Raw genomic sequence first — 41,975 nt, forward strand, 5'->3', positions numbered from 1 at the left:
TCGATTTCATCACCAGGGCTATCTACGGCAAAACCTAAGATATCAAAGCCACAAGCTACGTTAGCCACTGTAGCAGGGGCAAATGCTTTTAGTTCTTTCATTATAATTTGTAGTAGTTAGGGTCTACTTTCAACCATGGTTCTTCTTCATTTTTGTCTTGAAACAAAAACGAAGCAAAAAATTCAAGACTGTGAATCTAAAAGCTAAATTTTATTCCTTTCACCTAAATGATTTTAAACTCGCTTTGCTCAAACAAAAAATCATTCTTAACGGCTCAATATTTAAAATTCTTTACGCTTTTATCTTCAAGGTCGAAGTATAAGGTCTAAACTTTCAACTTCTTAAATACTTTTATAAAATATAATGAGGACGTAGTTAAAACCACGTCCTCAAAACTAAGAACTAGAAACGTTCTTAATTCTTAATTAATAAGGAAGTTTCCAATTGTAATAATCTCTGCAAATACTCCAGCAGCGGTTACTTCTGCACCAGCACCAGGTCCTCTGATTACTAATGGCTCATTAAAGTAACGACGTGAAGTAAATACAACCATATTATCAGAACCTACCAAACCATAGAATGGATGTGTTGCGTCAACTGCTTCTAAACTTACAGTTGCTTTACCCTCTTCATCAAGAGTTGCTACCATTCTTAGTGCTTTACCTTCTGCTGCTGCATCTGCTCTTTGTTTTTCAAAAAGATCATTTGCCTTTTCTAATTCAACGAAGAAATCATCAACAGATTCAGCATCCATACATGCTTGAGGTAAAATTGGCTTTACTGTTACGTCTGATGGTTCCATATGATAACCTGCTTCACGAGCTAAGATTAAGATCTTACGTGCTACATCCACTCCTCCTAAATCATCACGAGGATCTGGCTCAGTATAACCCATCTCTTTAGCTGATTTTACCAACTCCGAGAATTTCATTCCTTCAGCAAAAGTATTGAATAAGTAAGATAAAGTACCTGAAAGAATACCTTCAATCTTAATGATCTTATCACCTGATCTCTTTAAATCTTGAAGAGGACCGATTACAGGAAGACCTGCACCTACGTTTGTCTCATACAAGAACTTCACTCCTCTACGTTTTGCTGCTGCTTGGCATTTCAAGTAATATTCAAGACTACTTGAGTTAGCAATCTTGTTTGGTGTAGTAATTGAGATAGAATTCAATAGAATTTTTTCGTATAACTTCACCGCATTATCACCAGCTGTACAGTCTACAAATACAGAGTTAGGCAAGTTCATTTCAATCATCTTCTCAACGAAACCTGCAGCACTTGAAGTTTCTCCTTCAGCTAAAATTTCGTCTTTTGGTAATGAAATATCTAAACCTGCTTCATTGAAGATCATCTTCTTTGAATTGGCAGCACCTACTACATTCAAACGTAAATTACGCTCAGTCAGTAAGTATTCTGCCTGATCTCTCATTTGAGTAAGTAATGTATTACCAATCAAACCAAGACCTAACATAAACACGTTCAACTCTGCCATATCTGACAAGAAGAAGATCTCGTGCAATGCATTTAATGATTTATATAAATGTTTCTGCTCTATAACCACAGAAACGTTTAACTCTGATGAACCTTGAGCAATAGCGGCGATGTTTACACCGTTTTTACCCAATGCACTGAATAACTTTGCAGCTACACCAGGACGATGCGCCATATTCTCACCAATGATAGCAAGGATAGATAAGTTACTTTGAACTTCTACAGGATTTACTTTCCCAGAAGCCATTTCATTAAAGAATTCCTCTTCAATTATTTTCTTACTTTCGGCACCATCTGAAGGAGCCACCGCAAATGTAATGGTATGCTCTGATGAAGCTTGTGTAATTAAGATCATCGATACACCACCTCTCGCTAATGCACCAAATAATCTAGATGAAACACCTGGAACACCAATCAAACCACTTCCTGAAAGTGTCACCAAAGAAATTTCTTTAATAGAAGAGATACCTTTAACTGGCCAATCTTCCTGTCCTGATTTACTTGTAACTAAGGTACCAGGGAAAGATGGATTAAATGTATTTCTAATTCTTAAAGCAATATTCTTTTTGATCGCAGGCTGAAGTGTTGGAGGATAGATTACTTTAGCACCAAAGTGAGACATCTCCATCGCTTCTTCATACGACAATTGTTGTAATGAAAATGCAGTAGGAACGACTCTTGGATCTGTAGTCATTACACCATCAACATCAGTCCAGATCTCGATTTCTTTCGCATTTAATGCTGCACCGAAAATTGCTGCAGAATAGTCCGACCCACCACGACCCAAAGTAGTTGTTTCACCACTTTCTGACGACGCAATAAATCCAGTAATTATCTGCATTTTATCTGCTTCTGCAAAATGTTTTGTGATTGCAGAATTAGTTGTTACAAAATCAACTTTTGCTCCACCAAACACGCTATTTGTACGCACGATTTTACGTGCATCCAATTGTTCAGCAGGAACGCCTTCTTGTGTTAAATACTCAGCAATAATATAAGATGAAAGGCGCTCACCAAAAGATTGTAAAATATCCAAAGAACGTAAAGACAACTCTCTCAAAAGGAAAATACCTCTTAAAATGTCTTCTAGATCGTTCAACTGAAGTTTCACGAACGCAATGGTTTTACTTTGTCTACGCACTTCAATTAACTCACGAATGGCGGTTAAATGAGTAGACTCAATATCTTTTAATAATGACTTATAGGTTTCGTCACCTGACGCTGCTCGGTTTCCTACTTCTATGAGCTTGTTTGTTATCCCGCTCATTGCCGATACCACAACCGCAACTCTTTGTCCGCTTTGCTGGTAATCGGAAAGGATATTGGCCACTTGTTGGATATTCTTCGCACTTCCAACCGATGTTCCTCCAAACTTGAGTACTTTCATCCTTTTCGTGTTTGCTAGTTCATAAGTATAAACAATTCGCAATAAAATGCGAGTTAGGTTATAAAAGTAGTATTAAAATCAATGAATCACCAACAATTTGATAAATGAAAGCACATCTTTTTTATAAATTATCAGTAATTCGACCTTTTTTTCTAAAATTTTTCATTTTTAGAGGAGAATTACTACGCTTTCATTAAAAATGTAAAAACAACACTAATTTTAGTTTTTCCTTTTAACCAAAAAACAATTCTCCTATTTTTACCTTACATATTAACACAGTGTACTAAGGTTACACATAATAAACACACATGAAAACAATTATCATCTTAGGTGCAGGCCGTTCTGCATCTTCTCTCATCCAATATTTATGTTCACATGCTGAAGAAAATCAGTGGACTATAAAGGTGGGAGACTACCAAAAAAAGCTAGCAGACGAAAAGATCAAAGGGTTTGAGAATGTAGCATCAACATTTCAGTTTGATATTACCAATGAGGAACACCGTGAAAAATATATTTCTCAGGCTAATATTGTCGTTTCTCTACTCCCTGCCCGTTTCCATATTGAAGCAGCGAAAGTAGCCGTAAAACATGGTGTACCATTGACTACTGCTTCTTACATCACAGATGAAATGCAAGCATTGGGTGAAGAAGCTGAAAAGAAAGGAATTATTTTATTGAATGAAATAGGATTAGATCCTGGTATCGATCATATGTCTGCCATGAAAATGATCGAAGAAGTGAAAGAGAAAGGACATTCTATTGAAGGATTTGAGTCTTTCACAGGTGGATTAGTCGCTCCTGAATCTGATAATAATCCTTGGAATTATAAATTTACATGGAATCCTAGAAATGTAGTTTTGGCAAGTCAAGGAGGTGCTGTTCGTTTCTTACACAATGGAAAACATAAATACATTCCTTATAACAAAGTGTTCAGAAGAACAGAAAGAATTGAAATTGAAGGGTACGGAAAGTTTGAAGGATACGCCAATAGAGATTCATTAAAATATGTAGGGAAATATGGTTTAGAAGGAGTACCTACAGTATATCGTGGTACATTAAGAAGACCTGGATTTTGTAGAGCGTGGAATTGTTTTGTGACTTTGGGAGTTACAGATGACAGCTATGAAATGGAAGATACTGAAGACATGACGTATCGTGAATTCATCAACTCTTTCTTAAGATATAATCCTCATGATTCTGTAGAATTAAAACTGATGCAATATTTAAAACTATCTCAGGATGATCTTGAAATGGAAAAACTAGAATGGTTGGATATTTTCAGTGATAAAAAAGTGGGATTACCTAAGGCTACTCCAGCTCAGATTCTTCAAAAGATATTGGAAGAAAAATGGAAATTAGATCCAGAAGATAAAGACATGATTGTGATGTATCATAAGTTGTTCTATAAAAAAGGAAAGGAAAATATTCTTAGAACGTCACACATGGTTGTCAAAGGAAAAGACCAAACGTACACAGCCATGTCTGATACTGTTGGTATACCACTTGCCATTGCCACGAAGTTGATTCTAGAAGGTAAAATTACCAAAACAGGAACATGTATTCCAATTCACAAAAATATCTATGAACCTGTTCTAAAAGAATTAGAAATATTGGGAATCACTTTTACCGAACAGGAAATAGTGATGAGTCCTCAAGAAATGTCAAGTTTATAAATGATGCTGTCAAAGAAGAAATCTTAGTAGCTGATGATGGTCAGTTTATGAAACTAGATTGTTTCTGGAAGGTGAAGTAATCAAAAGAACTGTAAACTTAAAAATATAGACTATTCAAGCGAATTGGATAGTCAATTTTTATATTATCAGATTTTAAATATTATGTTTCTAAATACATTCTCCTTTTCTTTGTAATCCAACATACATACTAGTCTATAAAAAAGAAAATGAACGAAGTACTTACATATGCCTTATTGGCATTCACCTCATTTTTTACACTAATTAATCCGGTAGGTATTATGCCGGTTTTTATGACGATGACTAATCAATTATCTCGTCAAGAAAGGAAAAGGACTGCACTTAGAGCCTCATTTATTGCATTCTGTTTCTTGTTATTTTTTGCATTGACAGGTCAGTCATTATTCCGATTTTTTGGAATTTCAATTGACAGCCTTAGAGTAGTTGGAGGTATGATTTTCTTTTTAGTAGGATTCGATATGCTTCAAGCTCGTCTTGGATCAGTAAAAGTAACTAAAGATGAAATTCATGAATATGTAAAGGATGTAGCCATTACTCCATTAGCCATTCCAATCATTTGTGGACCAGGATCTATTGCCAACTCTATTATATTAATGGATAATGCAGGTGATGACCCAATGAAAATTGGAGGACTCATCTTAGCAATTACAGCAGTACTTGCTATTACTTGTTTAAGTTTACTTTCTGCAAGTACTATCATGAAAGTAATCGGTGACACCGGTAATAAACTAATGCTTCGTTTGATGGGACTTATCGTTATGGTAATGGCTGTTGAATTCTTCTTTGCAGGATTAGGACCATTGGTAGATCGATTTATTCTGAAGCAATAAAGCTCCTTATATAAAGAAACCCTTCAAAATTTCATGTATTTTGAAGGGTTTCTTTTTTATTCTATTTATTATTAGTTGAAGTAAGACTGTAGTTCTTGACTTCTTTTTGATACTTCATCATCTGACAATTCTTCACCAATATACCTTGGTTTGATTTGCACTTGAGAATACCATCCAGCAACACCATCTTGGTGAATACCATAGGTATAAATAGTTAATTGATTCATATTATCAATCGTATCTACTTTTTTCTCAAATAGCCACTGATTATCTGATGCTTTATTGATTTTCCACCCTTCAGTGCTACTTAAAGTTGATTCCAATTTCTTCACGCTGCTTTCTACTTCATCAGCATAATCAGATCTAAAGATAATTTCTACTTTTTCAAGTCCACCATCTTTATATTTAGGAATCATGTAAGCATTCTGATCAAAGAATTTCACCATGTATTCACCATTTGAATCCATCTGACCAGAAAGTTCTTCTTCAATATATTTTTCTACTTCAGCATTTTCCATAGTTAAATAAAGACCTTTATAAATCTTCATATGATTTGCAGTTGCTGAATTTTCAGATGTTGTAGTCGATTTTTTTTCGTCACCTTCTCCAGGAGTAGTCGATGCAAAAGAGAATATTGAAATTAAAGCTAAAGAGATTGTAAATAGCTGTTTTTTCATTTTCTAAATTTATTTGTTTGTGATTTTTAAGCAATAAACTTTATCCATTACATTTACGGCTATGACGATTTAAGTTTCGTGATTCGATTGATAAATAGTATTATTTGACTATTTTTAAGAAGACTTATAAAATGAACCTCAACAAAAGGTGACTCTTGTCAACACAGCTAAGTGTAAGTGATTGATTATTAATCAATTTGACTACTAATTTAACAACTAAACAGTAACTGAAATGAAGAAGTATTTATTCTTATTAGTAACACTACTTATTACTTTAACATCTTTTGCTCAAGAAGCTAAGAAAAACAAAGTTCAACGTAAAGCACAACAATTCGCTGAAGTTTTAGCTTCTAAGTATGATTTAGATGAAGCAAAGACTGCTTCAATTTATGAGCTAAAATTGGACATGATGAAAAAATCAGGTAAGCTTAATAAGCAAAAGAAAAGTGGTGAAATTACAGTGGAAGAAGCAAAAGAGACAGCTAAAGGTTACAATAAAGAAATGAACAAAAAACTTATTGAAATTTGTAGCGTAACTGATAAAAAGGCTTTCTATGCTAATCAAAGGGAAGCAAATCAAGCCATGAAAGAGGTACAATAAGAATATCCTCTCAAAAGCTAAAAAGGTCACTTTCATTTAGATATGAAAGTGACCTTTTTCTATGTGAAAATTTATGGCTATTTAAACGCTTTCTTTAAATAAAGTAATGCCTCACGGTTTGCATTTTGAGCATCTTTTTTCATATATCTTTCTGATGTTGGATTAGCAAAAGCATGATCTGCATCATACATTTTTACAGTTAGATTTTTCTGTGCTTCTTGCATATGATTTTCAAAGTTAGCAACAACTTCAGGATTAATCCATTTATCTTTTTCAGCAAAAATCCCCAATACATCACAATTCAATTGAGCTAATCGAGAAACATCATCTACTGGCATTCCATAATACATCACACATCCAACCGCTTGTTTCCCAACAATAAGAGCAGATTGTAAAGACCAACCTCCACCAAAACACCATCCAATAGTAGCTATTTCTGCATCTTTACCTACATAAGCTTGAGCACCACTAATAATAGCTGCAGCACGTATAGGATCACATGCTTTCATATATTTGGCTGCTTCTTCTCGGGTAGTCCCTACATTTCCATCATAAAGATCTAATGCTATTACATTGACATTTTTCAATTCTTTGGACAAACGATCAGACTCACTTCTCACATAATCATTCAAACCCCACCATTCGTGAAGAACAAATAGATATTTGTTTGATTTTTTAGAAGCAGGTACATAATAAGCATTTCCTTGTTTGCCATCAGCGACATCGAATGAAATACTTTTCCCAATAAAATCTACAGAAGCTAGTTCTCTTGACATTGCATGAGCATTTCTAAAAGCAATCTCATTTGTAAATGCAGCAAATTTATGAGCAGCTTCAATATCAGCATGACAAAGCACTACTTTTTGGGGTTTACTAGGCTCATGTAAAGCCAAGAGAGCTGCAATTGAGCTAAATAAAATTAAGAGAGAAGTAAAAGTTGTTGTTCTCATTGTAATAATAAATAGTTGGTTGTTTTAAAAAAGATTAATTTCAATATAACTGAAAAAAATCTTTGTTTGTTTAAACAGCAAAATAAAATTGTATTTCATTCTTTATTGAATATTATCTTTACAAGAATGTTGGATTAAAATTAATTTATTAAGATGCTATCGTACACAGATAATAAAATAGAAAAACCTGCAATCGTTTTCATTCATGGTTTTTGTGAAACAAAAAGAATTTGGAATAATTACATAGACATATTCAATTCATATTATCGTGTAATTTGTATAGATCTTCCTGGTTGCGGTTTAAGTCCAAAATCTTCAAAAGAGCAACCTTTACTTAGTGACTTTGCAGACGAAATACACGCAACATTACAATCTTTAGACCTTCAAAAATATACTTTGATTGGACACTCACTAGGAGGATATGTTTCTTTAGCTTACGCAAAAAAATATAATAATTTTCTAAACGGGATCTGCCTCTTTCATTCTTCCATTTTTGAAGATGATGAAGCTAAAAAAGAAGTACGTAAAAAAGCAGCAGAGTTTGTTAGAGAAAATGGTCTAAGAACATTTATCGCTCCAATGATAGGTAATCTTTTTGCCGAGAAAACGAGAAATAATCATAGAGATGATATTCAAGATATCATTGAAACAGCCTGTAATGAAGAAGTAGAGACAATCGCAAAAATTTCTTTAGCTATGGGTTTAAGAGATGATAGCACTGATCTTATAAAAACACTCAACTTTCCTTTCTTATTTATTGTCGGAAAAAAAGATAATGCAGTACCACTACGTAAAAGCTTAGAACAAATTCATTTACCTAAAGATAGTCATATTTTCATCAAAGAAGATGTTGGACATATGGGAATGTTTGAAGCAAAAGTAGAAACACAACAGGTTCTTTTAAACTTTCTTACTTATGCTAATAATGTAATAATGCCATAAAAGGAAAACTTGCAAAACGTTCGGGGATAAACGCATAACACATTCTTTAAAGAATACGACATCTTTGTATTGTTCGATTAGATAATCCATTTAAAACATCAATACTATGAAAAAGATCAACAACTTTGAAGAATATAATCAACTAGTAAACGAAAGTAATAAACCAATTCTTTTAGATTTCTATGCTGATTGGTGTGGGCCTTGTCAGGCAATGCTTCCGACTGTAGAAAAACTTTCTGATGAATTCAATGGACAAGTAACAATGCATAAAGTAAACATTGAAGAGGTACCAGAACTAGCGAGTCTTTATAAGGTAAGAAGTATTCCAAATTTAGTTTTTATCAAAGAAAAAGAAGTGGTAAAAACACATGTTGGAATGGCTGCTGAAAAAGAATTAAGAGCTCACCTTGAAGCTATTGTAAACTAGTACTTTAAGGTATAAAAGTATATTTTTTCTTAAAATCTTTGTAAAGCGAGTAGATATCTGTTTCTTTGATGATAGCTACTCGCTTAACCTTATTTTTATACCTATGAAATTTTTAAAATCAACCGGCGAATATCTAGAAATTAACGATCTCAATAACGAACAAGATGTATCGCTTTTCAACGACAAAAGTGGTAAACTAAGCGTAATTTGGTTTACTGAAGAAGAAAGTCAATTAAGAATCGACGGAAGGTTATATACGTTCTGTCCGAATGAAATTATTTTCCTAACTGAGTTTCATCAGATCGAAGAAATTAATATTAAAAGAGGTAAACTACTTCGTTTTAATAGACCCTTCTATTGTATCTTAGATCATGATACAGATGTAGGCTGTAAAGGAATACTTTTCTTTGGTGCTTCTTCACTTCCAAAAGTAAACTTATCTAATAATGACGGTGAAACACTGATGTCATTATGGAAAATATTTGAGTATGAAATGATATCATCTGATGATCATCAGTTAGAAATGCTGCAAATGCTTTTAAAACGTCTTCTGATTCTTTGTACTCGATTGATGAAGAAACAAACTTCCTTATCAACGTTAGCCGAAGATAAACTTACGGTCGTCAAAGAATTTAATTTCTTAGTTGAATTACATTTTAGAGAGAAAAAGTCCGTTGGAGAATATGCAGAAATGCTTAACAAATCTCCTAAAACACTTTCTAATGCTTTTAAATTATTAGGCCAGAAAAAGCCTTTGCAATTTATACAGGATAGAATTTTATTAGAAGCTAGACGACAAATCATCTATACTGATAAATCAATATCTGAAATTGCCTATGAACTTGGGTATGATGATATTCAAGCTTTCAGTAGATTCTTCAAAAAAGCTCAGGGAGTAAGTCCTAGTGATTATAGGATAAACAACACTGAGAAAAAAGAAATGTCAATATAAAAAAAGGCTATCTTCTGTTATGAAGATAGCCTTTTTTAAAAAGAAAAGATTTATAATTACTTAGCAGATAAAACTGCTGCAAATTTCTTAGCATCATTTACTTCTTGAGCTTTTGGATACTTTGCTACAATATCATTGTAAGTATTTAAAGCTTTAGCATCATCACCTGCAGCCTCATAAGTAAATGCCAACTTCATCATGTAAGATGGAGTAAATTCTTTGTTTGGCTTGTAAGAGATTGCTGACTTGTAAGCTGAAATAGCTTTGTCATATGCCTCTAACTCAACATTTGCATCACCAACTAATGCGTAAGCACGACCTTGTACTAAATCATCATCAGAAGAGAATGCTTCTAAGTGTGAGATTGCTTTGTCAAACTCACCTAATCTCATATATGAAACACCAGCATAATAGTTTGCTAAATTAGCTGCTTTTGTTCCACTATATTGATCAGCAATTTCTAAGAAACCTCCTGTAAGGTTACCATCGCCGTTTAATGCTTTTCCTAAAGAGTCTTTTTCAAAATAGAAAACCGCTGGAGAAAGTTCTGTTTGAGCTTCAGTATTATCTTTCTCGATCTTTACTCCATAAAAGAAGTAACCAGCAATTACTGCTACAACAACTCCTAAAACAATAAGAACAACATTCTTGTTCTTCTCAAAAAAATCTTGAGATTCTACTAATCTATCCTGTAAAATCTCAGCACTTTCGAATACTTCATACTCGTTGTGCTCCTCATTCGTAGTACCTTTCACTGTATTGTGTTTCTTTTCTTTCATGGTCGCCATATATATAAATAGGTCTTTGCCTAAAGTTTCATTATTTATCAGTCGGCAAATTTAAAAAATATTCCCCAAACATAATATTTTTAAGGTGTGTTTGTACTTAAAAATGATATTTAAATCTAATTTTCTTTAAGTAAAGGTAAGTTTTTTAGTAAAAAGACATATTTATTAACATAAAAAATAGATTTTAATGAAACCTTCAACATAACACTTTACACACTAACACGAGAAACATCAAAAAATTAGACCTTTAATAACAAAAAAAGGCACCCAATAAATGAGTGCCTTATATCTTTAATTCTATGGATTCTTATGAATCTAAGAATGGATAATCTGGTTCTACATATACATCTGTATACGCTTCTGAAGCCTCTGGCCAAGGAGATTCTTCTGCAAATTTAACTGCATCTAATACTTTTTGCTTTAACTTCTTGTCAAACTCTTTTAACTCTTCTGCTGTAGCATAACCTTTCTCGATTAATTTGTTTTTCACTTTCTCGATTGGGTCTTGAGCTTTATACTCTGCAACTTCCTCTTTTGTACGGTATTTTGCAGGGTCAGACATTGAGTGACCTTTGTAACGGTAAGTTCTGAACTCTAAGAAGTAAGGACCTTTACCTGCACGGATATGAGCAGCAGCCTCTTCCATTGCAATATGAACTTCTTCTACATCCATACCGTCTACTGGACGAGATGGAATATCATAAGCTGCACCTAATTCATATAAGTGAGTTACGTTTGAAGTACGCTCAACTGAAGTACCCATTGCATAACCATTATTTTCTACAATAAAGATTACTGGTAACTTCCAAGCCATTGCCATGTTAAATGCTTCGTGCATTGCACCCTGACGGATTGCTCCATCACCAAACATTGTTACACAAAGGTTTTTAGTTCCTTTATATTTTTCACCAAAAGCGATACCTGCACCCATTGGAATTTGAGCACCAACGATACCATGACCACCAGCAAAGTTTACTGTTTTGTCAAAGATGTGCATTGAACCACCTTTACCTTTTGTAGTACCAGTAGCTTTACCATACATTTCAGCCATTACAGCACCAGGATCAGTTCCTAACATGATTGGGTGAGCATGGTCACGGTAAGCAGTGATATAATGATCATCCTTTGTTAATGCTGATACTTGACCTGCAGCACAAGCTTCTTGTCCAATATATAAGTGACAGAAACCTCTGATTTTTTGCTGACCGTACAACTGTGCAGTTTTCTCTTCAAAACGTCTTACTAATAGCATGTTTTCATACCATTCCCAGTATTGCTCTTTGGAGAATGCACGTTCTTCCTTTTGTACTTTTTTCTGAGCCATCTCTTACGGTTGTTGAGTGTTAGCGTCCTCTTTCTTACGATAAGAACACTAAAAGATATTTTTAATTTTTCGTTTTCACCCCAAATCTGCTAATAAATCGATTAAAAAACAATCTTAACTACCTTCAATTATTTGCTATCCCTAATTTTTAATCAATTCTCCTAAAATCTTTATCATTTATTATTGCTGATCTTCATCTCCCAAAGCATTTTCTCACATGTACAGCCCGTTCCCATCTGAAAAAGTGAAATTTTCTCAAATTCAATTTCTTTTCCCAAATCAACAATACATGTTTTACTTTCACCCTGCCCAATTGTGATATGAGGTTGATAATTTTCAAATGCATTTTCCTCATAAAAATTGTTTAGATATTCTATGCCTGAAAAAGGAATTTGAGGATGAGTAATTGCAAAATCTTTATTGTACTTTAGATCATTTACCTTTTGATGATAAGCTTTCATTAAAGTTGCAACAGAATAATGAAGATGTTTAAGAGGATCATTTAATGATAAATTCCAACCAACAGTATTTACATTATGCTTATAAATTGATGTAATGTTTAATGTTGATAATTCATCTAAATCCAAGACTTCAAGATAATCGGTCAATTTTTCCACAAAACGATGATACTCTTCTGCTTTTATTCTAAGCATAGAAATCGTTAAGTGAGGAATTGTTCGATCTAAATGAAGATTTAAATGTGATTCCTTTAAGTTATCATTAATCGATATTATTTCTTCTTGAATATTCTTTGATGGAATAAGAACAAGATCTAAAGCTAAATAGGATGTAGACATTGGATTACATTCTATCGAACTTACTTAATTCAAATACTTTTTCTAAAATTTGTCGATCATAAATGGTAAAATCTGCTTTTCTACGAGCAAATACTCTTTCGGCAATCTCTACCATTTTATCTAATTGAGCGACATCATTAGAATCAATCCCGCCCCAAGCAAAGGAAGGAATATGTTTTGGAGGAAAACCACCACCAAAAATATGTGCTGAAACTCCAACTACTGTACCTGTATTAAACATTGTATTAATACCTGCTTTACAATAATCGGCCATCATCATACCACAGAATTGTTGATGCGTACTCTCGTATTTTCTTTCTTTATAGCTCCAGATTCTTACTGGACCATAATTGTTTTTTAAGTTAGAAGTATTTGTATCTGCTCCTAAATTACACCACTCTCCTACAACTGAATTACCTAAATAACCGTCATGTGCCTTATTAGAATAGCCAAAAATTACAGAATTATTGATCTCTCCTCCCACTTTACAATGAGGTCCAAATGAACAATCTTCTCTAATCTTTGCCCCCATATTGATTCGAGTTCCTTCTCCAATAGCACATGTCCCTTGGATAATGACTCCCTCTTCGATTACCGCATTTTTTCCTATATAAATAGGGCCTTTCTGTGCATTAAGAATAGCAGCACGTACTTCTACTCCTTCTTCAACAAAAATATTTGCTCTACCATAAACAACAGTATGCGGATCTTCAATATGATGACTTATTCTACCTCTTGTTACTTCTTCAAAATCTAGAATAATTTGCTCTCTATTATGCGTGAAAATCTCCCATGGATGTTTGATCAAAACGATCTCCTCTGCAGGAACTTCTATTTTTTCAAAATCTCCTGGCTCATCATTTAAATGGGAATACTTTTCAGCTGTATGAAGTACCAACAAGTCTTCTCCACAAACTAAACCCTGCCCTTCTTTTAATTCTTGAATCTTTTGAATTATATAAGGATTGGGACATAATGAACCATTAATATAATATTGGTCCGCTCCATGAACTACTGGAAATTTACCTTGAAGATAATCTTCTGTCAAAAAAGAAACATTCGTATTAAATGCTCTTTCCCATTTCTCATTGATTTTAAAAATCCCTACACGAATATCTGCGATTGGACGAATAAAAGTAAATGGTAAAAGTTTTACTCTCGTTTGAGGATTGTCGAATAATATAATATTCATAACAGTGGTGTTAAACCGATCGCTATTTCAATAGCAATAAAAAAACGGTTAATAATAAATAAATCATCTATCCTATCTAAAATAACCAATACAGTTTATAATGTGAAGGATTTTATGGATGAATAACGAACAAAAATGAATAGAACAAAGATGCAAGTAAGAAATTTAGACACAAAAAAAATCCACAACTTCGTAGTGAAATTGTGGATTTTTTATGGATAAAAACGAAATTATTTTTTTCCGTATCTTTTGTTGAATTTATCAACACGACCTGCAGCTGAGATAGCAGCTTTCTTACCAGTGTAGAACGGGTGAGATGCTGAAGAAATCTCGACTTTGAATAAAGGATAAGTTTCACCTTCGAATTCAATTGTCTCAGATGTTGCTACTGTAGATCCAATAAGGAACTTTTCGTTTGATGTCAAATCGTGGAATACCACTGGTCTGAAATCAGGATGAATGTCTTGTTTCATCTTATTAATATTTTTTACTTTTTCTGTAATCCCAAATCGAAATGCAAAAGTAATATATTGAAACTTATAACACAAAATAACTGACTATTAATTCGATAACATGTCTGAATATCTCGAAAAAAAAGCTAAATAAGTCAATTCCAAGGAGCTACACTTACAACTTTCACCGTTTTTTCTACTATTCCACTTCCATTTATTACCTCAAGATAAACTAAAAATTTCCCGACTACTCGAGCTCCATTTAGATCAATAGCATCCCAACGAATAAAATTTCCACTAGATAATTCATAATTATTCACCCATGGAAATATCAAATGACCTTGACTATCAAAAATCTCTAACCTCATTATTTTCACAACATTACTCCCTCTATTTTCTAATATTAGATAATCATCGACTCCATCTCCGTTTGAAGTGATTAGTGATGGTGAAAGTAATAGCTGATCCATTAATTGATCATTGGTAGAAGCTTTATTTTCTAGAAATCTTGAATTAATGAAAGTTGGTGTAGCAAATCCTACATCTTCAGTCGCAGAGAGCCAATTATTTATATTAGTAGAGGAAACATGATAATTTATTCGTTCAAGAGAAATATCTTCTGTATTATTTAAAAAAGATTGGTGTAGTTTATCTGAATACAAAAAAGTCTCAATAATTTCTTCCTTATACAATAGTACCACTTCTCCTTCTTCATTTGTAAAAGTAGGAATAGATATTTCAAATACTTTTTCATTTTCTAAATGTGGATAATAATTCTGTAATAAGGATTTATCGTCTGTAAATACATAATATCCTTCTTCAATCAAAAATAAATCACTTGAACTCAAGGTCACCTCTTCAACCAACTCTCCTTCTTTAATTCTTGCTAATGACCAATCATTTAAATTAATATACCCTTCTTCTACTCCTAAGTACAACTCGATGAAATCTGTATTTAACACTCCTGGATCATATAAAATTTCAGAAAGAAGTAACTTTTTCTCTTCATTTTTAAAATAAACTTTATGTTTAGTACGCGATAATCTATTCCCTAAACAATCTTTTATTCCTTGAATCTCAATTTCTAAATTACCTTTCTTATTATTATAAAAATTAATGGAAAGTATATTATCAATAACATTGATTTCACTCTCATCAATAATTTTTTCTCCTACTATCAAAGTTGATTGTGAATCGTAAACTATCTTTTCATCAAACATTACAGAAATCTGCGAATGATCTTGATCATAAATCACATTTTCTACATTTGGAGGAGAAAAATCATTTACCACTTCTAGAATAGAATTTTCTGATGAAGGAGTTCCTCCTTTTTGATCTAACGTTGCTTGCCAATTTTGACTACCCAAACACCCCACAGAAATATCTCTCATTTCAATAGACCACCCTCCATCTAGTTTTGAATTATCTTTATAGTAAGATCGATCATATGCTACAGAATGAATAAGTTTGTCATTTTCATTTTTCAATTGAACCAAACCTCCTTTATTGTTAAGATCTTTCCATGATTCAATACCTACGGCTTTTATTCCTAAGGAATCAAAAAAATGTTTTTTATCTAAAGGACACATTACAAGATATTCTCTTGGAAAAATCCAATTATCAGGCAGTTTTAGTACTTGATCATCTACTAACATCGTACACTTATCTAACCCTATGATCCTTTCCGAATTATTATAAAGTTCTATGTATTCAGATTCAGGTAGTTTGTTAATAGGTGAATGATTAATCATCAACTCAGTTATCAACAATTGTTGATAGTTAACCTTTGGTTTAATTATGAAATTTGTATTTTTTGATAAAATTTTGTTGTTGAAACAATCAAAAAAGTTATCAACAGTCAGAGTTATCAACATACCAGAAGGTAAATCATTATTTATTAGCAGTTCTAGAGTATAGTTATCAACAAATTTCCATTTATTCACAGAGTTACCAACATTACTAACAGTGTAAACTATTGTACTTTCTAAAGAATCACTATATACCTTTTCATTGAAGTAAATAGAAATTCTATTGTTATCAACAACATCTATATTAATTATGTTAGGTGAAAGCGAATCTTTAATTATTTCAAAAACTGAATTTTGAACTCCAAATGTACCACCACTTGTATCTTCTGAAGCCATCCAATTGATTTTGTGATCACAATTAAAAGTTAAGTCCCTTCTTTCTAACGAAAATCCTCCATTTTGCTTTTCTTTATTCTGATAAAAAGACAGATCATAATGCAATGAATCTATAATAGTGGAATCCAATCCATTTAATAAATAAATTTTATCTTCATTATTATTCAGAGTATTCCACTTTTTCACGCAAAAAACATTAGTATATTTTGACCATAAGTGAGCATCATTTTCTGCAACCAATACTCCATATTGCATTGGTGTTAATTGCATGTTCGGTAAGTCAATAATATGATCAGATATTGACAGCTTTAAACTCATGAGATTTAAAGTATCATCAGATCTATTATAAATTTCAATAGCTTCACCTAATGGTAAACCAACGCTAGGTGATGGGTCTATCAAAACCTCCGATAAAACAACTCGATTTGTCGCTTCTTTTAAAATTTTCTTGATAAATATAGATGTTAAAATTTCAGTAGCATTCCCTGCTTCATCTTTCACTCCTTTATCTATTTCTATAGAAATGTCATTCATCCAATTTTCCTTTTCAAATTCAATTAGAATCGTATTATCTTTCTTTCTTAAATTAAAAGAAAGACTATCTGAAATTTTTAATCTTCTTTGAAAGGAATTCAAATCAATATTCTCATCATAGGTTAGTTTTAAAATATGAGTATCTTCCCAATCATATAATAGTAATTTTGGAGGTTTTGTATCATAATTAAAAGTAAAAGAATAATCCTGAAGAGTCCGTCCGTTACAAGAATGAAGTGATTGTATATCTATTTTGTGATTTTCATTTTCTAAAAAAGAGTCTTTAAAAATAATCTGTAAGCTTTGTTCTTTTATATAAACATGTTCAACTGAATTATTAAAATCATTTTCTATCTGAGGAATAAATAAAGAAGACAAATATTCTTCAAATTCTAGAACAATAGTGTGGTCATTGAGGATTTCATAAGCTACTATTTCATTCACATCATTCTGAATCGTCAGTGAATCATTTCTTAGTTTAATTTTAATTGAATCCTCTTCATTAAAATGAGTAGAATATCTTATTTCAAATGTATTTTTACTTTTTTGATGTATTGAATTAAATAGTTTATTAGATCTTATCTCTTCTGTTGAAATACTTTTATTAGTCTGAATAATTACTGTAGAATCTGACTTAAAATATCCATTATAAATTACTTTATTAGAGTCTATTGAGATAACTAAAGTATCCTTAAGGTTTTGATTATCATCTTCAATATTAATTAGAGTCAATTCATCTGTTAGTACATGAAATGTTGAATTAGAGATACATTCTAAAGAAGAAGATTCTCTAGAAGAAGTTTGAAATGAAGAAATTTTATCATTCCATCGTACTTTGACCAAAGAGTCTAAATATCTAACTTCAACTATTTCAGGTGGAATCGTATCAAATTCAAATATCAGATTTTTAGAACTCATTCTATTTCCAAACAAATCCTCTATTCCTTCAACTTTTAAAGTATAAGATTGATTCTGATCAAAAAATCCATCTTCAAAAACCAAAGAGATAATATTTTGATTAACTTTCACATCTTTAGGAAAGTTATTTTCTCTGATAGTAAATTGATATTTAGTTAAAGTATGATCTGAAATATTTTCATTAAAATATAGAACAAGTAAGGAATCTGACGTAATATTTAAACTTTGATATCTTGGAGCCTTTTTATCATTATGAAATAGATAGTTAATATTATCTGTATTTCCAGGTTCATCCTTCAATTCTTTAATTGAAAGTAAATGATTTTTATTTACCCACAATGGTTCTGATAAAATTACTCTCCATGTATTTCCATCAATCAATGAAACACTTTCAACATCAATTGAATCTTGATCAACATATATATTAATTTGATTTTCAACCAAAGAATAAAGCTTTTCAGAAAAACTAAGATTCAAAATCAAATCATCATTGATAATTAAAGTATCCAAATGAGGCGGATAAATGTCTTCGACAAAAACAGAAAAGGTTGTATCTAGAAGCTGATTATCATATTTATCTCGAAAATCCTTTAGAGTTATATTATAAATAGAATCAATTTGAAATTCATTATTTAATTCAACTTCATTATCCTTGATAAAATAATAGTTAGGTAAAAGCTCAATGTCATTAAGGAAAATATTCCCTTGATATAAAGGGTCAAGGGACTCGTTAAAATACAGAGTTAATATTGATAAACTTTTTAAAGTATAACTTTCTAAAAATGGTGGTTTTATATCTTCTTCTGCTTCCTTTTTAATAAATCTATAATTATCATATTCAAAAGATTGACCTCTACTACTTGAAGAAAATAGCGATTGTAAACCTACATAAAAATGTGATGGTAAAATAGATACCTCAGTCACAACACTACCAACAAATACATCATTCAATATTATTCTCCATTCGCTTCCAGATTTCATCACTTTCAATGCATACCATTCTTCTTCAATGAATACATCAGAAAATTCAATTAATACTTCATCTTCACCATTTATTTCTTTCACCAAACGAATTGTATTAGATACCTCTACATAAACTAAGGTATCAGCATCAACAATAATAGAATCATTTTGAAATAACACTAACCTCGATTGATTGGTCCTTTGTAAATTGTCAGATACAGAAAAATGATGTTGAATAGATAAATACCACTCTAAAGTATCTTCTTCATTTGCAAAAAATTGCTGTTCATAATATGCATGCAGAGTTCTCACACCAGAACCACCTGATACGTCAGATTGTAAAGTTTTTTCGGGAGTAATAATATACCATCCTTCTGCTTCACTACCTGTAGTAAAAAGACTTCCTTCCCAATTTTCAATTGAATCAAATTGATCTTCAAAATAAATACTTTGACTATAGGAAAGGTTAGAAGAAAATAGAAAGTAAAAAAGTATACACAAAGAGTGCTTGTGAGATTGAGTCGTTAGTTTCATGAGAATAGTTAAATGAATCGTTATTTTTTTATAATTCTTAGGCAATTTAGTGATTTCTCTCATTAAAGAGGACAACATTAGTCATAAACAATTTGTACTGGTAACTATACTTTTGTAGTGGATAATTCTGATAAAAGCGCACAGTTGGGGGTCATTTTTACTCTCAGCTGTGTTTTTTTTATCAAAAAAAGTAACTAAAATCATCTTTTTTTAGTAAAACTCTAATTTTGATACTATTTTTAAGTCGCTTTTATCAGAATTATCCATTTACTTTAAACAAAAGATGAAATTGGTACAACCCTCTTGTGCTTGTAAAGTGAAGAGTAGCCAATCTATCTTTTCATGTCTTACCGCTGAACAACTTGAAAAGCTTCAGTCACATACATGTAACTTCTTTAAAAAAGGACAACCTATCTTCCAAGAAGATTCTATGCCTACAGGAGTATATTGTATTAGTGAAGGTCTTGTGAAAGTTACTAAGCTTGGAAGCAACGGAAAAGAACAGATTTTAAGAATCGCCAAACCAGGTGATTTTGTAGGCTACAAATCTCTTATTAAAGGGAGTCGCTATAGAGCTTCTGCCGTAGCTATCGAAGATTCATCCATTTGTCTCATACCTAAAGCTATTTTCATGGAGCTTCTTCATGAAAATGTTGAATTTTACCAGCAAATCGTCCACTTATTATGTGAAGTGATTGATAACGCAGAAACTAAAATTACTGACATCGCTTATAAACCCGTTCGTGGAAGAATAGCGGAAGCCTTATTGGTACTTGACAAAGCGTTCGTTGACAAAGAACACATCACGTTGACTCGTGAAGATTTAGCAGGATTAGTAGGAACGGTGAAAGAAACCGCCATTCGTATTATCTCTGAATTTAAACAGGAAAAGCTAATTGAAATCAATAAGAGAAGCATTAAAATTATCAATCCTGATGGATTAGTAAAAATTAGTCACCTCTATGATTAATATCCTTTAAAGGATTGATTTCATATGACAAAGTCATTAAAGTTTAAAAGTTCTTTTTAGAGCTTACTTTAATGACTTTTTTTATTCCTTTTTGGGAATCAATAAGAAAGTGTCTCTCATTTTTCCTTTTTTTCAATGATTTAAAGAATATTTTTTAGCATTTATAATTATTGAATAATAGGATTTTAGTAGTTTTACATGTCTAAAAAAGGTACAACCTCCTATTTTAATGGGATGAATCAACAAAACGAACAAACCCCTTTTGCAACCATGAAAAGAGATGACAGCATCTTTGATCTTATAGATCGTGAAAAAGAAAGACAAATTTCTGGTATTGAACTTATCGCTTCTGAAAACTTTGCTTCTGAGCAAGTAATGGAAGCTATGGGTAGTGTATTAACAAACAAATATGCTGAAGGCTTACCAGGCAAGCGTTACTATGGTGGGTGTGAAGTAGTAGATGAGGTAGAAAACCTTGCTATTGACCGTCTTAAAGAATTGTTTGGTGCAGCATGGGCCAACGTTCAACCTCACTCTGGTGCACAAGCAAATGCTGCAGTTATGCTAGCTGTTTTAAAGCCAGGTGATAAAATTTTAGGTTTCGACCTTTCACATGGTGGTCACCTTACACACGGTTCTCCTGTAAACTTTTCAGGAAAACTTTATAAGCCATCATTCTACGGTGTAGAGAAAGAAACAGGTCTTATCGACTTCGATAAAGTTGTAGAAACTGCTCGTAAAGAAAAACCTCAATTAATTATTGCTGGTGCATCTGCTTACTCTCGTGAGTGGGATTACAAAAAACTACGTGCTGTTGCTGACGAAATTGGAGCTTTATTATTAGCTGATATTTCTCACCCTTCAGGATTAATTGCTAAAGGAAAATTAAATGATCCTATAAAGCATTGCCATATCGTAACGACGACAACTCATAAGACTTTACGTGGTCCTAGAGGTGGTGTAATTATGATGGGTGAAGATTTTGAAAATCCTTGGGGCTTAAAAACTCCTAAAGGTAAAACACGTATGATGTCTTCATTATTAGACTCAGGTGTATTCCCAGGAACTCAAGGTGGTCCTCTTGAACATGTTATTGCTGCTAAAGCTGTAGCTTTTGGTGAAGCATTGACGCCAGAGTATGATGCATATGTTACGCAGGTGCAAAAGAATGCTCAAGAAATGGCTAAACATTTCCTTGCAAAAGGTTATGATATTATTTCTGGAGGTACAGATAATCATATGATGTTAATCGATCTTCGCTCGAAAAACTTAACGGGTAAGATTGCTGAAAATACACTAATCAAAGCTGATATCACAATCAACAAAAACATGGTTCCATTTGATGACAAATCTCCTTTTGTCACTTCTGGTATGCGTGTAGGTACTGCAGCTGTAACCACTCGTGGTTTAAAAGAAGCTGATATGGGTAAGATTGTTGATTTTATCGATCGTGTACTAATGAATCACGAAAATGATGCTGAGATTGAAAAAGTAAAAGTAGAAATCAATGAGTGGATGCGTCAATTCCCTCTTTTTCAATGGTAATTGATTGAAATTTTACTTTACTAAGGTATACTTCTATTTAAGAGGTATACCTTTTTTTTATTCTTATAAATTGTTAACTTAATTAATTGACTACCATAAACTTATTATTGTCTTAAATATGAAAATTAAATAACTACTTAATTACCATTATCATGAAAAACTTATCATTCTACATAACTCTTTTAATATTAATTGCCGCTGCTTGTAATAATGAAAGTTCTATTCCTCCTCATTCCAATCCAGATATTTCCATTGAAAATCAACAAGAAATTTTAGAAGTTTATCCATTAGATACAATTAATCTTAATGTAACAGCTTCAACAACAAGTGATCAACCAATAAGTTCTTTCACTAGTTATAACGACTGCATTGTAAAACTTTCCAATGATCCCGATAATGTATATCAAGATCAATATACTTATCAATTTCAAGCATTAGCACCCTATGAAGCAGGAGATCAGGAAATAAGTATAACAGCTTTTACGGATAAAGGTGAAACTTCCGAAATAACTCAAACTATTAGAGTTCTAGAGGCACCTTTTACAATAGATATTGATTCTACTAATGTTCCTACATCAGCTGTTGAAGGAAGTACTTTTATAGTAACAGGTACAATTAAATCAAAAATACCTTTCAATAGTATCACTTTTAACTCTTCAGTTATAGAAGGAGGATTTACTGCAGTTGATGATAATATAGCAGCTCAACTTCCTCATGCCGCAAGAACTGGGTTTAATGTAAACTCACATTCCTATACTTTAGATGATAACGGATATAGCATTTATCAATTTAATACGACTTTTACAGTTACAGCAGTTCACGATGAAGATGTACCACAATTTGCTAATGAATTTGAATTTAGCATTGGTTATAATTTTTATAACTTAAATCAAGATATAAAATGTTCTAGTAGTCCAAGATTTGGAACATGGACTAAAACTGTCCAAATAGATTAGATTAAGCATATAATTACATAATATTTACATTTAAAACACTCATTATCAGTAATGAGTGTTTTATTTTTATAACCTAATTTGGAATTGTTTAGACTTATAATGATGCTAAAGTATTGGTAATCACAAAATAATGTTCTACCTTTGCCCGTCGCATACGTTAACCCGTATTGCGTGTTCAGGTCGAAGTATTTGCAAGTAGCTGTTATTCAGTGATGTAAATGCTTCAAGTTTTAATTTTTATTAAACGAAGAATCACAGTGGATACACTCAGTTACAAAACTGTTTCAGTAAACAAGACAACTGCTCAAAAAGAGTGGATCTTGATCGATGCTGAAGGTAAAACATTGGGTCGTTTAGCTACAGAAATTGCTATGTACTTACGTGGCAAGAAGAAGCCTAGCTTTACACCTAACGTTGACTGTGGTGATAACGTAGTTGTTATCAACGCAGAAAAAGTGAAGCTTTCAGGTAAAAAGTGGGACGAAAAGGTTTACCTTCGTTACTCTGGTTACCCAGGTGGTCTTAAATCAAGAACTGCTACAGAGATGAAAGCAAAGTTCCCAACAAGATTAGTTGAGAACGCAGTAAAAGGCATGTTGCCGAAAGGACGTTTGGGCCGTGATTTATACCGTAACTTGTATGTATATGCAGGTGGCGAGCATAAGCATGAAGCACAACAACCAAAGAAAATTGAACTTTAATAAAATTTAGTGATGGAAGTAATTAACACTTCAGGCAGAAGAAAAACTTCTGTAGCAAGAATTTACCTGTCTCAAGGTGAAGGAAAAATTACTGTCAACAAACGTGAGTTTGCGGATTATTTCCCATCTGAGGTTTTGCAAATCAAAGTGCAACAACCATTAGAATTGACTAATGAGTCTGGCAAGTACGATATCAACGTAAACGTACAAGGTGGCGGTATTAACGGACAAGCGGAAGCTGTACGTTTAGCTATCTCTAAAGCGCTATGCGAAATTGACGCAGAACACAGATTGACATTAAAACCAGAAGGTTTCTTAACTCGTGACCCTCGTATGGTCGAAAGAAAGAAGCCAGGTCGCAGAAAAGCGAGAAGAAGATTCCAATTCTCGAAGCGTTAATCTGGATTATGCAGTTATTTTGGCAAGGATGGTCTTTTTCAGACTATCTGCCATACTGCTTTAAATTACGTTTTGCAAAAAACTCTACTTGTTAGAAACAATGAAAAATTTAGAATACAAAGAACTGCTTGACGCAGGTGTTCACTTTGGTCACTTGACCAGAAAGTGGAACCCAAAGATGGCTCCTTACATTTTCATGGAGCGCAATGGTATCCACATCATTGACCTGAACAAAACAAAGACATCTTTAGAGCAAGCACAAAATGCTTTAAAAAATATTGTGAAGTCTGGTCGTAAAGTGATGTTTGTTGCTACTAAAAAGCAAGCAAAAGACATCGTTGCACAAGAGGCTGCACGTTTAAAAATGCCTTACGTTACTGAGCGTTGGTTAGGTGGTATGTTAACTAACTTCCAAACTGTACGTAAGTCATTGAAAAAAATGACATCAATTGACAAGTTAATGAAGAGTGATGAGTACAATTCATTAGCTAAGCGTGAGCGTCTTATGATGCAACGTGAGCGTGAGAAGTTAGAGAGAGTATTAGGCGGTATCGCTGATCAAACTCGTCTTCCTGCTGCATTATTCATCGTTGACGTTAAGCGTGAGTCAATCGCTGTAAAAGAAGCTCAAAAATTAGGTATCCCAGTTTTTGCAATGGTTGATACAAACTCAAACCCTGAAGGAGTTGATTTTGTAATCCCTGCAAATGACGATGCATTCAAATCTGTAAGTGCTATCATGGGTGCTGTAGGTTCTGCAATCGAAGAAGGAATTGGCGAGCGTAAGAAGGAGCGTGACGAAGCTGCTAGTGCTGCTGCTGAAGCAGAGAAAAAAGCAGCTGATGAAGCTTCTGCTGAGTAATTCACCGTATTACCTTTAAAATTTGATTACAATGGATATTAAAGATATCAAAGAGCTTGAAGCTAAACTTCACGATTTAAAAGTGAAGCAAGGCGACATCTTCAAAGCGAAGAAAGCTGAGCGTGATACTGCGGCTTTAGAGGCTATCCGTACTGAGATGGCTGAGTTAAAAGCTAAAGTAAAAGCAGGTTTAGCAGCTAATAAGAAATAATTCAAGCTTATTAGGGTTTAAAACCGAACCCGCATCGTACTTAGTACCTTGCGGGTTCGTTCGTAAATAAATTAAGGGTAGAGTAATTCTACCAATTTTCAACCATTCTTTTAAATCTTTTATAGAGATGGCTATCACAGCAAAAGACGTTAAAGAGCTACGTACTATCACTGGTGCGGGTATGATGGACTGTAAAAAAGCCCTTACTGAGGCTGAAGGCGACATCGAAAAAGCAGTTGAAATCCTTCGTAAAAAAGGTCAAAAATTAGCTGCAAAAAGAGCTGACAGAGAAACTACAGAAGGTCAAGTTTTCGTTTACGAAAACGCTGACAATTCTAAATCTGTAGCTTTAGCATTCGCTTGTGAAACTGAACCTGTATCAGTTAACGACGAATTCAAAGCTTTAGGACAAAAATTACTTGACGCTGCTGTTGCTGCTGACGCTAAAACTGCTGAGGAAGTACTTGCGTTAGATATCGACGGAGCTCCTGCTACTGAAGCAATTACTGCTTTAACTGCAAAAATGGGTGAGAAGATGGAAATCAGCGGATACGCTAACGTTGAAGGTGCTGCTGTTGCTGCTTATAAGCACGGTAATGCTATCGCGGTATTAGTTGAGCTTTCTGAGGCTGCTGATGCTGACGTATTAGAAGCTGGTAGAAACGTAGGTATGCAAGTTGCTGCTATGCGTCCATTAGCTTTATCTGAAGCAGACGTAGATGCAACTGTTGTTGCTAAAGAAAGAGAAATTGGTGTTGAGCGTGCTCGTCAAGAAGGTAAACCTGAGCATATCTTAGAGCGTATTGCAGAAGGATATGTGAAGAAATTCTTAAAAGAGAACACTCTTGAGAACCAAGACTACGTAAAAGAGCCAGGTCAATCTGTAAAATCTTACGTAGGTTCAGTGAAATCAGGTATGGTTATCAAATCATTCCACAGAGTTTCAACTGGTAAGTAATTAACTCCTCAATAGAGGATATTACATATATAAAGGGTATTCCTGATTTATTCAGGAATACCCTTTTTGCTTTTTTTAATAAGAGATATAAGAATTACATCCCAATTATCTCAATAAAAAAGAGAGAACCGTAATTGATTCTCTCTTTTTAATATGAAATAGAAATAAATATTAGTTAGACCAAAGATCTGATTCATATTCTACTAAATCATACTTGTATTCTAATCCTTTCATTAAAGCAATATCACCTTTAGCATCGCTATATAATAAAGCAATATCTTTATCTTGTGTATTAGAGTACTTAGTTATTTTACCTTGGTATAATAATAAATCAAAAGCATCAGATAAATTTTTACTTTCAGCTAAGTTTCTATCATTGTACCATAGTGCATCTCTGTTTTCCTTAAACAAATTTTCAACAACTTCTTTATAACTAAACGACGCTACCATTTTCTCGATTGTACCTCCATTATTTTCAGCAGGAAGAATTAATGTGATCACTTGAATATCATGAACCCACTTACCTCTTCTACGATCAAATAAGATATCTACTTTAATATCCATTAAATAAATATCTTCAGGATAGAGCTCATCATTCGCTTCAGCTACAGCTCCACCACCGCCACCGCCAGTGTCACCCCAACCAGAGTCGCCTGAGTCACCCCAGCCGCCGCCGCCCCAATCGTCGCCGCCGCCGCCCCAGTCGTCACCTCCTGAGTCACCGCCACCTTCGTCTGGACGTTTGATACGCTCTTTGAATTCATCAATAGTAAGACGCTTCTTTAAAGAGTCATTTTCGTATGGTCTAAGTAAACTACTCTTTACTGCATCAATCATTAATTTTGGTAACCAACGATTTTTTGCAAAGAATGGCTGATTTATTTTATCAGAAAGGTTTACTCTATACCAAACTGTTTTCTTGAACATGATGTCTGCATTACGAACAGGTCTAACAGAGTGTTTATTCCACTCACTCTCATCAATCTCCTGTGCGTAAGCCATACTAGCAAAACTTACAAATGCTAGTAAAAGCAATCCTCTTAGACTTTTCATAATCTTTTAACTTTAGTTTACTGAGATTGTAGTAATTCCTCCTACTCCAGAAACTCTTTCAGTTTGTCCCTGAGAGTTCTTACGAACTACTGTTTTCACATCTACTACAACACGTACACCTGGCGTACCTTTTGGTGCTTTTTTCAACAAGCTTCCGATATCGAAATCTTGTTTACCACCTTTAATTTTTACTGGTCCAGCTAATGGTTTAGTACCAAATGCTACAGTTACTTCCCACTCTACTACACGATAGTTAGCTTCATCTGGAAGGGCTGCTTTGAATTCCTCATCTGGCTTTGGACGAACTTTTAAAGTTCTAGTCTTATAAGGAATACCTTTTTTCATATCGATACCAGGAAATTCAATAGTTGGTTTAGGAACTCCTCTTGTTTTGAAGTTTCTAGTTCCAATTTTATTACCACCACTTCTTACTGTTAAATCAACTGATTTTGCTTTAACACCAGGAATAATAGTAGCTACTTTTCCTGAACTCAATACTTTAGCATTTGTAGCTGAGAATGAAGGATTATAAGCTTCTCCTAATGCTGGAACATCAATCACTAACTTGTTAGCAACATTTCTATATAAAGCATTTACTGTTGCAGAGTTAATTTGGATCGAAGGTTTCACAACTACATACTCTTCTTCAACTAACAATGTAGTATCACCAAAAGGAGTAGTATAAGTAATTTCACCTTTCCAAGATTGAGTAGAACGACCATTTTTATCATATTTAGCAGGTTTAGCAGCAAATTTAACTTCACCAACACCATCTACTACATTGATATCACTTCCATTGTATTTCATTCTTGGTTTAGCAGCCGAAGAAGATGCAGCAATAAACATTGTTGCTTCATAATTTAATCCCGCAGCCACAAATTTTGAAGTAGGCTTAACTACCGCCACTACTTTATCAAATACAACTCTACCACCAACACGATCATTAAGTACTTTTAATACTTTAGTCTCGTTTTGCAAAACTTCAGATGACATTTCTGATAAAATAGCCATACAAGCTGCAGTTGGAGTTTCTTCAAATTGAATGTAAGCAAAGTCTTTATTCTTGTTATCCTTATCGTTTTTGTATTGCTCCATATCCTTTGCAGGCTTAGCTAATTTACCGATAGGTTGCCAAGTTTTAGAAGTATCATGCTTCATTGCTACATCATCGAAATGCTTAGCAAGTGCATTTAACTTTTTCTCTAATTCGTAAGCTTTACCATCCTTTTTACTTTCTCGTCCAATTAATAGCTCAGCAGGTTTCTGTGTATCACTTTTACCTACTAGTTCACCTGTTTTTGGATCAATACCACCTGTCTTCTTTTCGATATCTTTTTTAAGATTATCGATATAAGCAATCATTTCAGCAGTTTCTTTACGAAGTGCTTTAGCATCTTCTAAAACTGACTTAGTGATATCATTAACTTTCTTTGCTGCCGCACCTTCAATTGCATGAAGTTGACGGTCATTCTCTTTCGTAGTAATATGGTTAGAGTTCTCTAAAGATTGCTCAATAAAGATAAATTTATCTAATACAGTATTACTAACGTTCAACGCTAACATGGCCATTAGTACTAAGTACATTAGACCAATCATCCGTTGTCGTGGTGTTTGTTTACCTCCTGCCATTAGTCTTTAAAATTTTCAAGTTCTATATAAATAAATTGACTAATTAGCCTTTCATTGCGGTAAGCATCTTACCATATACATTATTCAACGAAGTTAAATTCGTAGTTAATGCAGTCATTTGCGTCTTGAATTTAGAAGCTTCTTTACTTGCCTCATCCATACTTTGTACAGCAGTAGCTAAATTACCATGGAACTTATTAATAGTTTTTAGATGATTGTTAGCATCTTTTAATTCCATTTCATAAACAGCATTTAAAGCACCTAAGTTCTTTGTAATAGCTTGAACTTGTTGCTGGTGAGCTTTAGAGTCAGCCGCAGTACCTTCCATAGTTTTCATTGCTGAAACCGTAGTTGCAAATGATTTATTTAAATCACCCATAGATTTAGTAGCAACTTGTAATGAACGAGAGTACTCATCAGAAGCACTAGCAACACCTGCTACTGACTTCATTTGTCCAACTGATTTATTTAAATTCTCCATTCCAGAACCAAAGTTCTTGAATACTTCTGGAGTAAGTTTGGCATCAGCCAACATTTTGTCCATAGCACCTAAAGCAGCTACATCTTTTGTTGGGTCAGCTTTAACAGCTTTCTTCTTAGGAGCTTTAACTTCTTCATCAGATAATAACTCTGGATAAGCTAATGCCCAATCATAATGTTTTACAAATGGTTGTGGCGGTTCAAAAGCAGCGATAAAGAATAATAGTGCTTCAGTAACTAGACCTGCAGCTAGGATAGGTCCACCTCCTTCAAGGTGAAGAATCTTAAACATGGCTCCAATAATTACTACTGATGCTCCAAGGTTAGTTAAAATAGGAACATATACTCTGTAGAATTTTGCTCTTCCTGTTTCGTGTAAATGGCTCATTTTTTCTTTAAAATTGTCTAAATTGATTGTTTTGGATAAAAAGTGCTCCTTGCTTAGTGGTACACGCTAATTTTCTAGTAATCAAATCCTGATGATCTACCTAAATTAATCATTACACATCTGAAACCAATATATGATCTTGCTTGTGTTTCAAATTCGTATGATCTTGTACCTGTTTGAACGTAATAAGGGATATCTTTCCAAGAACCTCCTCTTACGATCTTTTTAGGCTCATTTGGATCAGTATAAGTTGGGTTTAAATCCCAAACGATTGGATAACCAGAAGGATTGTACGCATCATCACACCACTCAGCAACGTTTCCAGACATATCATAAAGTCCAAATCCATTTGGAAAATATGCACCTACTGGAGCAGTGTAAGAATAACCATCATCATAATAGTTACCTCTACCTGGTTTAAAGTTTGCTAATGCACAACCTTTACCATTTCTTATATAAGGGCCACCCCAAGGATATTTAGCCATATCAAGACCACCTCTAGCTGCATATTCCCATTCAGCTTCTGTTGGCAATCTAAACGCTGGCATTTCTGCTTTTCCTTGTTCGATTCTATAACCGTTGTAGTGACGAGTTCTCCAAGCACAGAATTCAACTGCTGCTCTTCTTGTAACTCCAACTACTGGATAATTATCAAATGCTGGATGACTATAATAATAATCTTGCATTGGTTCACCCATATGATATGTGAAGTCCTTTTCCCAAACTGTTGTATCTGGACGAAGTTCTTCTTGAATTTGTTCATAAGTCCAATCTGCACTTGTATCAGACTCTGCTTCCATTCCTTCTATGAACTGACGGTACTCATTATTAGTAATCTCTGTCTCATCCATGAAAAAGCCACTAATTGTAACTTGTTTGTTCATGTTGATCATAGAGTAAGTAATATCTTCATCTGCCTGTCCCATATGGAAGGTACCTCCAGGCACATTAGTCATACCAAGTGGAATTACTTGTGCATCCCATTCAGGTCGATCTTGAGAACCAATCAATTGTCCTTCATCGGAAGCACTACCGCCTCCAAAAGGGCCGCCCCCTCCACAACTTTGTGTTAAGACAGCCAAAATGCTTAACGCTCCTATTAGCCTTTTCTTTGACAAGCTTTTCATATGATAAAAAATTCTCCTATTGGATTGATACTTTCTTTTGACTAGATAATGAACGTTAATAAAGTATAACTTAACATTATCAAACTTGAACAAAACAAAAATGAATCCAAAAATTAAAATTGAGAAAAAAAAATTAAATGAACTTAAAAAATGTAACCGTTTAATTAGTCATGACGATACCTTGGAGTTCTAATTACTGAAGGATTTTTAGATCCAAAAGCACCAAATGCAAAAGATAAAAGTATTTCATGCGAAGTAGGTGCTTTTGCAGATTGATCTTTAACTGTGTAATCAAAAGCATAACCAATATGTAATTTTCTACTTTTCAATAAATAAACTCCCGCTAATGCACTTACAGCTTCAATTTCTCTCATACCGGCTCCAACATATACCCATTCTTGTAAATTAGCTAATAATGTTATATCAAAACTAACAGTATTAAAATCAGATTTAACAAGTACAGATGGTTGTAAAATAAAATTATTAGTAACGTCAAATGACATTCCAAACATACCATTAAAAGCCATAGATAAGGCACTAAATGGAGAAGCTTCTCCACCTTTAAATTCTGATGGTAATAAATGTTTTATTGCTGCACTTGCGTATAATTTTTCATTTTGGAAATAAACTCCAGCTGATATATCAGGTACAATAGAATTTAAGGGTTGTCCATTATTATAAAGAGGATCGTTTTCATTTACAAAGCGTAAACGGTCAGTATTTACACTCCTATCATAAATTCCTCCTCTCAATCCAAATGAAAGGGAACCAGATTTTAAGGGTACTAAATAAGAAATCGATATTTGAGCTTCAAGATTACTCATTAAACCAACATCATCATTTATTACGTGGAAACCAACACCTATTTTTTTTGATTGTATAGGGGATGTAATTGAAAAAAATTGCGTATTTAAGGTCCCGTAATCATCAAAAGTGCCTTCATATCCAAGCCATTGTGTCCGATGCATTAATGTTGCTTCCATTTCAGTAGAAGTCATTCCAACAGCTGCTGGATTAAAAAATGGCTTTGAAAACATGTATTGTGTAAACTGAGGATCTTGTTGAGCAAAACTGCTTAGGTGTAATAGCATCATGAAAATCAATATCATGATGTAAGTTTTTGTCCTTTGCATAATTTATAAGTCAGGTTAGGTATTAGTACCTTAAATTGATGATAGAGTTAAATTTATATTGATAGAATAAATATGCTTTAAGCTAGTATTTAATCAAAAATTCAAATATTTCGTAGCGTTCTCCCCTCTCTTAAGTTTTTGTTGAATTATGAAAAACTACAACATAAAACTTAATCAATGCTCCTTATACAATTAACAAAAAAATATAGTATTCCCATAATATTAGAGCATAAAAAAAACACCACATTTGAATATGTGATGTTTATATTTTCTATTGCAAATAAAAAAATTATTCATTTGCTTCTTTAATATAAAGTTCAATTGCACCAGTCATTGAAGGTGCATTAGGTAATGGAGCCTCTACATCCAAATGAAGTCCAGCATCCCTAACTGCTGAAGCAGTAGTTGGTCCAAATGCAGCAATTCTAGTTTCTTTTTGTTCAAAATCAGGGAAGTTAGTAAACAAAGACTTAATTCCTGAAGGACTAAAGAATGCTATCATATCATAATAGATATCACTAAGATCAGAAAGATCAGCAGCTACAGTTCTATAGATAATAGCCTCATTCATAGAAATACCATTACTTTCCATGTAGTTTGGAATATCTTCTTTACGAATATCTGAACATGGGAATAAAAAGTTTTCATTTTTGAACTTCTTAAACAGATCAAACATATCTCTAGCAGTCTTGTATCCTGTAAATAACTTACGCTTACGGACTACAATATATTTTTGAAGATAATTTGCTGTTTGTTCAGAAATACAGAAATATTTCATATCTGCAGGTACTTCTACCTTTAATTCTTTACACAATCTAAAGAAATGATCAATAGCATTTCTAGATGTAAAAATAACAGCAGTATGCTCTAAGATATTAATCTTTTGAGCTCTAAATTCTTTAGCTGTGACACCCTTTACTTCAATAAAAGGACGGAAATCAATTTTAATTCCATACTTCTCTCCTAATTTATGGTAAGGAGAATTTTGATTGGCGGGTTCCGGTTGAGACACCAATATTGACTTCACAGCTTTCTTCACCACTTTTCCTGCTATGTCGTTTGCCATGTTGTTTTATCTATGTTTTACAGTAAATCGTATTACAGTAGATTTACTTTGAGTTATAAGAAATCAACTAATAAAAACCTTCACCGCTAACAACGAAGGAAGGAATTCAGTCGCGCAAAAATACGAAAATAAATAATTATTTCTAAAGTTTACTTGTTTAGATACAGCTATATACACTAAAAAACTCTTTATTAGAAAGCCAACACCTAAAAATAAGCGCATAAATTCCCATGAAATGTAAAAAGGATTTAACGTCCAAAATACGCATAAAATCATATAAAACAGAACATATACCCATGTAAGTTTGTAAAATTCAGCTCCATGAATAGATGGAATATTGGTATTCGAAAAAATATTTCCTAAAAAATAAATAATTACTAATCTAAAAGCCACAAAAGCTAAAATTGCTATGATTATGTAGACAATATTGATAATAAACTCGGAAACTGTTTTATTCATTTCTGGAGAAGTGACATGAGACAACCATATTTCACCACTTCCAAATAACATCATTGCCAAACTACCTACTAAGGCAAAACAAAGTATAAACATTATCAATTGAAGAGAATTCAATTTTGTCGCATCTACTCTACCCAAAGTAACTCCTTCAAATGATTTCAATAAAGAATTTGCCCCTGTTTTTAATCGTCCTATTTTGGCAAAAAAACCTACAAGTACAAAAACTATCAATGACCATAATAGAACCATTGACCTGAAATCAGAATGAAACCTTCTAACTTCATGATCCTTATTTTGCGTTAAAGCTTTCTTTTTTTGTAAAACACTTATTGGTATTTTTTTATCAACAAAAAAACTTTCTGGTGATTTACCATCGACAGTATTGACAACAAAAAGTAATTCACCTGTTGTTTTCTGAAAATCACGTAATTGACTATTAGAAAAATAAACTACTCCATGCTTATCTTTAGATATTTCTTGAAGTTGATTATTTATAAAAATAGCCGCATCTTTTGAAATAATAAATTCCAATCCGAGCCCATTTAAACTTTGAACATCTAATAAAAGATAGAAATTCTGAACAAACGGGTGTTCTTCTGGTATATATGGAACAAATCCATTGACCTTATTTTCGTAAATCAACCATTTATCTTTAATAGGAAAATCTACGGCCTTTACTTTAGTATATATAGAAATGAAAAATACTAATGAAAAGAGTATTCTAAAATATTGTTTCATTTTTTATCTTTTGAATCAATGATAATTGTTACAGGGCCGTCATTTAAAAGAGAAACTTTCATGTCAGCTCCAAATTCACCTGTTTGAATCTTTTCCCCTAATAAGCCTTCTAATGATTCAATCATGGATTCGTACATTGGAATAGCTTTATCAGGGTGAGCAGCATTAATATATGAAGGTCGATTACCTTTTTTTGTACTAGCCTGTAATGTAAATTGTGATATTAAAAGGATATCTCCATTTACATCTTTTACTGAATGATTCATTTTCCCTTCATCATCTGAAAAAATCCTCATTCCAATGATTTTTTTTGAAAGCCAAGCGATATCTTCTTTTTCATCATCATGACCGACTCCAAGTAGAATCATTAAACCTTGTTTAATCTCTCCTATTACTTTTCCTTCTACTTCAACATTTGCAAAAGATACTCGCTGTATAACTGCGTTCATTTCAAATGGTATTATATCATAAAAATATTTCCTCAAAATAATATAAGGAAATTATTCTTGCGAATTTAAAGCATCTTTGAGAAAGATTTTTATTGTTCAACAGATTTTCATTAATATAGTGGCATAAACATTGATGTTTTTAATAGATAAATCATTGAAGATAACTTTTTAACTCAATTCTTCATTTTTTTTATTTAAGTACAAAATAAAAAGCCTCTTTTTAAAGTTATAAATAACACAATAGTATCGAAAATTAATATTACCATGAAAAGGATATTTATACTACTCTTTATTGCATTTAGCGTTATCGCTGTCGATAATGATATTTATGCCCAAAAAAAGAAAAAGAAAAGCAAAAAATCTTCTGATTCTAAAAATGAGAAAAAGGAGATAAAAGAATGGAAAAAGAAGCTTAAAGAAACTGATCCATTAAAATTCAGAGATATGACTCAGGAATTAAATACTCTTAGAGGTCAGGCTTCTGGTTTAAAAGCTGAAATCTCAAAGCTTGAGCAAGAAAAGGAATCTTTTGATTCTCAGCTCCAAGAAAAAGATAATACTATTGCAGATCTTAAGTCTCAGATAGAAAAACTTAAGAAAAAGATGGATAATAATGTTTCCATGTCTGGAGATGATTATACAAAAGGAGTAGTATATAAAGTACAAGTAGGCGCTTTTAAAAATAGAGATTTATCCAAGTTCCAGGATAAAGGTAATTTCTGGATGGAAGACCAAGATGGTTTAAAGAAATATACTATTGCTTATTTCCGAGATTACGGAGAGGCTGATCAGTTCAAAAAATATATGAGAGCAATGGGTGTCAAAGATGCATGGATTGTCGCTTATGATGATAATGTAAGAAAAGACATCAAGGATGTTCAAAGAAAAAGTGCAGGAAAATAATTATTAACAGTACTTTTTTGATAACAAAGCCTTTAGAAAGTAATTTCTGAAGGCTTTTTTGTGTAAATTAAGTTTCTCAAAAATCAAAAATGGTATGTCGAAAAAAATAAATATTAATATTGAAGTAATCACATATGATAACATTAATGAGCTTTCTGAAGATGACCAAAAACTATTGGAACTAGCAGAAAAAGCAACATTTAATTCTTATGCTCCCTACTCTAATTTTAATGTAGGTGCTGCCTTAATTTTAGACAATGGTGAAATTATTACTGGAAATAATCAAGAAAATGCAGCTTATCCATCCGGTATGTGCGCCGAAAGGACTGCGATGTATTGGGCAGGTTCACAATTTCCTAATCAAACAATAAAAACAATCGCAATTGCAGCTAGAAAAGGAGATAATAAAACATTTATTCCTATTTCTCCTTGTGGTTCGTGTAGGCAAGCAATGTTAGAATATGAATTTAAACAGGATAGTCCTATTAGAATATTAATGAAAGGTGATGATAGTACATATGAATTAAAATCTATTTCAGATTTATTACCTTTCAAATTTACGTCGAAAGATCTATTTGAATAATTTTACAATCGAGAAAGCAGCTTTGTATTTAGATGATCAATAATTTTTTCGCCATAGTCTGATTCAGCTGCTTTCTTTTCATAATATTTCATCCCTTCATCATCATTTCTAATTGAACTTAATGCATATAGATATGCATATAATGGAGATTCAACATAAGAACTTCTAGTCTTTATTTCGTCTAACCTTTCTTCAGCTTTCTTCAAATAAACATCAGATTTGTCATATTCACCATTTTCAAAGAAATATATACCTTTCATCATTATTGAACCAATAACGAAAACATTATTTTCTGAATTCTCAAGGTATCCGATATAATCTAAAACTTTCTCATTTTCAAAATCACCATAAAAATTTATTGTTAATAGTGATTCATATATAAAAAGATCATTTTTAGAATAATTATCTAAAAAATCATAAGCAAGATTAACTGCTGATGTATCTCCATTTCTAGTATAAATCCACATCAAATATCTTTGAGCTTCAGCAGATGTAAAAATACTTTTCATTCTAGCATTTTCAAGCTGTTGAATTCCTAATTCCATATTCCCTGAAGGAAAGAAGCTTAAGAAGGGTTTATATATTGGGTGAGCTTCTGGATAAAATTCTCTGAAATAGTTATAAATACCAGATGAGAAATTAAATTCTTTAAAACTATCCAAGTTCTTCATCCCAGCTCTAGTCAAGCTGTATACTTGTTTAGCTTCTGAAACAGCTTTCCATGTTGAACCTTTATAATTATAAGCTCTAGCTTTAACACTTCTAGCTAATAATAAAAAGTAAATTGATTCATAATCATTTTCATTTTCCTCATATAACTGATCTGAAAGATCAATACATTTATCTAAGTCTTTAAATAATAAATCTGTAGCATCAGCATCATCATAATCAAATGGGCTGTTTTTCCAATAAGTATTCATTGCTGATAACAAATATGTTGAAGGGTGATCGCCCATCATAGTATCATATTTCATCAAAAGATCATCAGCTTTTTGAAAATCACACTTATATAATGCGTCCATAATTGAAGAGGCACAATCTAAAGCAGTTTCATTTTCCCACAGTTTTATTGACTCCTGAGCTCGAATAGAAGTAAATAAAATTAAAAATTGAAGGGTTAAGTATAAACTTCTCAACATAGTTTCATTTTGATCGTCCTATAACTAGGATTTTATCGTAATTTAGCAGACATAAAGGTTAAGGGTACGTCTAAGTTTTTATAATATAAACAATCTTAACCCATCTTTTAATAGATGTAAATCAAAAACATGGCAAAAACCAAAAAAAAGAATATAAAAGAGAATAAAAAGTCAAAGAAGAGAGTGCAAAAAAGAAGTAGCATTAATTCTTATACTATTCAAAGTATTATTGACTTATTAAACTCTAGTCCAGAAAGAGGATTTAGCCTACGTCAGATCGTCAAAGATGTTCGTATCAAAAGTCAAACTGATAAAGACAAGCTTAAGTATATTATGATTGCTTTAGCTGATGAAGGTAAGATAATTCTCAAGGGAAAAAAATATCAATCTATACTATTACAAGAGGAACAGCAAAATACTCGCACAGCGACTGTTGATTTTGTAAACCCAAAATTTGCATTCTTAATTGTTGACACCACTGATGGTGAGGAAATTGAAGACATAAGAGTTCTTCTTCCAAACATGAATAGAGCATTAAATGGTGATAAGGTTGAATTCACAACTTTCTATAATCGAGAAAGAAAACGTGATGAAGCTAAAATTACTAAAATACTAAAAAGGGAAAAAGATGAATTTGTAGGTACTTTACAGATTTCAGAACGATTTGCATTTGTAGTCGCTTCTGATCGCAAAATGTTCTATGATTTATTTATTCCAATTGAAAAAATTGGTAATGCTCAAAACGGAGATAAAGTAATTGCAAAAATTACTCAATGGAAACCCAACGATAAATCACCTACAGGAAAAATCACAAAGGTATTAGGTAAAGCAGGAGATAATGAAACTGAAATTCACTCAATCATGTTTGAATTTGGTTTACCATTTGAATTTCCTAAGGAAGTTGATGCTGAAGCCAATGATATTCCAGATGAAATTCCTGAAGAAGAGATAAAAAATAGAAAGGATTTTAGAGATAGAACAACCTTTACTATTGATCCTGTAACAGCAAAAGATTTTGATGATGCTCTTTCCATTAGAAAAATGAAAAATGGGCATTACGAAATTGGAGTTCACATTGCAGATGTATCTCATTATGTAACTCCAGGATCTCTACTTGAAGAAGAAGCTTATAAAAGAGCAACGTCAGTATATTTAGTAGATAGAACTGTGCCGATGTTACCTGAAAAGTTATCTAATGGATTATGTTCTTTAAATCCAAATGTTGATAGATTAGCCTTCGCTGCAATTTTTGAAATGGATGAAGAAGGTAAAGTTCATAAACAATCATTTGGCCGTACTGTTATTCATTCAGATCGTAGATTCTCTTACGAGGAAGCACAAGAGAGAATTGAATCTAAAGAAGGTGATTTCCAAGAGGAAATCAATACTTTAAATGATATTGCACATAAACTCAGGGATGCACGTTTTAAAAACGGTGCTATTTCTTTCGAATCTGTGGAATTGAAATTTGATCTAGACGAAAAAGGTAAACCTATTGGTCTAACTCCTAAAATTCGTAAAGATGCCCACAAAATGATTGAGGAGTTTATGCTCTTAGCTAATAAAAGAGTAGCTGAATCAATATTTCGTAAAAAGCAAGACGGTAAACCTGTCACTATGGTTTATAGAGTTCATGGTGATCCAGACCCTGAAAAACTTGCACAATTTGCTTCTTTTGCGAAACGTTTTGGTTACGATTTTGATTTAAATGAGAAGAAAATTGCCTACTCATTAAATAGCTTAACTGAAGAAGTTGAAGGTAAACCTGAGCAAAATATAATTGAGCAACAAGCCATTAGAACAATGGCTAAAGCAATCTATACCACTACACCTGAAGGGCATTATGGTTTAGGATTTGCTCATTATACTCATTTCACCTCTCCTATTAGACGTTACCCTGATGTTATGGTACATCGTTTATTACAACATTATTTAGATCGTGGTAAGTCTGCAGATGAAAATGAATTTGAAGATCGTTGTAAACATTCTTCTGCTAGAGAAAAAGTAGCTGCAGATGCTGAAAGAGCTTCTATTAAATATAAACAAGTTGAATTTATGTCTGAGTTCTTAGGTGAAGAAATGGAAGGTACTATATCAGGGCTTACAGATTGGGGAATGTTTGTGGAATTAAAAGATACTAAATGTGAAGGATTAATTCGATATTCTTCTATTCCACATGATCAATTTATTTTTGATAAAGATGCAATGATTGTAACTGGTCAAAAATATAAGGAAACCTTCCAATTAGGAGACGAAATCAAAGTTATTGTAAAAGAAACAAACATAGAAAAACGATCGATTGACTTCGAACTCGTTTAAAGATTCTAATTTTAATAAATTAAGTTATGACGACTATTAGCAATGTAATTTTAAAGCATGAGCAAATCGTTCAAAAGATTCGTAGAATTGCTTTTGAGGTATATGAAGATAATTTCGGAGCTAAAGAAATCGTATTCGCAGGTATAAAAGGAAATGGTTATCATTTTGCTGAACTTTTAAAAGCAGAATTTGACAAAATTTCTACTATCCCTTCTGATATAACAAAGATAACTATAGACAAAACTGCACCTCTTCAAACTTTTATTGAAGTTGATAAGGATTTAATAGAGATGGAAGGGAAAGTAATTGTGTTAGCTGATGATGTACTGAATACCGGTCGAACATTAGCTTACAGTATCAAACCATTCTTAGGTATTAGAATTGAAAAATTACAAGTAGCAGTTTTAGTTGATAGAGGATATCACAAATTCCCCGTAATACCGAGTTTCACAGGGTATGAACTCTCTACAACGGTAAAACAAAATGTTGAAGTTGACTTAACAGATCATCTTAGTTTTACTGTTACATTAACCTAAAACTAAAAGAGGGAGTGTAATCTGAACGCTGTCTCATTTTAATTCAGAGTTTAATTTCTTTCCTAGTTCATAATTAAGTTTCTTTTTTCAAGAAGAACAACTTTTATGATACATTTTAAAAGTGATATTTCATGTTTGAGAAGGGTGACGACGAAGGAGTCAATTTATCTTCCCTTTTCAAAGATGAATTATCGCTTTATTTTTGTGTCAAAAAGTGTTTTTGATTACAGGTCAATCGGCATTCTTTCTCCAAATTTAATTCTTAATTGTTGAACAGTCATTGCCCAGTTATTGATAGGCATAGTCCATTTTTTACTGATATTATTAAGAGCTAAATAGATCAATTTAAGCACAGACATATCATTTGGAAATACACTCTTATTCTTGGTTACTTTACGAACTTGTCTGTGAAAACCTTCTACTGCATTAGTGGTATAAATCATCTTTCTGATCATAGGATCATAACCAAAATAAGCACTCAACTCTGACCAATTTCGTTGCCAGGATTCTATTACAATAGGATATTTTTTTCCCCATTTATCTCCTAGCTTTAGTAGTTCATCCTCCGCTATTTCCTTGTTCATGGCTTGGTAGACAAGTTTTAAATCTCTCATAAATTCTTTCTGATCTTTTGAGGCTACATACTTGATAGAACCTCGAACTTGATGAATGATACATTTTTGAATTTCTGCTGCTGGATAAACACTTAAAATAGCTTCTGAAAAACCTTTTAAGTTGTCTGTACATGCTATCAGTATATCTTCAACTCCTCTATTTTTGAGATCCGTAAGAACTTGAAGCCAAAAGTTAGCTCCCTCACTTTCTGAAATATACATCCCAATTAATTCTTTACGACCTTCTTTATTCAAGGCAAGAATATTGTAAACTGCCCTAGATTCTGTACGACGATCTTCTCCCTTGACTTTGAAATGGATGGCATCCATCCAAACGATAGGGTAAACACTATCTAGAGCTCTGTTTTGCCATAATTTGACTTCCGGAGTTATCCGGTCAATAATACCTGAAAGTGTCTGATTACTAATTGATACATCATACAGCTCTTTGATGTGTTCTGATATATCTGATAAGCTCATCCCTTTCGAGTAAAGAGAAAGGATTTTGGGTGCCATATTATCGGCTAGAACTGTTTCGCGTTTAGGGATAATGGATGGCTCAAAACTTGAATTACGATCTTGAGGAGTTGTGACTTCTATTTCTCCTGCAATAGTTTTGACAGTTTTACTAAGTTTACCGTTTCGTTTATTTTTTTGCTCCGGTTGATCGAGTGCTTCTTGCTCTAAATGAGAAGACATTTCCGCATCAAGAGCACTATCTAAAAATTGCTTTAATAGTGGAGCGAAAACGCCTCCTTCACCTGTTAGTGATTGTCCTGATAGAAGTTGTTTGAGGGCCAAGTCACGCATTTGCTGAAACTCAGCACTCTCTTGTTTGGATTGCTTTGCCATAATTTTCAATATATAAAATTTAAAAATTACAGACAGCGTTTATTTTATACTCTATAAAAAGAGGCCGTCTCATAACTAGTTTATGAATCGGCCTCTTTTTTATATCCACATTTTTATTGATTAGTATCAATATTTTGAATTAAATAGCTCTTATTTGAAGTCTAAAATGAAGAATATATAAAAATACACCTTCTTTTACCCCTTTTTGGAGCTTTCTAGCGTATTTCATGATATTCATGGACATGAAGACAAGACCTAACTCTATCTCGATTTTATCAAGACCT

The 41,975-nt window shown here is 32.9% G+C and carries 37 protein-coding genes and 1 pseudogene; 18 read left to right on the forward strand and 20 right to left on the reverse strand.

Features of this window, described 5'->3' with window-relative positions; all coding sequences use genetic code 11:
• Positions 1 to 101: pseudogene (locus ACXAHM_RS22005) on the reverse strand (homoserine kinase); the annotation flags it as partial.
• A 320-nt stretch (positions 102 to 421) separates the two neighbouring features.
• A complete protein-coding gene (gene thrA / locus ACXAHM_RS22010; RefSeq protein ID WP_474964971.1) occupies positions 422 to 2,884 on the reverse strand; it encodes a bifunctional aspartate kinase/homoserine dehydrogenase I in 2,463 nt (820 codons plus the stop codon).
• 308 nt (positions 2,885 to 3,192) lie between these two features.
• Here thrA and ACXAHM_RS22015 point away from each other — a divergent pair, with 308 nt between their 5' ends.
• Both ACXAHM_RS22015 and ACXAHM_RS22020 read left to right on the forward strand, forming a co-directional pair.
• The gene (locus ACXAHM_RS22015) at positions 3,193 to 4,557 is read left to right on the forward strand and encodes a saccharopine dehydrogenase family protein (protein WP_474964974.1); all 1,365 of its coding nucleotides are present in this window, start codon (positions 3,193 to 3,195) and stop codon (positions 4,555 to 4,557) included.
• Positions 4,558 to 4,784: 227 nt separating this feature from the next.
• Entirely contained in the window at positions 4,785 to 5,426 is a 642-nt protein-coding gene (locus tag ACXAHM_RS22020) for a MarC family protein (RefSeq protein WP_474964977.1), read from the forward strand.
• Positions 5,427 to 5,497: 71 nt separating this feature from the next.
• On the opposite strand, the gene ACXAHM_RS22025 is transcribed toward ACXAHM_RS22020, so the two are convergent.
• Positions 5,498 to 6,103 carry a hypothetical protein gene (locus ACXAHM_RS22025; protein WP_474964981.1) on the reverse strand — a complete coding sequence of 202 codons (606 nt, stop codon included), beginning with the start codon at positions 6,101 to 6,103 and terminating at the stop codon, positions 5,498 to 5,500.
• 232 nt (positions 6,104 to 6,335) lie between these two features.
• On the opposite strand from ACXAHM_RS22025, the gene ACXAHM_RS22030 reads away from it, so the two are divergent.
• Positions 6,336 to 6,704 (forward strand): hypothetical protein, encoded by a 369-nt coding sequence (locus ACXAHM_RS22030; RefSeq protein ID WP_474964984.1) that lies wholly within the window; start codon positions 6,336 to 6,338, stop codon positions 6,702 to 6,704.
• A 77-nt stretch (positions 6,705 to 6,781) separates the two neighbouring features.
• Here the strand turns inward: ACXAHM_RS22030 and ACXAHM_RS22035 are convergent, their stop codons facing one another.
• Positions 6,782 to 7,654, reverse strand: coding sequence for a dienelactone hydrolase family protein (locus tag ACXAHM_RS22035; protein WP_474964988.1), 873 nt, complete (start codon positions 7,652 to 7,654; stop codon positions 6,782 to 6,784).
• Between the two features lie 153 nt (positions 7,655 to 7,807).
• Here ACXAHM_RS22035 and ACXAHM_RS22040 point away from each other — a divergent pair, with 153 nt between their 5' ends.
• The 3 genes from ACXAHM_RS22040 to ACXAHM_RS22050 all read left to right on the forward strand — a co-directional run bounded on the left by ACXAHM_RS22040 (position 7,808) and on the right by ACXAHM_RS22050 (position 9,975).
• Positions 7,808 to 8,596 carry an alpha/beta fold hydrolase gene (locus ACXAHM_RS22040; protein ID WP_474964992.1) on the forward strand — a complete coding sequence of 263 codons (789 nt, stop codon included), beginning with the start codon at positions 7,808 to 7,810 and terminating at the stop codon, positions 8,594 to 8,596.
• Between the two features lie 106 nt (positions 8,597 to 8,702).
• Entirely contained in the window at positions 8,703 to 9,023 is a 321-nt protein-coding gene (gene trxA, locus ACXAHM_RS22045; RefSeq protein ID WP_474964996.1) for a thioredoxin, read from the forward strand.
• A gap of 103 nt (positions 9,024 to 9,126) precedes the next feature.
• The gene (locus ACXAHM_RS22050) at positions 9,127 to 9,975 is read left to right on the forward strand and encodes a helix-turn-helix domain-containing protein (RefSeq protein ID WP_474965000.1); all 849 of its coding nucleotides are present in this window, start codon (positions 9,127 to 9,129) and stop codon (positions 9,973 to 9,975) included.
• A gap of 56 nt (positions 9,976 to 10,031) precedes the next feature.
• Here ACXAHM_RS22050 and ACXAHM_RS22055 read toward each other — a convergent pair whose 3' ends face one another.
• From ACXAHM_RS22055 to ACXAHM_RS22080, 6 genes are all read right to left on the reverse strand, one after another.
• Positions 10,032 to 10,754 (reverse strand): tetratricopeptide repeat protein, encoded by a 723-nt coding sequence (locus tag ACXAHM_RS22055; protein WP_474965003.1) that lies wholly within the window; start codon positions 10,752 to 10,754, stop codon positions 10,032 to 10,034.
• Positions 10,755 to 11,070: 316 nt separating this feature from the next.
• Complete coding sequence (pdhA, locus tag ACXAHM_RS22060; RefSeq protein ID WP_474965007.1) at positions 11,071 to 12,087, reverse strand: pyruvate dehydrogenase (acetyl-transferring) E1 component subunit alpha; 1,017 nt, start codon at positions 12,085 to 12,087, stop codon at positions 11,071 to 11,073.
• Positions 12,088 to 12,260: 173 nt separating this feature from the next.
• A complete protein-coding gene (locus ACXAHM_RS22065; RefSeq protein ID WP_474965009.1) occupies positions 12,261 to 12,884 on the reverse strand; it encodes a hypothetical protein in 624 nt (207 codons plus the stop codon).
• Positions 12,885 to 12,888: 4 nt separating this feature from the next.
• Positions 12,889 to 14,076: a GlmU family protein gene (locus tag ACXAHM_RS22070; RefSeq protein ID WP_474965011.1), complete on the reverse strand. Its 1,188-nt coding sequence runs from the start codon at positions 14,074 to 14,076 to the stop codon at positions 12,889 to 12,891.
• Positions 14,077 to 14,306: 230 nt separating this feature from the next.
• The gene (locus tag ACXAHM_RS22075) at positions 14,307 to 14,549 is read right to left on the reverse strand and encodes a type B 50S ribosomal protein L31 (protein ID WP_062619101.1); all 243 of its coding nucleotides are present in this window, start codon (positions 14,547 to 14,549) and stop codon (positions 14,307 to 14,309) included.
• A gap of 134 nt (positions 14,550 to 14,683) precedes the next feature.
• Positions 14,684 to 19,621: a lamin tail domain-containing protein gene (locus ACXAHM_RS22080; RefSeq protein ID WP_474965015.1), complete on the reverse strand. Its 4,938-nt coding sequence runs from the start codon at positions 19,619 to 19,621 to the stop codon at positions 14,684 to 14,686.
• A 283-nt stretch (positions 19,622 to 19,904) separates the two neighbouring features.
• Here ACXAHM_RS22080 and ACXAHM_RS22085 point away from each other — a divergent pair, with 283 nt between their 5' ends.
• The 8 genes from ACXAHM_RS22085 (at position 19,905) to tsf (ending at position 26,223) form a co-directional block, all read left to right on the forward strand.
• The gene (locus ACXAHM_RS22085; protein ID WP_474965019.1) at positions 19,905 to 20,591 is read left to right on the forward strand and encodes a Crp/Fnr family transcriptional regulator; all 687 of its coding nucleotides are present in this window, start codon (positions 19,905 to 19,907) and stop codon (positions 20,589 to 20,591) included.
• A gap of 270 nt (positions 20,592 to 20,861) precedes the next feature.
• Positions 20,862 to 22,136 (forward strand): serine hydroxymethyltransferase, encoded by a 1,275-nt coding sequence (locus tag ACXAHM_RS22090; protein WP_474965080.1) that lies wholly within the window; start codon positions 20,862 to 20,864, stop codon positions 22,134 to 22,136.
• 152 nt (positions 22,137 to 22,288) lie between these two features.
• The gene (locus ACXAHM_RS22095) at positions 22,289 to 23,092 is read left to right on the forward strand and encodes a COG1361 family protein (protein WP_474965023.1); all 804 of its coding nucleotides are present in this window, start codon (positions 22,289 to 22,291) and stop codon (positions 23,090 to 23,092) included.
• Positions 23,093 to 23,349: 257 nt separating this feature from the next.
• Positions 23,350 to 23,793 carry a 50S ribosomal protein L13 gene (rplM, locus tag ACXAHM_RS22100; protein WP_062619110.1) on the forward strand — a complete coding sequence of 148 codons (444 nt, stop codon included), beginning with the start codon at positions 23,350 to 23,352 and terminating at the stop codon, positions 23,791 to 23,793.
• 12 nt (positions 23,794 to 23,805) lie between these two features.
• Positions 23,806 to 24,192, forward strand: a complete 387-nt coding sequence (gene rpsI / locus ACXAHM_RS22105; protein ID WP_044211815.1) for a 30S ribosomal protein S9 — start codon at positions 23,806 to 23,808, stop codon at positions 24,190 to 24,192.
• Positions 24,193 to 24,292: 100 nt separating this feature from the next.
• The gene (gene rpsB, locus ACXAHM_RS22110) at positions 24,293 to 25,054 is read left to right on the forward strand and encodes a 30S ribosomal protein S2 (protein WP_062619111.1); all 762 of its coding nucleotides are present in this window, start codon (positions 24,293 to 24,295) and stop codon (positions 25,052 to 25,054) included.
• Between the two features lie 31 nt (positions 25,055 to 25,085).
• A complete protein-coding gene (locus tag ACXAHM_RS22115; protein ID WP_474965032.1) occupies positions 25,086 to 25,265 on the forward strand; it encodes a hypothetical protein in 180 nt (59 codons plus the stop codon).
• Positions 25,266 to 25,392: 127 nt separating this feature from the next.
• On the forward strand, positions 25,393 to 26,223 hold the full coding sequence (tsf, locus tag ACXAHM_RS22120; RefSeq protein ID WP_474965035.1) for a translation elongation factor Ts: 831 nt from the start codon (positions 25,393 to 25,395) through the stop codon (positions 26,221 to 26,223).
• 171 nt (positions 26,224 to 26,394) lie between these two features.
• On the opposite strand, the gene ACXAHM_RS22125 is transcribed toward tsf, so the two are convergent.
• From ACXAHM_RS22125 to dtd, 8 genes are all read right to left on the reverse strand, one after another.
• Positions 26,395 to 27,276, reverse strand: a complete 882-nt coding sequence (locus ACXAHM_RS22125; RefSeq protein WP_474965038.1) for a gliding motility protein GldN — start codon at positions 27,274 to 27,276, stop codon at positions 26,395 to 26,397.
• A 12-nt stretch (positions 27,277 to 27,288) separates the two neighbouring features.
• On the reverse strand, positions 27,289 to 28,905 hold the full coding sequence (porM, locus tag ACXAHM_RS22130; RefSeq protein WP_474965042.1) for a type IX secretion system motor protein PorM/GldM: 1,617 nt from the start codon (positions 28,903 to 28,905) through the stop codon (positions 27,289 to 27,291).
• Positions 28,906 to 28,948: 43 nt separating this feature from the next.
• Positions 28,949 to 29,773: a type IX secretion system motor protein PorL/GldL gene (gene porL, locus ACXAHM_RS22135; RefSeq protein WP_474965045.1), complete on the reverse strand. Its 825-nt coding sequence runs from the start codon at positions 29,771 to 29,773 to the stop codon at positions 28,949 to 28,951.
• A gap of 74 nt (positions 29,774 to 29,847) precedes the next feature.
• Positions 29,848 to 30,900, reverse strand: a complete 1,053-nt coding sequence (gene porK, locus ACXAHM_RS22140; protein WP_474965047.1) for a T9SS ring complex lipoprotein PorK/GldK — start codon at positions 30,898 to 30,900, stop codon at positions 29,848 to 29,850.
• A 164-nt stretch (positions 30,901 to 31,064) separates the two neighbouring features.
• Positions 31,065 to 32,033, reverse strand: coding sequence for a PorP/SprF family type IX secretion system membrane protein (locus ACXAHM_RS22145; protein WP_474965049.1), 969 nt, complete (start codon positions 32,031 to 32,033; stop codon positions 31,065 to 31,067).
• Between the two features lie 289 nt (positions 32,034 to 32,322).
• Positions 32,323 to 33,099, reverse strand: coding sequence for a uroporphyrinogen-III synthase (locus tag ACXAHM_RS22150; protein ID WP_474965051.1), 777 nt, complete (start codon positions 33,097 to 33,099; stop codon positions 32,323 to 32,325).
• 63 nt (positions 33,100 to 33,162) lie between these two features.
• The gene (locus tag ACXAHM_RS22155) at positions 33,163 to 34,296 is read right to left on the reverse strand and encodes a DUF4271 domain-containing protein (RefSeq protein WP_474965053.1); all 1,134 of its coding nucleotides are present in this window, start codon (positions 34,294 to 34,296) and stop codon (positions 33,163 to 33,165) included.
• The gene (dtd, locus tag ACXAHM_RS22160) at positions 34,293 to 34,745 is read right to left on the reverse strand and encodes a D-aminoacyl-tRNA deacylase (RefSeq protein WP_474965055.1); all 453 of its coding nucleotides are present in this window, start codon (positions 34,743 to 34,745) and stop codon (positions 34,293 to 34,295) included. The genes ACXAHM_RS22155 and dtd overlap by 4 nt, the downstream gene beginning before the upstream one ends.
• Before the next feature lie 264 nt (positions 34,746 to 35,009).
• On the opposite strand from dtd, the gene ACXAHM_RS22165 reads away from it, so the two are divergent.
• Together ACXAHM_RS22165 and cdd are read left to right on the forward strand one after the other, a co-directional pair.
• Entirely contained in the window at positions 35,010 to 35,648 is a 639-nt protein-coding gene (locus tag ACXAHM_RS22165; RefSeq protein WP_474965057.1) for an SPOR domain-containing protein, read from the forward strand.
• 94 nt (positions 35,649 to 35,742) lie between these two features.
• Complete coding sequence (gene cdd, locus ACXAHM_RS22170) at positions 35,743 to 36,231, forward strand: cytidine deaminase (RefSeq protein WP_474965061.1); 489 nt, start codon at positions 35,743 to 35,745, stop codon at positions 36,229 to 36,231.
• 2 nt (positions 36,232 to 36,233) lie between these two features.
• On the opposite strand, the gene ACXAHM_RS22175 is transcribed toward cdd, so the two are convergent.
• On the reverse strand, positions 36,234 to 37,370 hold the full coding sequence (locus tag ACXAHM_RS22175; RefSeq protein WP_474965066.1) for a hypothetical protein: 1,137 nt from the start codon (positions 37,368 to 37,370) through the stop codon (positions 36,234 to 36,236).
• Positions 37,371 to 37,499: 129 nt separating this feature from the next.
• Between ACXAHM_RS22175 and rnr the strand changes: the two genes are divergently transcribed.
• Together rnr and ACXAHM_RS22185 are read left to right on the forward strand one after the other, a co-directional pair.
• Positions 37,500 to 39,689, forward strand: coding sequence for a ribonuclease R (gene rnr / locus ACXAHM_RS22180; protein WP_474965070.1), 2,190 nt, complete (start codon positions 37,500 to 37,502; stop codon positions 39,687 to 39,689).
• Between the two features lie 26 nt (positions 39,690 to 39,715).
• The gene (locus ACXAHM_RS22185) at positions 39,716 to 40,225 is read left to right on the forward strand and encodes a phosphoribosyltransferase family protein (protein WP_474965074.1); all 510 of its coding nucleotides are present in this window, start codon (positions 39,716 to 39,718) and stop codon (positions 40,223 to 40,225) included.
• 224 nt (positions 40,226 to 40,449) lie between these two features.
• Here ACXAHM_RS22185 and ACXAHM_RS22190 read toward each other — a convergent pair whose 3' ends face one another.
• Positions 40,450 to 41,691, reverse strand: coding sequence for an IS256 family transposase (locus tag ACXAHM_RS22190; protein ID WP_474965076.1), 1,242 nt, complete (start codon positions 41,689 to 41,691; stop codon positions 40,450 to 40,452).
• Between the last annotated feature and the right edge of the window lie 284 nt (positions 41,692 to 41,975).

Source organism: Flammeovirga sp. AWQ4_249 (genome assembly GCF_056161045.1).

Excerpts from the sequence above, each read along its gene's own strand:
- thrA (WP_474964971.1), bottom strand. The coding sequence starts at position 2,884 with ATGAAAGTACTCAAGTTTGGAGGAACATCGGTTGGAAGTGCGAAGAAT.
- ACXAHM_RS22015 (WP_474964974.1), top strand. The coding sequence starts at position 3,193 with ATGAAAACAATTATCATCTTAGGTGCAGGCCGTTCTGCATCTTCTCTC.
- ACXAHM_RS22020 (WP_474964977.1), top strand. The coding sequence starts at position 4,785 with ATGAACGAAGTACTTACATATGCCTTATTGGCATTCACCTCATTTTTT.
- ACXAHM_RS22025 (WP_474964981.1), bottom strand. The coding sequence starts at position 6,103 with ATGAAAAAACAGCTATTTACAATCTCTTTAGCTTTAATTTCAATATTC.
- ACXAHM_RS22030 (WP_474964984.1), top strand. The coding sequence starts at position 6,336 with ATGAAGAAGTATTTATTCTTATTAGTAACACTACTTATTACTTTAACA.
- ACXAHM_RS22035 (WP_474964988.1), bottom strand. The coding sequence starts at position 7,654 with ATGAGAACAACAACTTTTACTTCTCTCTTAATTTTATTTAGCTCAATT.
- ACXAHM_RS22040 (WP_474964992.1), top strand. The coding sequence starts at position 7,808 with ATGCTATCGTACACAGATAATAAAATAGAAAAACCTGCAATCGTTTTC.
- trxA (WP_474964996.1), top strand. The coding sequence starts at position 8,703 with ATGAAAAAGATCAACAACTTTGAAGAATATAATCAACTAGTAAACGAA.
- ACXAHM_RS22050 (WP_474965000.1), top strand. The coding sequence starts at position 9,127 with ATGAAATTTTTAAAATCAACCGGCGAATATCTAGAAATTAACGATCTC.
- ACXAHM_RS22055 (WP_474965003.1), bottom strand. The coding sequence starts at position 10,754 with ATGAAAGAAAAGAAACACAATACAGTGAAAGGTACTACGAATGAGGAG.
- pdhA (WP_474965007.1), bottom strand. The coding sequence starts at position 12,087 with ATGGCTCAGAAAAAAGTACAAAAGGAAGAACGTGCATTCTCCAAAGAG.
- ACXAHM_RS22065 (WP_474965009.1), bottom strand. The coding sequence starts at position 12,884 with ATGTCTACATCCTATTTAGCTTTAGATCTTGTTCTTATTCCATCAAAG.
- ACXAHM_RS22070 (WP_474965011.1), bottom strand. The coding sequence starts at position 14,076 with ATGAATATTATATTATTCGACAATCCTCAAACGAGAGTAAAACTTTTA.
- ACXAHM_RS22075 (WP_062619101.1), bottom strand. The coding sequence starts at position 14,549 with ATGAAACAAGACATTCATCCTGATTTCAGACCAGTGGTATTCCACGAT.
- ACXAHM_RS22080 (WP_474965015.1), bottom strand. The coding sequence starts at position 19,621 with ATGAAACTAACGACTCAATCTCACAAGCACTCTTTGTGTATACTTTTT.
- ACXAHM_RS22085 (WP_474965019.1), top strand. The coding sequence starts at position 19,905 with ATGAAATTGGTACAACCCTCTTGTGCTTGTAAAGTGAAGAGTAGCCAA.
- ACXAHM_RS22090 (WP_474965080.1), top strand. The coding sequence starts at position 20,862 with ATGAAAAGAGATGACAGCATCTTTGATCTTATAGATCGTGAAAAAGAA.
- ACXAHM_RS22095 (WP_474965023.1), top strand. The coding sequence starts at position 22,289 with ATGAAAAACTTATCATTCTACATAACTCTTTTAATATTAATTGCCGCT.
- rpsI (WP_044211815.1), top strand. The coding sequence starts at position 23,806 with ATGGAAGTAATTAACACTTCAGGCAGAAGAAAAACTTCTGTAGCAAGA.
- rpsB (WP_062619111.1), top strand. The coding sequence starts at position 24,293 with ATGAAAAATTTAGAATACAAAGAACTGCTTGACGCAGGTGTTCACTTT.
- ACXAHM_RS22115 (WP_474965032.1), top strand. The coding sequence starts at position 25,086 with ATGGATATTAAAGATATCAAAGAGCTTGAAGCTAAACTTCACGATTTA.
- tsf (WP_474965035.1), top strand. The coding sequence starts at position 25,393 with ATGGCTATCACAGCAAAAGACGTTAAAGAGCTACGTACTATCACTGGT.
- ACXAHM_RS22125 (WP_474965038.1), bottom strand. The coding sequence starts at position 27,276 with ATGAAAAGTCTAAGAGGATTGCTTTTACTAGCATTTGTAAGTTTTGCT.
- porM (WP_474965042.1), bottom strand. The coding sequence starts at position 28,905 with ATGGCAGGAGGTAAACAAACACCACGACAACGGATGATTGGTCTAATG.
- porL (WP_474965045.1), bottom strand. The coding sequence starts at position 29,773 with ATGAGCCATTTACACGAAACAGGAAGAGCAAAATTCTACAGAGTATAT.
- porK (WP_474965047.1), bottom strand. The coding sequence starts at position 30,900 with ATGAAAAGCTTGTCAAAGAAAAGGCTAATAGGAGCGTTAAGCATTTTG.
- ACXAHM_RS22145 (WP_474965049.1), bottom strand. The coding sequence starts at position 32,033 with ATGCAAAGGACAAAAACTTACATCATGATATTGATTTTCATGATGCTA.
- ACXAHM_RS22150 (WP_474965051.1), bottom strand. The coding sequence starts at position 33,099 with ATGGCAAACGACATAGCAGGAAAAGTGGTGAAGAAAGCTGTGAAGTCA.
- ACXAHM_RS22155 (WP_474965053.1), bottom strand. The coding sequence starts at position 34,296 with ATGAAACAATATTTTAGAATACTCTTTTCATTAGTATTTTTCATTTCT.
- dtd (WP_474965055.1), bottom strand. The coding sequence starts at position 34,745 with ATGAACGCAGTTATACAGCGAGTATCTTTTGCAAATGTTGAAGTAGAA.
- ACXAHM_RS22165 (WP_474965057.1), top strand. The coding sequence starts at position 35,010 with ATGAAAAGGATATTTATACTACTCTTTATTGCATTTAGCGTTATCGCT.
- cdd (WP_474965061.1), top strand. The coding sequence starts at position 35,743 with ATGTCGAAAAAAATAAATATTAATATTGAAGTAATCACATATGATAAC.
- ACXAHM_RS22175 (WP_474965066.1), bottom strand. The coding sequence starts at position 37,370 with ATGTTGAGAAGTTTATACTTAACCCTTCAATTTTTAATTTTATTTACT.
- rnr (WP_474965070.1), top strand. The coding sequence starts at position 37,500 with ATGGCAAAAACCAAAAAAAAGAATATAAAAGAGAATAAAAAGTCAAAG.
- ACXAHM_RS22185 (WP_474965074.1), top strand. The coding sequence starts at position 39,716 with ATGACGACTATTAGCAATGTAATTTTAAAGCATGAGCAAATCGTTCAA.
- ACXAHM_RS22190 (WP_474965076.1), bottom strand. The coding sequence starts at position 41,691 with ATGGCAAAGCAATCCAAACAAGAGAGTGCTGAGTTTCAGCAAATGCGT.